The organism is Geodermatophilus sp. SYSU D00697 (assembly GCF_054050175.1).
The window spans coordinates 1-56,445 of record NZ_JBJGYV010000025.1; the positions used below are offsets into that span (position 1 = coordinate 1).

Annotated in this window: 53 protein-coding genes and 1 pseudogene (1 of these 54 only partly in view); 33 read left to right on the forward strand and 21 right to left on the reverse strand. The window is 74.2% G+C overall.

The window, feature by feature from the left end:
- Window positions 1-220 precede the first annotated feature (220 nt).
- Together ACI79C_RS18870 and ACI79C_RS18875 are read left to right on the forward strand one after the other, a co-directional pair.
- Window positions 221-811 (forward strand): TetR/AcrR family transcriptional regulator, encoded by a 591-nt coding sequence (locus tag ACI79C_RS18870; RefSeq protein ID WP_456947219.1) that lies wholly within the window; start codon window positions 221-223, stop codon window positions 809-811.
- A 6-nt stretch (window positions 812-817) separates the two neighbouring features.
- Window positions 818-3,046: an MMPL family transporter gene (locus tag ACI79C_RS18875; RefSeq protein ID WP_456947220.1), complete on the forward strand. Its 2,229-nt coding sequence runs from the start codon at window positions 818-820 to the stop codon at window positions 3,044-3,046.
- Window positions 3,047-3,119: 73 nt separating this feature from the next.
- Here ACI79C_RS18875 and ACI79C_RS18880 read toward each other — a convergent pair whose 3' ends face one another.
- The 5 genes from ACI79C_RS18880 to ACI79C_RS18900 all read right to left on the reverse strand — a co-directional run bounded on the left by ACI79C_RS18880 (window position 3,120) and on the right by ACI79C_RS18900 (window position 9,122).
- Complete coding sequence (locus ACI79C_RS18880; protein ID WP_456947221.1) at window positions 3,120-4,622, reverse strand: mannitol dehydrogenase family protein; 1,503 nt, start codon at window positions 4,620-4,622, stop codon at window positions 3,120-3,122.
- A gap of 18 nt (window positions 4,623-4,640) precedes the next feature.
- Window positions 4,641-5,753, reverse strand: coding sequence for an ABC transporter ATP-binding protein (locus tag ACI79C_RS18885; protein WP_456947222.1), 1,113 nt, complete (start codon window positions 5,751-5,753; stop codon window positions 4,641-4,643).
- Between the two features lie 84 nt (window positions 5,754-5,837).
- Entirely contained in the window at window positions 5,838-6,731 is an 894-nt protein-coding gene (locus ACI79C_RS18890; protein WP_456947223.1) for a carbohydrate ABC transporter permease, read from the reverse strand.
- A complete protein-coding gene (locus ACI79C_RS18895; protein ID WP_456947224.1) occupies window positions 6,728-7,690 on the reverse strand; it encodes a carbohydrate ABC transporter permease in 963 nt (320 codons plus the stop codon). Before ACI79C_RS18895 ends, ACI79C_RS18890 begins: the two co-directional genes overlap by 4 nt.
- Before the next feature lie 67 nt (window positions 7,691-7,757).
- Entirely contained in the window at window positions 7,758-9,122 is a 1,365-nt protein-coding gene (locus ACI79C_RS18900) for an ABC transporter substrate-binding protein (RefSeq protein ID WP_456947225.1), read from the reverse strand.
- A 407-nt stretch (window positions 9,123-9,529) separates the two neighbouring features.
- On the opposite strand from ACI79C_RS18900, the gene ACI79C_RS18905 reads away from it, so the two are divergent.
- From ACI79C_RS18905 to ACI79C_RS18930, 6 genes are all read left to right on the forward strand, one after another.
- Window positions 9,530-10,492, forward strand: a complete 963-nt coding sequence (locus ACI79C_RS18905) for an MBL fold metallo-hydrolase (protein WP_456947226.1) — start codon at window positions 9,530-9,532, stop codon at window positions 10,490-10,492.
- Window positions 10,493-10,500: 8 nt separating this feature from the next.
- Entirely contained in the window at window positions 10,501-12,153 is a 1,653-nt protein-coding gene (locus ACI79C_RS18910) for an FAD-dependent monooxygenase (protein WP_456947227.1), read from the forward strand.
- Window positions 12,154-12,163: 10 nt separating this feature from the next.
- On the forward strand, window positions 12,164-13,369 hold the full coding sequence (locus ACI79C_RS18915; protein WP_456947228.1) for a cupin domain-containing protein: 1,206 nt from the start codon (window positions 12,164-12,166) through the stop codon (window positions 13,367-13,369).
- Complete coding sequence (gene fahA / locus ACI79C_RS18920) at window positions 13,366-14,562, forward strand: fumarylacetoacetase (RefSeq protein ID WP_456947229.1); 1,197 nt, start codon at window positions 13,366-13,368, stop codon at window positions 14,560-14,562. Before ACI79C_RS18915 ends, fahA begins: the two co-directional genes overlap by 4 nt.
- Window positions 14,563-14,652: 90 nt before the next feature.
- Window positions 14,653-16,074: an aldehyde dehydrogenase family protein gene (locus ACI79C_RS18925; RefSeq protein WP_456947230.1), complete on the forward strand. Its 1,422-nt coding sequence runs from the start codon at window positions 14,653-14,655 to the stop codon at window positions 16,072-16,074.
- A 127-nt stretch (window positions 16,075-16,201) separates the two neighbouring features.
- Entirely contained in the window at window positions 16,202-16,894 is a 693-nt protein-coding gene (locus ACI79C_RS18930) for an IclR family transcriptional regulator (protein WP_456947231.1), read from the forward strand.
- Between the two features lie 65 nt (window positions 16,895-16,959).
- Here the strand turns inward: ACI79C_RS18930 and ACI79C_RS18935 are convergent, their stop codons facing one another.
- Complete coding sequence (locus ACI79C_RS18935; protein ID WP_456947232.1) at window positions 16,960-18,222, reverse strand: MFS transporter; 1,263 nt, start codon at window positions 18,220-18,222, stop codon at window positions 16,960-16,962.
- A 98-nt stretch (window positions 18,223-18,320) separates the two neighbouring features.
- Window positions 18,321-18,656 (reverse strand): hypothetical protein, encoded by a 336-nt coding sequence (locus ACI79C_RS18940; RefSeq protein ID WP_456947233.1) that lies wholly within the window; start codon window positions 18,654-18,656, stop codon window positions 18,321-18,323.
- A gap of 146 nt (window positions 18,657-18,802) precedes the next feature.
- Here ACI79C_RS18940 and ACI79C_RS18945 point away from each other — a divergent pair, with 146 nt between their 5' ends.
- From ACI79C_RS18945 to ACI79C_RS18965, 5 genes are all read left to right on the forward strand, one after another.
- The gene (locus ACI79C_RS18945) at window positions 18,803-20,761 is read left to right on the forward strand and encodes a primary-amine oxidase (RefSeq protein ID WP_456947234.1); all 1,959 of its coding nucleotides are present in this window, start codon (window positions 18,803-18,805) and stop codon (window positions 20,759-20,761) included.
- Window positions 20,754-22,220 carry an APC family permease gene (locus ACI79C_RS18950; RefSeq protein ID WP_456947235.1) on the forward strand — a complete coding sequence of 489 codons (1,467 nt, stop codon included), beginning with the start codon at window positions 20,754-20,756 and terminating at the stop codon, window positions 22,218-22,220. Before ACI79C_RS18945 ends, ACI79C_RS18950 begins: the two co-directional genes overlap by 8 nt.
- Window positions 22,221-22,288: 68 nt before the next feature.
- The gene (locus ACI79C_RS18955; RefSeq protein WP_456947236.1) at window positions 22,289-22,882 is read left to right on the forward strand and encodes a TetR/AcrR family transcriptional regulator; all 594 of its coding nucleotides are present in this window, start codon (window positions 22,289-22,291) and stop codon (window positions 22,880-22,882) included.
- Between the two features lie 112 nt (window positions 22,883-22,994).
- Window positions 22,995-23,849 (forward strand): 3-hydroxyacyl-CoA dehydrogenase family protein, encoded by an 855-nt coding sequence (locus tag ACI79C_RS18960; protein ID WP_456947237.1) that lies wholly within the window; start codon window positions 22,995-22,997, stop codon window positions 23,847-23,849.
- An 88-nt stretch (window positions 23,850-23,937) separates the two neighbouring features.
- Window positions 23,938-25,260, forward strand: coding sequence for a cytochrome P450 (locus tag ACI79C_RS18965; RefSeq protein WP_456947238.1), 1,323 nt, complete (start codon window positions 23,938-23,940; stop codon window positions 25,258-25,260).
- A 46-nt stretch (window positions 25,261-25,306) separates the two neighbouring features.
- Here the strand turns inward: ACI79C_RS18965 and paaZ are convergent, their stop codons facing one another.
- Genes paaZ through paaK form a run of 3 tightly spaced genes read right to left on the reverse strand, consistent with a single transcriptional unit; the run spans window position 25,307 to window position 29,325 of the window.
- Window positions 25,307-27,355, reverse strand: a complete 2,049-nt coding sequence (gene paaZ, locus ACI79C_RS18970) for a phenylacetic acid degradation bifunctional protein PaaZ (RefSeq protein ID WP_456947239.1) — start codon at window positions 27,353-27,355, stop codon at window positions 25,307-25,309.
- A gap of 18 nt (window positions 27,356-27,373) precedes the next feature.
- Complete coding sequence (locus ACI79C_RS18975; RefSeq protein WP_456947240.1) at window positions 27,374-27,988, reverse strand: TetR/AcrR family transcriptional regulator; 615 nt, start codon at window positions 27,986-27,988, stop codon at window positions 27,374-27,376.
- Complete coding sequence (gene paaK / locus ACI79C_RS18980) at window positions 27,985-29,325, reverse strand: phenylacetate--CoA ligase PaaK (protein ID WP_456947241.1); 1,341 nt, start codon at window positions 29,323-29,325, stop codon at window positions 27,985-27,987. The genes ACI79C_RS18975 and paaK overlap by 4 nt, the downstream gene beginning before the upstream one ends.
- 223 nt (window positions 29,326-29,548) lie before the next feature.
- Here paaK and paaA point away from each other — a divergent pair, with 223 nt between their 5' ends.
- From paaA to ACI79C_RS19020, 8 genes are all read left to right on the forward strand, one after another.
- Complete coding sequence (gene paaA, locus ACI79C_RS18985; protein ID WP_456947242.1) at window positions 29,549-30,514, forward strand: 1,2-phenylacetyl-CoA epoxidase subunit PaaA; 966 nt, start codon at window positions 29,549-29,551, stop codon at window positions 30,512-30,514.
- Entirely contained in the window at window positions 30,511-30,960 is a 450-nt protein-coding gene (paaB, locus tag ACI79C_RS18990; RefSeq protein ID WP_456947243.1) for a 1,2-phenylacetyl-CoA epoxidase subunit PaaB, read from the forward strand. Before paaA ends, paaB begins: the two co-directional genes overlap by 4 nt.
- Window positions 30,961-31,012: 52 nt before the next feature.
- The gene (paaC, locus tag ACI79C_RS18995; protein WP_456947244.1) at window positions 31,013-31,924 is read left to right on the forward strand and encodes a 1,2-phenylacetyl-CoA epoxidase subunit PaaC; all 912 of its coding nucleotides are present in this window, start codon (window positions 31,013-31,015) and stop codon (window positions 31,922-31,924) included.
- 5 nt (window positions 31,925-31,929) lie between these two features.
- The gene (paaD, locus tag ACI79C_RS19000) at window positions 31,930-32,430 is read left to right on the forward strand and encodes a 1,2-phenylacetyl-CoA epoxidase subunit PaaD (protein ID WP_456947245.1); all 501 of its coding nucleotides are present in this window, start codon (window positions 31,930-31,932) and stop codon (window positions 32,428-32,430) included.
- Window positions 32,431-33,516, forward strand: a complete 1,086-nt coding sequence (paaE, locus tag ACI79C_RS19005; RefSeq protein ID WP_456947246.1) for a 1,2-phenylacetyl-CoA epoxidase subunit PaaE — start codon at window positions 32,431-32,433, stop codon at window positions 33,514-33,516.
- The gene (locus ACI79C_RS19010; RefSeq protein WP_456947247.1) at window positions 33,513-34,286 is read left to right on the forward strand and encodes an enoyl-CoA hydratase-related protein; all 774 of its coding nucleotides are present in this window, start codon (window positions 33,513-33,515) and stop codon (window positions 34,284-34,286) included. The genes paaE and ACI79C_RS19010 overlap by 4 nt, the downstream gene beginning before the upstream one ends.
- Window positions 34,283-34,726: a thioesterase family protein gene (locus ACI79C_RS19015; protein ID WP_456947248.1), complete on the forward strand. Its 444-nt coding sequence runs from the start codon at window positions 34,283-34,285 to the stop codon at window positions 34,724-34,726. Before ACI79C_RS19010 ends, ACI79C_RS19015 begins: the two co-directional genes overlap by 4 nt.
- 139 nt (window positions 34,727-34,865) lie before the next feature.
- Window positions 34,866-36,212 carry an MFS transporter gene (locus tag ACI79C_RS19020; protein WP_456947249.1) on the forward strand — a complete coding sequence of 449 codons (1,347 nt, stop codon included), beginning with the start codon at window positions 34,866-34,868 and terminating at the stop codon, window positions 36,210-36,212.
- A gap of 34 nt (window positions 36,213-36,246) precedes the next feature.
- Here ACI79C_RS19020 and ACI79C_RS19025 read toward each other — a convergent pair whose 3' ends face one another.
- Window positions 36,247-36,555 (reverse strand): WhiB family transcriptional regulator, encoded by a 309-nt coding sequence (locus ACI79C_RS19025; protein WP_456947250.1) that lies wholly within the window; start codon window positions 36,553-36,555, stop codon window positions 36,247-36,249.
- Between the two features lie 156 nt (window positions 36,556-36,711).
- On the opposite strand from ACI79C_RS19025, the gene ACI79C_RS19030 reads away from it, so the two are divergent.
- Window positions 36,712-38,064: an amidase family protein gene (locus ACI79C_RS19030; protein WP_456947251.1), complete on the forward strand. Its 1,353-nt coding sequence runs from the start codon at window positions 36,712-36,714 to the stop codon at window positions 38,062-38,064.
- 18 nt (window positions 38,065-38,082) lie between these two features.
- On the opposite strand, the gene ACI79C_RS19035 is transcribed toward ACI79C_RS19030, so the two are convergent.
- Together ACI79C_RS19035 and ACI79C_RS19040 are read right to left on the reverse strand one after the other, a co-directional pair.
- Entirely contained in the window at window positions 38,083-39,294 is a 1,212-nt protein-coding gene (locus tag ACI79C_RS19035; protein WP_456947252.1) for a cytochrome P450, read from the reverse strand.
- 77 nt (window positions 39,295-39,371) lie between these two features.
- Window positions 39,372-40,277, reverse strand: a pseudogene (locus ACI79C_RS19040) (PDR/VanB family oxidoreductase); the annotation flags it as partial.
- A 371-nt stretch (window positions 40,278-40,648) separates the two neighbouring features.
- Between ACI79C_RS19040 and ACI79C_RS19045 the strand changes: the two are divergent.
- Window positions 40,649-42,004 carry a TrpB-like pyridoxal phosphate-dependent enzyme gene (locus ACI79C_RS19045; protein WP_456947253.1) on the forward strand — a complete coding sequence of 452 codons (1,356 nt, stop codon included), beginning with the start codon at window positions 40,649-40,651 and terminating at the stop codon, window positions 42,002-42,004.
- Window positions 42,005-42,095: 91 nt separating this feature from the next.
- Window positions 42,096-42,788: an alpha/beta fold hydrolase gene (locus ACI79C_RS19050; RefSeq protein WP_456947254.1), complete on the forward strand. Its 693-nt coding sequence runs from the start codon at window positions 42,096-42,098 to the stop codon at window positions 42,786-42,788.
- Window positions 42,789-42,831: 43 nt separating this feature from the next.
- Here the strand turns inward: ACI79C_RS19050 and ACI79C_RS19055 are convergent, their stop codons facing one another.
- From ACI79C_RS19055 to ACI79C_RS19070, 4 genes are all read right to left on the reverse strand, one after another.
- Entirely contained in the window at window positions 42,832-42,978 is a 147-nt protein-coding gene (locus ACI79C_RS19055; RefSeq protein WP_456947255.1) for a hypothetical protein, read from the reverse strand.
- 743 nt (window positions 42,979-43,721) lie between these two features.
- On the reverse strand, window positions 43,722-44,150 hold the full coding sequence (locus ACI79C_RS19060) for an SRPBCC family protein (protein ID WP_456947256.1): 429 nt from the start codon (window positions 44,148-44,150) through the stop codon (window positions 43,722-43,724).
- On the reverse strand, window positions 44,147-44,551 hold the full coding sequence (locus tag ACI79C_RS19065) for a RidA family protein (protein WP_456947257.1): 405 nt from the start codon (window positions 44,549-44,551) through the stop codon (window positions 44,147-44,149). The genes ACI79C_RS19060 and ACI79C_RS19065 overlap by 4 nt, the downstream gene beginning before the upstream one ends.
- Window positions 44,552-44,617: 66 nt before the next feature.
- The gene (locus ACI79C_RS19070) at window positions 44,618-45,562 is read right to left on the reverse strand and encodes a quinone oxidoreductase family protein (protein WP_456947258.1); all 945 of its coding nucleotides are present in this window, start codon (window positions 45,560-45,562) and stop codon (window positions 44,618-44,620) included.
- A gap of 202 nt (window positions 45,563-45,764) precedes the next feature.
- Between ACI79C_RS19070 and ACI79C_RS19075 the strand changes: the two genes are divergently transcribed.
- From ACI79C_RS19075 to ACI79C_RS19090, 4 genes are all read left to right on the forward strand, one after another.
- Complete coding sequence (locus tag ACI79C_RS19075; RefSeq protein WP_456947259.1) at window positions 45,765-46,652, forward strand: diguanylate cyclase domain-containing protein; 888 nt, start codon at window positions 45,765-45,767, stop codon at window positions 46,650-46,652.
- 103 nt (window positions 46,653-46,755) lie between these two features.
- Window positions 46,756-48,420 carry an amidohydrolase gene (locus ACI79C_RS19080; RefSeq protein WP_456947260.1) on the forward strand — a complete coding sequence of 555 codons (1,665 nt, stop codon included), beginning with the start codon at window positions 46,756-46,758 and terminating at the stop codon, window positions 48,418-48,420.
- Between the two features lie 15 nt (window positions 48,421-48,435).
- Window positions 48,436-48,744: an antibiotic biosynthesis monooxygenase family protein gene (locus ACI79C_RS19085; protein ID WP_456947261.1), complete on the forward strand. Its 309-nt coding sequence runs from the start codon at window positions 48,436-48,438 to the stop codon at window positions 48,742-48,744.
- A 58-nt stretch (window positions 48,745-48,802) separates the two neighbouring features.
- A complete protein-coding gene (locus tag ACI79C_RS19090; RefSeq protein WP_456947262.1) occupies window positions 48,803-49,267 on the forward strand; it encodes a MarR family winged helix-turn-helix transcriptional regulator in 465 nt (154 codons plus the stop codon).
- 57 nt (window positions 49,268-49,324) lie between these two features.
- Here ACI79C_RS19090 and ACI79C_RS19095 read toward each other — a convergent pair whose 3' ends face one another.
- The gene (locus ACI79C_RS19095; protein WP_456947263.1) at window positions 49,325-50,647 is read right to left on the reverse strand and encodes a hypothetical protein; all 1,323 of its coding nucleotides are present in this window, start codon (window positions 50,645-50,647) and stop codon (window positions 49,325-49,327) included.
- Window positions 50,648-51,060: 413 nt separating this feature from the next.
- On the opposite strand from ACI79C_RS19095, the gene ACI79C_RS19100 reads away from it, so the two are divergent.
- The 3 genes from ACI79C_RS19100 to ACI79C_RS19110 all read left to right on the forward strand — a co-directional run bounded on the left by ACI79C_RS19100 (window position 51,061) and on the right by ACI79C_RS19110 (window position 52,793).
- Complete coding sequence (locus tag ACI79C_RS19100; RefSeq protein ID WP_456947264.1) at window positions 51,061-51,744, forward strand: NRDE family protein; 684 nt, start codon at window positions 51,061-51,063, stop codon at window positions 51,742-51,744.
- A 122-nt stretch (window positions 51,745-51,866) separates the two neighbouring features.
- The gene (locus ACI79C_RS19105) at window positions 51,867-52,121 is read left to right on the forward strand and encodes a hypothetical protein (protein ID WP_456947265.1); all 255 of its coding nucleotides are present in this window, start codon (window positions 51,867-51,869) and stop codon (window positions 52,119-52,121) included.
- A gap of 54 nt (window positions 52,122-52,175) precedes the next feature.
- Entirely contained in the window at window positions 52,176-52,793 is a 618-nt protein-coding gene (locus ACI79C_RS19110) for a nuclear transport factor 2 family protein (RefSeq protein WP_456947266.1), read from the forward strand.
- 25 nt (window positions 52,794-52,818) lie between these two features.
- Here the strand turns inward: ACI79C_RS19110 and ACI79C_RS19115 are convergent, their stop codons facing one another.
- The gene (locus tag ACI79C_RS19115) at window positions 52,819-53,709 is read right to left on the reverse strand and encodes an MOSC domain-containing protein (protein ID WP_456947267.1); all 891 of its coding nucleotides are present in this window, start codon (window positions 53,707-53,709) and stop codon (window positions 52,819-52,821) included.
- Window positions 53,706-54,392, reverse strand: coding sequence for an NAD(P)H:quinone oxidoreductase (wrbA, locus tag ACI79C_RS19120; protein ID WP_456947268.1), 687 nt, complete (start codon window positions 54,390-54,392; stop codon window positions 53,706-53,708). The genes ACI79C_RS19115 and wrbA overlap by 4 nt, the downstream gene beginning before the upstream one ends.
- Before the next feature lie 149 nt (window positions 54,393-54,541).
- On the opposite strand from wrbA, the gene sigJ reads away from it, so the two are divergent.
- Window positions 54,542-55,477 (forward strand): RNA polymerase sigma factor SigJ, encoded by a 936-nt coding sequence (gene sigJ / locus ACI79C_RS19125; RefSeq protein WP_456947269.1) that lies wholly within the window; start codon window positions 54,542-54,544, stop codon window positions 55,475-55,477.
- A gap of 91 nt (window positions 55,478-55,568) precedes the next feature.
- Complete coding sequence (locus tag ACI79C_RS19130; RefSeq protein WP_456947270.1) at window positions 55,569-55,916, forward strand: hypothetical protein; 348 nt, start codon at window positions 55,569-55,571, stop codon at window positions 55,914-55,916.
- Between the two features lie 76 nt (window positions 55,917-55,992).
- On the opposite strand, the gene purU is transcribed toward ACI79C_RS19130, so the two are convergent.
- A protein-coding gene (gene purU, locus ACI79C_RS19135) for a formyltetrahydrofolate deformylase (RefSeq protein ID WP_456947271.1) crosses the window boundary here: on the reverse strand, window positions 55,993-56,445 show its 3' portion. Its footprint extends 396 nt past the window's final position; the window shows 453 of its 849 coding nt (coding positions 397-849); the start codon falls outside the window, past its right edge; it ends in the stop codon at window positions 55,993-55,995.

Genomic DNA, 56,445 nt, shown 5'->3' on the forward strand with positions numbered 1-56,445 from the left:
CACCCGCGGCAAGGTCATCACCTCCCGCTGGCTGGACCCCAGCCACGGCGGCCTCAACCTCGGCTTCCCGCAGAACGCCTGAGGACGGCCGGCGCCGGCGAGACACGCCTCCGCCGGCGCCGGTCCCGGGTGCGTCCGGCCTGAGGGCTGTGGCCGACCGCACCCACCGTTTCGGTCGGTCCACCGACCGAAACGGTCGGTCGGGACCTACGCTGGTCCCGTGGCCCGGCCGTTCCGACAGCAGATCGACGAGGGCATCCTCGACCGGGCGGCCGCTCTGTTCGCCCGCCGCGGCTTCGCGAAGACGTCGGTGCAGGACATCGCCGACGCGGTCGGCCTGTCCAAGGCGGGTCTGCTGCACCACTTCCCCACCAAGGACGCCCTGCACGAGGCCGTGCTGGAGCAGGCCGCCACCTTCGGGCACCGGGTGCTCGACCAGGTGGGCGACCTGCCGCCGGGACCCGAACGCGACCGGTACGCCCTGGAGGTCCTGCTCGACGTCGCCCTGGCCCACCCCGGGCTGGTCGCGCTGATGCTCGCGCCGGCGACGCAGCTGGGCGCCGCCGACCCCGAGCGCGCCGTCACCGACCTCGTCCTCCAGGCCTTCGGCGTCGACCCCGAGACCGCGGAGACGCCCCGGCTCGTGCGGGTCGTCGGCGCGCTCGCCGCGCTGGCCGTCCTGACCCTGGCCGCGCACTCCGAGGACCGGATCACCGCGTGGCGGCAGCACATCGTCGCCACGTGCTTCGACGCGCTCGGCCACCGCCATCCCGGCGCCGCACGTACCGAACCCCACCAGGTGGAGGCCTGATCCCGCATGGCTGTCCTGTTGTCCCGACTCGGCGCCTTCTCGCACCGGCGCCGAACGATCGTGGTCCTCGTCTGGCTGGTCGTCCTCGTGGGAGGCGGCGCGGGCGCGGCCACCCTGGCCGGTGAGACCTCGAGCAGCTTCTCCATCCCCGGGCAGGAGTCGACCACCGCCCTCGAGCGGATCAGCGAGGAGTTCGGCGCGAGCGGGGGCGCCACGGCCCGGGTGGTGGTGGCGGCCCCGGACGGTCAGACGCTGACCACCCCGGCGAACGCGGCGGCCGTCGGCGAGCTGGTCGGCGAGCTCGCGCAGCTGCCGGGCGTGGCGTCGGCCAGCAACCCGATCGACCCCGCCGCGCCGGCGGTGAACCGGGACCAGACCACCGCCTACAGCACGGTGACCTACGCCGCCGCGCCCGGCGAGGTGACCCCGGCCGAGCAGGACGCCCTGCTGGCCGCCGTGGAGGACGGCCGCGACGGCGGGCTCACCGTCGAGGTCACCGGCGAGGCCGTCCAGGAGCCGCCGCACGTCGGTGGCCCCGCCGAGGCGATCGGTGTCGTCGTCGCCCTCGTCGTCCTGGCCGTGACCTACGGCTCCCTGGTCGTCGCCGGGATGAACCTGCTCACCGCCGTCGTCGGTGTCGGCATCGGCGTCCTGGGCGTCACCATCGCGACCGGCTTCACCGAGCTGTCCTCGACCACGCCGATCCTGGCGGCGATGCTCGGCCTCGCGGTCGGCATCGACTACGCGCTGTTCATCGTCACCCGGTACCGGCAGGAGCTGCGGCACGGGGCCGGGGTCGGCACCGCGATCGCCACGGCCGTGGGCACCGCCGGCTCGGCGGTGGTCACCGCCGGCCTCACCGTCGTGATCGCCCTCGCCGGCCTGTTCGTCGTCGGCATCCCCTTCCTGACGCAGATGGGGGTGGCCGCGGCCGCCACCATCGTCGCCGCCGTCCTCGTCGCCCTGACCCTGGTGCCGGCCGTGCTCGGCTTCCTGGGCCTCAGGGTGCTGCCCCGCACGCAGCGCGCCGCCCTGGCGCAGGGCTCCCGGCACGGCGCGCACGCGGCAGCGGAGCAGCCCCGGCACCCGGCGCACGCGCGCAGCCGGCGCGGCTTCCTCACCGGCTGGGCCACCACGGTCACCCGCCGCCGGGTCGCCTCCCTGCTCCTGACGGTGGTGGCCCTGGGCGCCATCGCCGTCCCGTTCTTCTCCATGCAGACGACGCTGGTGCAGACGCCGCCCGAGGACAGCACGGCGGCGCGGGCCCAGCAGCTGCTCGCCGACGGCTTCGGCGCCGGCTTCAACGGGCCCATCACGATCCTCTTCGAGGGCGACCGTGCGGCCGAGGCGGCAGCACGGGTCAGCGGGGACGTCACCGGGCTGGACGACGTCGCCCTGGTCACCCCGCCGGTCCCCAACGCCGACGACAGCGCGGCCCTGCTCACCGTCATCCCCGGGTCCGGGCCGACCGACGCCGCCACCGAGAACCTGGTCACCGACCTGCGCACCGAGCTCGCCGGACTGGAGGGGGTCGAGGCCTCCGTCACCGGCGCGACCGCGGTCAGCGTCGACGTGGCCCAGGCCCTCGACGAGGCGCTGCCGGTCTACCTCGTCCTGGTCGTGGGCCTGGCGCTGGTGCTGCTGGTGCTGGTCTTCCGGTCGCTGCTGGTCCCGCTGGTCGGCGTGCTGGGCTTCCTGCTCACCGTCGGTGCCTCCCTCGGCGCCACGGTGGCGGTGTTCCAGTGGGGCTGGCTGGCCGACGTGGTCAACCTCGAGGGCACCGGCCCGCTGATCAGCCTCACGCCGATCCTGGTGATCGGCATCCTGTTCGGGCTGGCCATGGACTACCAGATCTTCCTGGTGTCCCGGATGCACGAGGCGCACAGCCACGGCGCCGCGCCGCTGGAGGCCATCCGCACCGGCTTCCGGCAGGCGGCCCCGGTCGTCGTCGCCGCGGCGCTGATCATGTTCTCGGTGTTCGCCGGCTTCGTCCCGGCCGGGGACGCGACCATCAAGTCGATCGCCTTCGCGCTGGCGATGGGCATCCTCTTCGACGCCTTCGTCGTCCGCATGGTGCTCGTGCCCGCGGCACTGGCCCTGCTCGGCCGGCGGGCCTGGTGGCTCCCCCGCTGGCTGGGCTGGCTGCCCGTGCTCGACGTCGAGGGTGCCGCCCTGGAGAAGGCCGCCCCCACCCGCACCGAGCAGCACGAGCCGGTCGGCGCCGGGGCGCGCTGACCGCCCCTCCCGACCGACCCGCGGCGCGGCCCGCCTCCCCGGAGGCGGGCCGCGCCGGCGTGCGGCCGCCGACCTAGGGGGACGGCGTCGGCAGGGCGTTCCCGACCAGGGCCTCGAGGGTGGCCCGCGCCCCGCGCTCGTGGAGGGAGGTCAGGGCGGCGAGGTAGGCGGCGGTGAACCGCTCGTCGTCCACCAGGTCGCCGAACAGGTCCCGGTCGGCGATGAAGGCCAGCGGCTCCCCGCGCTGCCGGCGGGCGTTGGCCATCAACTGCTCGCGCCGCCGGTCGACCACGTCGATCGGCGCGCCCTGCTCGTCGACCCCCTCGGCGTACCGGGCCCACCCGGCGACGACCGCGGCCGAACGCCGGATCTCCCCGCCGGTGGCCAGGTTCTCCCTGACCACCGGGAGCAGCCACTTCGGCAACCGCTCGGAGCCGTCGAAGGCCAGTCGTGCGAGCGTGTCGCGGATGTGCGGGTTGGAGAAGCGGGCGATCAGGTCGCGCCGGTAGTGGTCGAGGTCGATCCCGGGGACCGGACGGAGGGTCGGCGTCGCCTCCTCCTCCATGTAGCCGAGCAGCAACCGGGCGAACAGCGGGTCCTGCGCGGTCTCGTGGACCAGCCGGTGGCCGGCCAGGTGGCCGAGGTAGGCCAGCGCCTGGTGGCTGGCGTTGAGCAGCCGCAGCTTCATCAGCTCGTAGGGCTCGACGTCGTCCACGACCTGGACGCCGGCGTCCTCCAGCGGCGGGCGCCCCAGGCCGAACCGGTCCTCGAGGACCCACTGGGTGAAGGGTTCGCACACGACCGGCCACCGGTCCTCGATGCCGAACCGCCGGGCGACCTCGGCCCGGTCCGCGTCCGTGGTCGCGGGGGTGATGCGGTCGACCATCGAGTTCGGGAAGGACACCTCCCGCTCGACCCAGGCGCCCAGGTCGGGGTCGCGCAGCGTGGCGAAGGCGGCGAAGGTCCGCCGGGCGACGTCCCCGTTGTGCTGGATGTTGTCGCAGGACACGACGGTGAACGGCGCCAGCCCGCGGTCCCGGCGGCGGACCAGCGCCTCGGTGACCAGACCGAACGACGACCTCAGCGCGGCGCCGGGCCGCAGGTCCGCGACCACGTCGGGGGCCGTCGCGTCGAACTCCCCGGTCACGGCGGAGATGTTGTAGCCACCCTCGGTCACCGTCAGGGTCACGACCCGCGTCGTCTCGGCGGCCATCTTCTCGACCACCGCGTCCGGGTCGTCGGGTGCGAGCAGGTACTCGACGATCGAGCCGATCACCCGCGGCTCGTAGGTGCCGTCCGCGTGCTTGACCACGAGGGTGTAGAGGCAGTCCTGGGCCGCCATCGCCTCGGCGATCCCGCGGTCGCCCGGCAGCACCCCGACGCCGCAGATGCCCCAGTCCTCCGCGCCGCCCCGCTGGAGGAGGTGGTCGACGTAGACGGCCTGGTGGGACCGGTGGAAGGCCCCCACGCCCAGGTGCACGATCCCGGGCCGGACCCGGGACCGGTCGTAGGTCGGCACGGGCACGGCCCCGGCCAGGGCCGGCAGCGACCCCGCGGTCAGCGGCGGCACGGTCATCCCTCCCGTGGACGGCGGTCAGCCGGGCAGGCGCCGGCCGGTGGTCGGGGAGAAGAGGTGCTCCTTCCCCGGCTGGATGCGCAGGTGCACCCGCTCCCCCTTCGCGGGCGGGCGGCCGGGGTCCACCCGGGCGACGATGTCCTCGTTGATCTCACCGGCGTCCTGGGCCAGCTCGGGCAGCCGCCCGTGCAGGAACGCGTCGGAGCCGAGCTCCTCCACCACGGCCACCTCGACCGGGAAGGCACCGGCCTCGGACTCCGCGACCAGGTCGAGGGACTCCGGCCGGAAGCCGACGACGACGCCGTCGGCCCCCTCGGCGGAGAGCGCGCTCAGGGTGGCCGTGGACAGCGGGATGCGGGCGCGCCCGAGGACGGCGTGCCCGTCCTCGATCCCGAACTCGGCGATGTTCATGCCCGGGGACCCGATGAAACCGGCGACGAAGACGTTGGCCGGCTCCTGGTAGAGCCGCAGCGGGGTGTCGCACTGTTCCAGGAGGCCGGCCCGCAGCACCGCCACCCGGTCCCCCATCGTCATCGCCTCGACCTGGTCGTGGGTCACGTAGACGGTGGTCGTGCCCAGGCGGCGCTGCAGGGCGGCGATCTGGGTCCGGGTCTGCACCCGCAGCTTGGCGTCGAGGTTGGACAGCGGCTCGTCCATGAGGAAGACCTGCGGCTGGCGCACGATGGCCCGGCCCATGGCCACGCGCTGGCGCTGGCCGCCGGAGAGCGCCTTGGGCTTGCGGTCGAGGAACGGCTCCAGGTCCAGGATCTTGGCCGCCTCGGCGACCCGGGCGCCGATCTCGTCCTTGCCCTTGCCGGCGAGCTTGAGCGCGAACCCCATGTTGTCCGCCACGGTCATGTGCGGGTAGAGCGCGTAGCTCTGGAAGACCATGGCGATGTCCCGGTCCTTGGGCTTGACGTGCGTGACGTCCCGGTCGCCGATGCGGATGCTGCCCCGGTCGACGTCCTCCAGGCCGGCGAGCATCCGCAGGCTCGTGGACTTGCCGCAGCCGGACGGGCCGACCAGGACGAGGAACTCGCCGTCGGCGATCTGCAGGTCCAGCGCGTCGACCGCGGGCTTCTCCGCGCCCGGGTAGATGCGGCTCGCCTTGTCGTAGGTGACGGAGGCCATGGGGTTCTCCTCGCTGGGTCCGGGGACGTCAGGTCTGGGGGTGGACGACCTCCACCGACCGGGGGTCGCGCCGGCCGGCGGTCCTCACTTCACGGCGCCCAGCGACAGGCCCTGGACCAGCTTGTCCTGGGCGGCGAAGCCGGCGACGAGGACGGGCAGCGACACGACGAAGGCCGCCGCGCACATCTGGGCCAGGAACAGTCCCTGGCTGGTCACGAACCCGGTCAGGTACACCGGCGCGGTCTGCGCCACCGTCCCGGTGAGGGTCCTGGCCAGCAGCAGTTCGTTCCAGCTGAAGATGAAGCAGATCAGCGAGGTGGCGGCGATGCCCGGCAGGACGATCGGGGTCACCACCTGGCGGAGGGTCCGCAGCAGCCCCGCGCCGTCCATCGCGGCGGCCTCGAGGATCTCGACGGGGACCTCGGCGAGGAACGACCGCATCATCCAGACGGCGATCGGCAGGTTCATCGAGGTGTACAGGACGATGAGCAGCCAGATGTTGTCGAGCAGCCCGCTCCACTGCGCGAACAGGTAGATGGGCAGGATGCCGGCGACCACCGGCAGCATCCGGGTGGACAGGAAGAAGAACATCACGTCGGTCCACTTGCGCACCGGCCGGATCGACAGCGCGTAGGCGGCCGGGATGGCCAGCAGCAGCACGAGGACCGTGGAGACGACGCTCGCGGTCAGCGAGTTGAGCAGCGAGGGCCAGGGGTTCGCGCCGGTGCCGAGGCCGAAGAACGTCCGGTAGCCCTCCAGGGTCAGCGGCGCGAGGACCGCGGGCGGGTTGGTGGCGGCGGCCTCCTCGCTGTGGAAGGACGTCAACACCATCCAGAGCACGGGGACCACGAACAGGAACCCGATCACCCAGGCGACCAGACCGAGGACCAGCCCGCCGCGTGGCTTGCGCGGCCGGCGGGGTGCCCCCTCGGGCGTGCGGGTGGCGGCGACCGGGGCGACGTCGGTGACCGAGCTCATCGCACGTTCTCCTCCTGGAACAGCGTCGACACCGTCCGCAGCGCCAGGGTGGCGATGACGATCGTGCCGATCACGGTGATGACCCCTGCCGCCGAGGCCCGGCCGTAGTCATGGGCTGTGTAGAAGACCTGGTAGATGGTGTAGGGCAGGTTCGCGGTGCCCAGGCCCCCCGAGGTGATGACGAAGACCGCGTCGAAGACCTGCACGATGTAGATCGCCCCGAGCAGCGCGCCCAGCTCCAGGTAGCGCCGGAGGTGCGGGAAGGTCATGTAGCGGAAGATCTGCCAGCTGCTGGCACCGTCGATCCGGGCCGCCTCGATGACGTCCATCGGCCGGCTCTGCAGCCCCGCCAGCAGGATCAGCATCATGAACGGCGTCCACTGCCAGATGAGGGCGACCTCCACCGCCACCAGGGGCGCCGTGGTGATCCAGTCCGGCTGCGGTGGGGAGTCGGAGCCGAACAGCCCCCAGATCCAGGTCAGCGTGCCGTTGAGCAGGCCGTACTCGGGGTTGAACAGCGCGTGCTTCCACAGCAGCGCGGCGGCGACGGGGACGACGAGGAACGGCGTGATCATCATCGTCCGGACGACGCCCCGCCCGCGGAACTCACGGTCCAGCAGCAGCGCGATGAGCATGCCGAGCACCAGGCTCACCAGGACGACCACCACGGTGAGCTGGATCGTGACGAGGATCGCGTCCCGCGTGGTGACGTCGGTGAGCACGTCGGCGTAGTTGCTGAAGCCGGTGAAGCCGCGCTCGTCCGGGTAGTAGGCGTTCCAGTCCATGAACGAGATGACCAGCGTGCCCACGAAGGGCAACTGGGTCACCACGATCATGAAGACCAGCGCGGGCAGAAGCGGGGCCCGCCGCGCCCAGTCGGCCGAGCGGCGCAGCGCTCCGCCCGGTGGGGGCGGTGGCGTGCCGACGTCGTCGCGGTTGCGCTCGAGGGTGGTGCTCATGGCCGCTCCTCCCGGTCGGGGGAAGGTCCGGGGAGCGCGGGGCCGGTCCTCCCCGGCGGGGTGCGGGTCACCCGGTCCGCTCCTGGTAGCGCTGGGCGACGTCCTCGGCGAGCTCCTGGCCCCGGTCGAGGGCCTGGTCGACGGTCATGCGGCCGGCGATCGCCGAGCTGACGTCCTGGGAGACCTGCGTGGCGAGGTCGGGGAACTCCGGGATGCCCACGAACTGGATCCCGGGCGCCGGGCGCTCCTGCACGCCCGGGTTGTTCGGGTCCGCGGCCTCGATCGCCGCCAGGGTGGGCGCGGCGAACGCGGAGGCCTCGGCGAGGTAGTCCGGGTTGGCGTAGGTCGACGCCCGCTTGCCGGCGGGGACCTCCGACCAGCCGAGCTCCTCGCCGACGAGTTCCTCGTACTCGCGGCTGGACGCCCAGGAGATGAACTCCCAGGCCGCGTCGTGCTTCGTGCTCGCCTCCTGGATGGCCCACGACCACGCGTACAGCCAGCCCGAGCTGGCGGTCTCGACCACCGGCGCCGCGACGTAACCCATCTTGCCCCTGACGGGCGAGTCGGCGGCCTCGAGGGACCCGGCGGCCGAGGTCGCGTCGTACCACATGGCGGCGTTGCCCTGGACCACGTTGTTCAGGCACTCGGTGAAGCCGGCCTGCGGTGCACCGGTCTGGCCGTACTCGCGGACGAGGTCCACGTAGAACTGGGTGGCCTCGCGGAACCCCTCACCGTTGACCTCGGGCTGCCAGTCCGCGGTGAACCACGTGCCGCCGAAGGTGTTGACCACGGTGGTGAGCGGGGCGAACACCTGGCCCCAGCCGGGCTGGCCGCGCAGGCAGATCCCGGCCATCCCGGGCTGGGTGCCGTCGACGGCTGCCGCGATGTCGGCGACCTCCTGCCACGTCGGCCGTTCCGGCATCTGGATGCCGGCGGCCTCCAGCACGTCGGTGCGGTACATGAGGAAGGAGGACTCGCCGTAGAACGGCTCGCCGTACAGCCGGCCGTCATCGCCGGTGAGCGAGGTGGTGAGCGGCCCGAGGACGTCGTCCTGGTCGAAGTCGGCGTCGGCCGCGACGTAGTCGTCGAGCGGGGCGATCCACCCGCTGCGGGCGTAGATGGGGATCTCGAAGTTGCTGACCGTGGCGACGTCGTACTGCCCGGCCTGGCTGGAGAACTCCTGGCTGATCTTGTCCCGGACGTCGTTCTCCGGCAGGACGGTGTAGTTCACCGTGATGCCGGTCTCGGCGGTGAAGTGCTCGGCGGTCAGCTGCTGCAGGTCGATCATCTGCGGGTTGTTGACCATCAGCACGTCGATGGTGTCGGGACCGCCCCCCGAGGGACCTCCGCCCCAGCCGGCGCACCCGCCGACCCCCACCGCCACGACGCCCGCCATCGCGGCGGCGAGCACGGGCTCTCCACGTCTGCGCACGATCTCGTCCTCTCGTGGCCAGCACGGAACGGACTGCTCAGATGAGCACGCGCATCTCCAACCAGTGTGAACTCGATCACACCGTGTGCGCGCACCGGCGTCAAGAGCAGGAGACCGCACCCATGCCGCGGCCCGCATCGGCCTCGCCGTCACCGGGGCGCTCGCCGCAGCGGCCCGGGCGGCCGCGGTGCTGTCCCGGGCGAGTCGGTGCTGCGACCGGCCTTCGATGCCGTCGCGGCACACCTCGTCCCGGCGCTCGCCGTGGTGGCCGCGAGCGCGGCGGGCCTCTGGGCGGCGTTCCCTGCGCCACGGTCGGGGCTTGTGTCGGCCACCACAACGACGTAGCCTCGTAGTCGATAAGCGGATGACACGTCCGATTATGGAACACACCGAGGGAGACCCCGCCCATGGCCGCCAAGCCCTTCGCCTCCTCCGCCGACCTCGGCGTGAAGGAGCAGACCCTCGAGGTGCTCGCCGACGGCGTGTACGCGCTCACCGCGGAAGGCGACCCCAACCTCGGCGCGATCGAGGGCGAGGACTTCCTCGTCTGCTTCGAGGCGCTGGCCACGCCGGTCGCCGCGCGCCGCTGGCTGGCCAAGCTCCGCGAGCACACCGACAAGCCGGTCCGGTACCTGGTGCTGTCGCACTACCACGCCGTCCGCGTGCTGGGCGCCAGCGCGTTCGACGCCGAGGTGATCGTCAGCTCCGAGCAGACCAAGCACCTCATCGAGGAGCGCGGCCAGCAGGACTGGGAGAGCGAGTTCGGCCGGATGCCCCGGCTGTTCGAGGAGCCGGAGTCCATCCCCGGTCTGACCTGGCCGACGCTGACCTTCCGCGACAAGCTCACCATCGAGCTGGGCGGGGACCGTGGCGAGCTGGTGCTCGAGTTCCTGGGCCGCGGGCACACCGAGGGCGACATCGTGGCCTGGCTGCCCAAGCAGGAGATCGTCTTCGCCGGGGACCTGGTGGAGTCGCAGGCCGCCCTCTACACCGGCGACGCGTTCCACTTCGACTGGGCGGCCGGCACCCTCGACCGGGTCAAGGCCCTGGGCGCCCAGCAGCTGGTCGGCGGCCGCGGCGCCATCGCCCGCGGCCGCGACCAGGTGGACGCCGCGATCGAGCAGACCCGCGACTTCCTGCTCACCATGCAGCGCACCGTCGGCGAGGCGCACCGCTCCGGCGGCACCCTCAGGGACGCCTTCGCCGCCACCCACGAGGCCCTGGCCCCGAAGTACGGCAAGTGGCCGATCTTCGAGCACTGCCTCCCCTTCGACGTCCAGCGGCTGTGGGACGAGTTCTCCGGCATCGAGCGCCCCGTCATCTGGACCGCCGAGCGCGACCGCCAGGTCTGGGACGAGCTGCAGGGATGAGGCCCCCGATGACTCCCGACCTGCCCGTGCTGGTCGTGGGCGCCGGCCCGGTCGGCCAGACCGCCGCGCTGCTGCTGGCCCGCTGGGGGCTGCGGGTCGTCGTCCTCGACGGTCGCCCCGAGCGGGACGCGATCGGCAGCAAGGCCATCTGCCAGCAGCGCGACGTCCTCGACGTCTGGGACGCCGTCGGCGTCGGCGCCGAGGTCGCCCGCCGCGGCGTCACCTGGACGACGGCGCGCACCTTCCACCACGACACCGAGCTGTTCAGCTTCCAGTTCGCCGACCGCGGACGGTCCCCGTTCCCGCCGTTCGTGAACATCTCCCAGTGCGAGACCGAGCAGCTGCTCGACGCGCGCATCGCCGAGCAGCCCCTCATCGAGGTGCGCTGGGGCTCCCGGGTCGTCGGCGTCGCGCAGGACGCCGACGGCGTGACCCTCACCTGCGCGACCGCGGACGGCGACGTGGAGGTCCGCGGGTCCTACGCGGTCGCCTGCCCCGGGCCGCGCAGCGACGAGCTCCGGTCGGCCCTCGGGCTCACCTTCGAGGGCGAGACCTTCGAGGACTACTTCCTCATCTGCGACATCCGCACCGACCTGCCCGGCTGGGAGACCGAGCGCCGCTTCTACTTCGACCCGGAGTGGAACCCGGGCCGCCAGGTGCTCATCCACCCCTGCCCGGACTCCACCTTCCGCATCGACTGGCAGGTGCCGCCGGACTTCGACCTCGCCGCCGAGGAGGCCTCGGGCGGGCTGGACCGGCGGATCCGCCAGGTCATCGGCGAGCGCGACTACGAGATCGTGTGGAAGTCGGTCTACCGGTTCCACTCCCGCGTGGTCGACCGCATGCGGGTCGGTCGGGTGCTCGTCGCCGGCGACGCGGCGCACCTGGTCTCCCCGTTCGGCGCACGCGGGCTCAACTCCGGGGTGCTCGACGCCGAGAACGCCGCCTGGAAGATCGCCTTCGTGCTCCGCGGGTGGGCGACGGACTCGCTGCTGGACAGCTACCACGACGAGCGGCACGCCGCGGCCCTGGAGAACATCGAGGTCACCGGCGCGACCATGCGGTTCCTCGTGCCCGGCAGCGACGAGGAGGCCCGGCACCGGTCCGACGTCCTGGAGCGGGCCGCGACCGACCCGGCCGCCCGGGCGCAGGTGGACTCCGGCCGGCTCGCCGAGCCGTTCTGGTACGTCGACTCCCCGCTGACCACGCCCGACCCGTCCCGCCCGTTCCCCGGCCGGCCGGCGCGCGGTGACGTCCCCGTCCCGGCACCCGGCGTCCTCGTGCCCGACTGCCCGGTCACCGTGCCGGGCCGACCGGACGTCGTCCGGCTGCGCCAGCTCGCCCGCGAGGGGGTCACCGTGCTGGTCGGGGACGACGCGGAGGCGCCGGCCCTGCCCGACCTCGGCGGCCTGCCCGTGGCGGTGCACCGGATCCGCGACCTCGACCCCGGGCCGACGCTGCGCGAGGCGCTCGGCGCCCGGCCCGACGAGATCTGGGTGCTGCGGCCCGACGGGCACGTCGCCGCCGTCCTCACCCGCGCGGCCGACCTCGCCCCCGCGGTGGCCCGGCTGCTCACCCGTCCTCAGGAGGACCCCCGTGCCCCCCGTCACTCGCAGGCTCGCGGCGGGACCCTGCACGGGAGCCTCGAGACCGTCCACTAGGAGGTACCCCATGGCGTTCTACCGGCAGGTGGGCAGCGTCCCGCCCAAGCGGCACACCCAGCACCGCCGTCCCGACGGCGGCCTGTACTACGAGGAGCTGGTCGGGGAGGAGGGCTTCTCCTCGGACTCCTCGCTGCTCTACCACTCCGGCGTGCCCTCGGCGATCGTCGACGCCCGCCCCTGGCAGCTGCCCGACCAGACGCTGACCCCGAACGCGCCCCTGGTGCCCCGGCACCTGAGGTTGCACGACCTGTTCCCCGGTGAGGAGCACAAGGCCACCGACCCCGTCTGCGGCCGGCGACTGGTGCTGGGCAACGCCGACGTCCGCATCTCCTACGCCGTCTCGAGCCTGACCTCCCCCTACTACCGCAACGCGACCGGCGACGAGTGCGTCTACGTCGAGCGCGGCGCCGCGACGGTGGAGACCGTCTTCGGCGCACTCGAGGTGGGCCAGGGCGACTACGTGGTCATCCCGCGGACCACCACCCACCGGTGGATCCCCACCGGGGACGAGCCGCTGCGCACGTACGCGATCGAGGCCAACTCCCACATCGCGCCGCCCAAGCGGTACCTGAGCAGGTACGGGCAGTTCCTCGAGCACGCCCCCTACTGCGAGCGCGACCTGCGCGGCCCGGCCGAGCCGCTGCTGGGCGAGGGCAGCGACGTCGAGGTCTACGTCAAGCACCGCGGTCCCGGCCCCGGCGGGCTGGCCGGCACGGTCCACGTCGTCCCGGAGCACCCCTTCGACGTGGTCGGCTGGGACGGGCACCTCTACCCGTACGCGTTCAACATCGCCGACTTCGAGCCGATCACCGGCCGGGTGCACCAGCCCCCGCCGGTGCACCAGGTGTTCGAGGGCAACAACTTCGTGATCTGCAACTTCGTGCCGCGCAAGGTCGACTACCACCCGCTGGCGGTGCCGGTGCCCTACTACCACTCCAACGTCGACTCCGACGAGATCATGTTCTACGTCGACGGCGACTACGAGGCCCGCAAGGGCTCGGGCATCGGCAAGGGCTCGATCTCGGTGCACCCCGGCGGGCACTCCCACGGCCCCCAGCCCGGCGCGGTCGAGCGCTCCCTCGGGGTGGAGTACTTCGACGAGACCGCCGTCATGGTCGACACCTTCCGCCCGCTGGACCTCGGCGAGGCCGGCCTGGCCGCCGACGACGGGAAGTACGCCTGGACCTGGTCGGGCCGGGGGCCCTCGGCATGACGAGCTGGCTGGACCTCCCGCCCGGCACCGGCTTCGGCGTGGACAACCTGCCCTACGGCGTCTTCTCCACCCCCGGCACCACACCGCGGACCGGGGTCGCCATCGGCGAGCACGTGCTCGACCTGGCCGCGGCCACCGGGGACGACGGGCACGCCACCGGCTCGCTCAACGCCTTCATGGCCTGCGGGCCGCAGGCGTGGGCGGACCTGCGGGCACGGCTGACCGCGTGGTTCACCGACGAGGCGCACCGGGCGGCGATCGAACCGCACCTGCTGCCCCGGTCGGAGGTGACGCTGCACCTGCCGGTCGAGGTCGCCGACTACGTCGACTTCTACAGCTCCCAGCACCACGCGGAGAACCTCGGGAAGATGTTCCGCCCCGACTCCGCGGCGCTCACGCCGAACTGGAAGCACCTGCCGATCGGCTACCACGGCCGCGCCGGCACCGTGGCCGTCTCGGGCACCCCCGTCGTCCGGCCGAACGGGCAGCGCAAGACACCGGCCGACGACGCGCCCACCTTCGGCCCCTCCCAGCGGCTGGACATCGAGGCCGAGGTCGGCTTCGTCGTCGGGACGCCGTCGGAGCTCGGCCGGCCGGTGCCGCTGGCCGACTTCCCGGAGCACGTCTTCGGGGTGTGCCTGGTCAACGACTGGTCCGCCCGCGACCTCCAGTCCTGGGAGTACGTGCCGCTGGGACCGTTCCTCGGCAAGTCGTTCCTGACCTCGGTCTCACCGTGGGTGGTCCCGCTGGCGGCGTTCGAGGCGGCGCGGGTCGCGCCGGAGCGCGACGTCCCGCTGCTGCCCTACCTCGACGACGCCGGTGTGCCCTGGGGCCTCGACATCCGCCTCGAGGTGCGGCTCAACGGGCAGCTGGTCAGCTGCCCCCCGTTCGACCTCATGTACTGGACGCCCGCCCAGCAGCTGGCGCACATGACGGTCAACGGCGCGTCCCTGCGCACCGGCGACCTGTTCGCCTCGGGCACCGTCTCCGGGCCGGCCGAGGACCAGCGCGGCTCGTTCATCGAGCTCTCCTGGGGCGGCACGGAGCCGCTGACCCTCGCCGACGGCACCACGCGCACGTTCCTGGAGGACGGCGACGAGGTGACCATCACCGCCACCGCGCCCGGGACCGGCGGCGGCCGCATCTCCCTGGGCGAGGTGTCCGGCCGGGTCGAACCGGCACCCGCGCTCTGAGCCCCTCTCCCCGTCCGCCGGCGCCCCGCCGGCGTTCTCGTCGACCCCTGCTGGAGGACCTCGTTGACCACCCCCACCGTGTCCGCGCCCGTGACGACCACGCCGGAGACGCCCACCTACGACCGCCTGCTGGCCGCCGTCACCGACCCCGGCGGCCGTGAGGTGCGCGACCCGGCGACGGGCGAGGTCGTCGGCCGCGCTCCGGTGCGCTCCGTCGAGGACCTCGACGCCGCCGTGGCCGCCGCGCGCGCCGCGCAGCCGGCGTGGGCTGCCCGCCCCGACGCCGAGCGCATCGGCCTGCTGCTGCGCGCGGCCGACGCGGTCGAGGCGGCGGCCGAGCCGCTCGCGGAGCTGCTCTCCCGCGAGCAGGGCAAGCCGCTCAACGGCCCCAACGCCCGCTTCGAGGTCGGCGCCTGCGCCGCCTGGCTGCGCGCCACCGCCGCGACCGAGCTGCCCGTCGAGGTCGTCGTGGACGACGGCGAGACCCGCGCCGAGCTGCACCACCGGCCGGTGGGCGTGGTCGGCGCGATCGGCCCGTGGAACTGGCCGATGATGATCACCGTCTGGCAGGTCGCCCCCGCCCTGCGGATGGGCAACACCGTCGTGGTCAAGCCCTCGGAGTACACCCCGCTCTCCGTGCTGGCCCTGGTCGAGGTGCTGAACGGCGTGCTGCCCGCCGACGTGCTCACCGTCGTCGCCGGCGACCGCGAGGTGGGCGCGCGCCTGTCGACCCACCCCGACGTCGACAAGATCGCGTTCACCGGCTCCACCGCGACCGGCCAGGCCATCATCCGGAGCTCCGCCGACACGGTGAAGCGGCTGACCCTCGAGCTCGGCGGCAACGACGCCGGCATCGTGCTGCCCGACGTCGACCCGCGCGCGATCGCCGAGGGCCTGTTCTGGGGCGCCTTCATCAACACCGGCCAGACGTGCGCGGCGCTCAAGCGCCTGTACGTGCACAGCGACGTCTACGACGAGGTCTGCGACGCCCTGGTCGAGGTCGCGCGGGCCATGCCCATGGGCCGTGGCCTCGACGAGCAGAACGTGCTCGGGCCGCTGCAGAACCGCGCGCAGTACGACGTCGTCACCCGCCTGGTCGACGCCGCGCGTGAGGCCGGCGCGAAGATCCTCCTCGGCGGCGACCCCGACCCCGACGCCCCGGGCCACTTCTACCCGACGACGATCGTGGCCGACATCGACGACGACAACCCGCTGGTGGCCGAGGAGCAGTTCGGTCCGGCGCTGCCGATCGTGCGCTACGAGGACGTCGACTCCGCGGTCGCGATGGCCAACCGGCTCGACGTCGGGCTGGGCGCCTCGGTGTGGAGCAGCGACCGGGACGCCGCGCGCGCCGTGGCCGCCCGCCTCGAGGCCGGCACCGTCTGGATCAACGCCCACGGCGGCGTGCACCCGATGATCCCCTTCGGCGGGCACAAGAGGTCCGGGTACGGGCTGGAGTTCGGCGTCGAGGGCCTCAAGGCGGTCGCCGTTCCGCAGGTCATCAACGGCTGACGGCACCGACGACGCGGCACCGCCCCGGCCCCGACCTCGCCCGGGGCCGGGGCGGTGCCGCGTCGGGCCGGACCCCCGCCGAGGGCGACCGTAGGGTGGGACCGGAGGGGTCACGGGAGGGACGGCGATGGTGGCAGACGACGGCGGGGGCACGCCGCAGTCACAGACGCTCGACCGCGGCATCCGGATCCTGGAGCACCTGGCCGCCGTCGGGACGCCGCAGCCGATCGCCGAGATCGGGCAGGCGCTGGGACTGCACCGGTCGATCACCTACCGGCTGCTGCGCACGCTGGAGGCCCACCAGCTCGTCGAGCGCAACGCCGTCGGGCACTTCTCGCTCGGGCTCGGGATGGCCGCGCTCGCCCGGGGCGTGCGGACCGGCCTGCAGGCCGCCGCCCTCCCCCGGCTCAACGACCTCGTGGCCGAGCTGGGCATGACCGCGTTCCTGGTCGTGCGGACCGGCGACGAGGCGGTCACCGTGACCAGCGTCGAGCCGCACGACTCCCCCGCGCACGTCACCTACCGGCCGGGCACCCGGCACCCCGTCGGGCGGGGCGCCCCCGGCCTCGCGCTGCTCATCCCCGAGCCGCCGTCCCCGGAGGACCGGCCGGAGCTCACCACCGCCCGGCACACCGGCTTCGCGACCTCCCGGGGCGAGGTGATCCCCGGCATGCACTCGGTCGCCGCGCCGGTGCTGGGGCCCGACGGCGGGGCCCGCGCCGCGCTCGCCGTGGTCTACGTCGACGACACGATCGACGTGGAGCGGGTCGGTCGAGCCGTGGCGGCCGCCGCCGCGAAGGTCGCCGCCGCCCTCCGCTGACCGTCGGGCCGGCACCGGGGTCCGCCGTCGAGCGGCGGGGCACCGACGACCCCGACCGACCAGGGTCACAGGCCTCCCGGGTCCTGCCGATCCCTCCCCGGCGCGCCGAGCGGCCTCTCCAGCCGCCGGTAGGCCAGCCCGCCGAGCAGGGCCAGGACGGCGAGACAGGCCAACGTCGCCGGACGCCCCGCCCACGAGGCCACGGCCGCGTCGGCCGCGACCGCCAGGGGCGGGCCCACGAGCTGGCCGATGCTCGAGCCCTGCATCAGCAGGCCCACGGCCGCCCCCGCCGACGAGGTGCCGGCGGACATCGCCGCCACGCCGCTGAAGGCGGCGGCCGGCACGAGGCCGGCGGTCGCGGAGAAGGCCAGGGCCGCGGCGATGCGCGCCCACAACGGCAGTCCGGCGTCCAGGACCCCCCACACGGTCACCGCCATGCACGCGCTGCCGCCCACGAGCAGCCACGGGCGGCGCACCCCACGGTGGAGCAGGACGGCACCGAGCACGTTGCCGGGGGCGTTCACCAGGAAGACCAGGGCGCTCACCAGCCCCGCGGACGCCAGCGACAGCCCGCCGTCGGCGACGAGCACAGCGGGCAGCAGCCCGACGACTGCGAGGTACTGCCCGGCGTAGAGCCCGAAGACCGCCGCGAGGCACAGGACCCCCGGCGAGCGGACCGCTCGCGCCAGACCACCGACGGCACGCTGACGGGCACCGGTCGCAGGCACCCACCGGGCCACGGCGAGCAGGACGCAGGCGGACAGGCCCGCGTCGACGAGCCAGGTGCCCCGCCACCCCACCAGCGCGACCCCACCGGGAACGAGCAGCGTGGCCAGCCCGGCACCCACGGGCATGTACGCACCCCAGGCACCCACGACCAGCCGGCGGCGCTCCGGGGCGGAGACCTCGGGCAGCACGGCGGGCGCGGCGAGGACGACGAGGACCAGCCCCAGCCCCTCGGCGGCCCGGGCGGTCAGCAGCCACGCGCCGGACGGGACGACCGCCCCTCCGGCACTGGCGAGCACGATGGCGAGCAACCCGAGCAGGACCTGACGGCGGAACCCGATCGCCTGCCCGAGCCACCCCAGGACGGCGCCCAGCACGGCCCCGATGGCGCTGACCAGGGACAGGAACCACGCCGCCGCAGCGGTGCTGAGGCCGAACTCGTCCTGGAGCACGGGCAGCGCGGCGGACGCCTTGCCGATCTGCGCCGCGGCGACCACCCCGGCGGCCATCAGGCTCAGCACGGCCGCCCACCGGGTCGTCTCCCCGGGACCCGGCCCGGCGATCGCCCCTCCCGGCGTGGACCGGCCCGATCGCAGCGCCACCGCCCCACCCCCCGTGCCCGGACCCGGCCCTCCTCTGTACCGGACGGATGGGCGGAGCGCCGTGCCGGGGGGTCACCCGCGACGCGGGCGAGGACCGGTCACCGCACCGTCCGAGGGATCCGGGCACCGAGCACCAGCGCCCACAGGGCCAGCGCGAGCCCGCAGGCGGCGACCGCGACCATCGCCGCGCCCACCACCGACGACGTCGCGCCGTGCGCACCCGCGCCGTGCCCGCCCGTGACCCAGGGGTGGGCGACGAGCATGGCCGCCGACACGACGGCCATCTGCACCCAGGTCCGCCGACGGGGCAGCAGCGCGAGGTGCAGGGCGCACGGCAGGCAGGCCATCCCCATTCCCGCGAGCACGAGCAGGCGCTCCGGAGGGGCCGCCGCGCTCCCGGCCAGGGCCAGGACGTGCAGCCCCGCGGACGTCACCGCCACGAGCACCGCGCACCAGCGCACCGGCGCGAACCGACGTCCCGACTCCGCATGGAGAACAGGGGCTTCACATATCGAGACACCGGCTGTAACTTGGGTCACGCAGTCTTTCTACACCCGTAGAATCAAAACCGGGAGCCCCCATGGCAGCGGACACGACCGCCCCCCCGATCACCCACCCGCTCGAGCAGCTCACCGCGGCGGAGGTCACCACGGCCCGCGAGGTCCTCGAGGCCGCCGGCCTGGTCGCCGACTCGACGCGGTTCGTCTACGTCGGGCTGGAGGAGCCGGCCAAGTCGGCGCTGTACGCCGGCGACACCGTCCCCGACCGCCGGGTGCGGGTCCTGCTGCACGACGTCGCCCGGCCGGACGCGCGTGACGTCGTCGTCTCGGTGACCGAGCGGGAGATCGTCTCCGACCGGGCCCTCGACGCTGCCACCGACGGTCAGCTGCCGGTGCTGGACGAGGAGTTCGCACTGGTGGAGGAGGTCCTCGCGACCGACGAGCGGTGGCTGGCCGCACTGGCCGCGCGCGGCCTCGACGTCGCCGACGTCCGGGTGGCCCCGCTGTCGGCCGGTGTCTTCGAGTACCCGGAGGAGGAGGGGCGGCGGATCCTGCGCGGGCTGGCCTTCCGGCAGGACTCCCCCGAGGACCACGCCTGGGCGCACCCGATCGACGGGCTGGTGGCCTACGTCGACGTCATGGCCAAGACCGTCGACCGGGTCATCGACCTGGGCCCGGTGCCGGTCCCCGAGGAGCACGGCAACTTCACCGACCCCTCGCTCACCGGTCCGCTGCGGACCACGCAGAAGCCGATCGAGATCACCCAGCCCGAGGGCCCGAGCTTCACCCTCGAGGGCAACCTGCTCACCTGGGAGAAGTGGCAGTTGCGGGTGGGGTTCGACGCCCGCGAGGGGCTGACGCTGCACCAGATCGGCTTCGAGGACGGCGGCCGGCTGCGGCCGATCATCCACCGCGCCTCGATCGCCGAGATGGTCGTCCCCTACGCCGACCCCTCCCCCGTCCGGTCCTGGCAGAACTACTTCGACACCGGCGAGTACCTCGTCGGCCGCTACGCCAACGCCCTCGAGCTGGGCTGCGACTGCCTCGGCGACATCACCTACATGGACGCCGTCATCGCCGACGAGCGGGGCAACCCGCAGGTGCTCCGCAACGCGATCTGCATGCACGAGGAGGACTTCGGGATCCTCTGGAAGCACACCGACCTGTGGGCCGGCTCGGCCGAGACCCGCCGGCAGCGCCGCATGGTGATCAGCTTCTTCACCACGATCGGCAACTACGACTACGGCTTCTACTGGTACCTCTACCTCGACGGCACGATCGGGTTCGAGGTCAAGGCCACCGGCATCGTGTTCACCTCGGCCCACCCCGGCGGAGGTCACCCCTACGCGTCCCAGATCGCGCCCGGGCTCGGCGCCCCCTACCACCAGCACCTGTTCAGCGCCCGGCTGGACATGGCGCTCGACGGCCCCACCAACACCGTCGAGGAGCTGGACTTCGTCCGCGTCCCCATGGGGCCGGACAACCCCCGGGGCAACGCCTTCACCCAACGGCGGGCGACGCTGCGCCGCGAGTCCGAGGCCCAGCGGCTGGCCGACCAGTCGGTGGGCCGCGTCTGGCACATCAGCAACCCGAACAGCCGCAACCGCCTCGGCGAGCCGGTGGCCTACGCCCTCCTGCCCGAGGGGCAGCCGGTGCTGCTGGCCGACGAGGACAGCTCCATCTCCCGGCGGGCCGCCTTCGCCACCAAGCACCTCTGGGTGACCGCCTACGACCCGGCCGAGCGCTACGCCGCCGGCGACTTCGTCAACCAGCACAAGGGCGGCGCCGGCCTGCCGCAGTACGTGGCCGCCGACCGGGACGTCGAGGGCACCGACGTCGTCGTCTGGCACACCTTCGGCCTCACCCACGTCCCCCGGCCGGAGGACTGGCCGATCATGCCCGTGGACTACACGGGTTTCCGGCTCAAGCCGGTCGGGTTCTTCGACCGCAACCCCACCCTCGACGTGCCCCCGAACGCCAGCGCCCACTGCCAGTCGCGGACCGCCGGCTCCACCGAGGGCGGTTGCTGCCATGAGTGAGCGCCCCGCGGCCGCGCCCGCCACCGACACGGCCGCGCCCGCCACCGACACGGCCCCGCCTGCCGACGGGACCGGCAGGGGCCTGCGCGGCTCCATCGGCGTCGTCGGCATCGTCTTCCTGGTCGTCGCCGCGGCCGCGCCGCTCACCTCGATCGGCGGCGCCCTGCCGGTCATGCTCGCGATCGGCAACGGGCCGGGCAGCCCGATGGCCTACGTCGTGGCCGCCGTCGTCCTGCTGCTGTTCAGCGTCGGCTACGCGGCGATGAGCCGGCACGTCGTCGATGCCGGCGCCTTCTACGCCTACGTCAGCAAGGGGCTCGGCACGCCGGTGGGCGTCGGCGCCGCCGGGCTGGCCCTGCTCACCTACACCGCCATCCAGGCGGCGATCTACGGGCTGGCCGGCGCCACCGCGCAGGGTCTGGTCATCCAGTACGGCGGGCCGGACCTGCCGTGGTGGGTCTGGTCGCTGGTGCTCATGGCGGTCGTCGGCGTGCTGGGCTACCGGAACATCGACGTGGGGGCGAAGGTGCTCGGCGTCCTGCTGACCCTGGAGATCGGCGTCATCGCCGTCGTCGCCGTCGCGGTGCTGGCGCAGGGCGGTGCCGACGGGATCGACGTGCGGTCGTTCGCCCCGTCGGAGTTCTTCTCGGGCGCCCCCGGCATCAGCATCATGTTCGCGATCGCCTCGTTCATCGGCTTCGAGGCCACGGCGATCTACGGGGAAGAGGCGCGCAACCCGCGGCGGACGGTCCCCCTGGCCACGTACGTGGCGGTGGTCCTCATCGGCGGGTTCTACGCCCTGGCCAGCTGGGCGGTCGTCCTGGCGTTCGGCACCGACGGCGTGGTCGCTGCCGCCCGGGCCGACACCGCGGGGCTGGTCTTCTCCGCGACCGCCGAGTACCTCAGCCCCGCCGTCGCCGACGCGATGGTGGTCCTCCTGCTGACCAGCCTCTTCGCCGCGCTGCTCGCGTTCCACAACGCCATCTCGCGGTACCTGTTCGCGCTGGGCCGGCAGGGCATGGCGCCCGGCGGGCTCGGCCGGACGCACGCCCGCCACGCCTCCCCGCACGTCGGCTCGCTGGCGCAGACGGCGACGGCGTTCGTGGTGGTGGCCGTCTTCGCCGTGGCCGGCTCGGACCCGGTCCTGCAGCTGTTCACCTGGATGTCGGGCCTGGCGACGGTCAGCGTGCTGCTGCTGATGGTGCTCACGAGCGTGGCGGTGCTGGCCTTCTTCGCCCGCAGCCGGGTGGACCGCCGCGTCTGGCACACCCGCGTCGCCCCGGCGCTCGGCACGCTGGGCCTGCTGGGCATCGTCGGGCTGGTGCTGGCCAACTTCACCACGCTGATCAGCGGGGACGCCGTCCTCGCGACGGTGCTGCTGGTCGTCATCGCCGCCGCATTCGCGCTCGGCGTGGGCGTCGCCCTGGTGCGCCGGCCGCAGCCGGTCACCGACCGCTGATCCCGGCCCGGGCTGCCGTCCGCCCATGGGTCAGACTCGACCGTCGACGACGAGGGGACGGGAGCCCGGTGCCGAAGCTGGTGGACCACGAGGCCAAGCGCCGCGAGATCCTCGAGGTGACCTGGCGGCTGATGGCCACGCGGGGGGCCGAGGCCGCGACCATGCGGGAGATCGCCCGCGCCGCGGGGTACGCCAACGGCGCGCTGGCGTACTACTTCGCGAACAAGAACGAGCTGATCGAGGCCGCCTACGGCTACGTCTTCGACCGCACCAACGACCGGATCCGGGCGGCGGTCACGGGGGAGCGTGGCGTGGCGGCGCTGCGCGCCTTCCTGGTCGAGGTGCTGCCGACCACGGAGGTCACCCTGCTCGAGGCCCGGATCGTGCTGCCGTTCTGGAGCCGCACGGTCACCGACGAGCGCCTCGCCGGCATCAGCGACGCCGCCATGCAGACCTGGCGCCGCGACCTGTGCGCCCTGCTCGCCCAGGGCCGGGAGGACGGCGACGTCACGGTGACCACCGCGGACGACGTCCTCGCCGAGCAGCTGCTCGCCATGGCCATGGGCCTGCAGGTCCTCGCCCTGCTGCCCACGGCGCCCACCTCCGCCGACACCCAGCTGCGGATGCTCGACGAGCACCTGGCCCGGCTCCGCGCCGGCTGACGCCCCGGCCGCCGGGGGTTGCCCGGGACCTCGGCGGTGCGCCAGACTTCCCGGAGCAATAACTGAACGAACGGTCGGGAACTCGGCGAGCCGTCGCCGACGAGGAGGACACATGACCACCGTTCCCACCCGGGTGGGCGTCATCGGCGGTGGCCGCATGGGCGCCGGGATCGCCCAGGCCTTCCTCACCGCCGGCGCGCAGGTCGCCGTGGTGGAGGCCGGCGAGGAGGCCGCGGAGGCCGCCCGGGGACGCGTCGCCGACGGCCTGGCCGAGGCCGCCCGGCGGGGCAAGCTCGACGGCGACGTCGGGGCCGTCCTCGGCCGGCTGACCGTGCTGGACTCCGCCGCCGAGCTCGACGCGGCCACCGGCCTCGTGGTGGAGGCCGTCCCCGAGCGGGCCGACCTCAAGGCCGAGGTGCTGCGGGCCGCCGAGGCCGCCGTCGGGCCCGACGCCGTCCTGGCCACCAACACCAGCTCCCTGTCGGTGACCGAGCTCGCCGCCGCGCTGGAGCGCCCGGCCCGCTTCCTGGGCCTGCACTTCTTCAACCCCGTGCCGGCGTCGAGGCTGGTGGAGGTCGTGGTCGCCCGGGAGACCGACCCGGACCTGGTCGGGACGGCGAGCGGCTGGGTGCGCGCCCTGGGCAAGACCGACGTGGTGGTCCAGGACTCCCCGGGCTTCGCCTCCTCCCGGCTCGGCGTCCTGCTGGGCCTGGAGGCCATCCGGATGCTCGAGGAGGGTGTCGCCGACGCCGAGGCCATCGACACCGCGATGGAGCTGGGCTACCGCCACCCGATGGGCCCGCTGCGGTCGACCGACCTGGTCGGCCTCGACGTCCGGCTGGCGATCGCCGAGTACCTGCACCGGACCCTGGGCGAGCGGTTCGCCCCACCGCAGCTGCTCCGCGACAAGGTGGCCGCCGGCCAGCTCGGCCGCAAGACCGGCAAGGGCTTCCACACGTACTCCTGACCCGCACCCCTGACCCGGACCCCTGACTCCTCACCCCTCACCCCTCACCCCTCACCCCTCACCCCTCACCCCTCACCCAGGAGCCGACATGGCCTCAGCGGCGCTGGACACCGCCCTCCTCGTCGACCCGGCGACCTACCAGGACGGGCCGCCCTTCGACTTGCTGCGCCGGCTGCGGTCCGAGACCCCGGTGACCTGGGTCGAGGAGCCCGCGCTGCACGGCCAGCCGGCCGGCCCCGGCTTCTGGCTGGTGCTGCGGCATGCCGACGTCGAGGGGGTGCTCAAGGACCCGGCCACCTTCTCCTCCTGGCTGGGCGCCACCCAGGTCCGCGACGCCGCCGACCTCGCCTGGGTGCGCCGGATGATGCTGAACATGGACCCGCCGGACCACTCCCGGCTGCGGCGGCTGCTCACCCGGTCGTTCACCCCGCGGGCCGTCGCCGCGCTGACCGCCTCGATCGAGGCGACCGCGGCGCAGCTGGTCGACCGGATGGTGGGCGGCGCGGCCGAGGGCCGGTGCGACTTCGCCAAGGACGTCGCCGCGGACCTCCCGCTGCTCACGCTCGCCGACGTGCTCGGTGTGCCCGCCGAGGACCGCTGGCTGATGTTCGACTGGTCCAACCGGGTGATCGGCTGGCAGGACCCCGACTACGCCACCTCGTCGGCCTTCGACGGCACCGGCGGGACGGCGATGGCCCGGGCGGCGGTCGCGCTGCGACCGGTGCCGGGCCCGGACGGGCGGATGCCCGACCCCCGCACCCGCGCCGGCATGCCCGACCTCTACGAGTACGCCCGGCTGCTGGCCGAGGAGAAGCGCCGCTCCCCCGGGTCCGACGTCATGTCGATCCTGCTGGCCCAGGTCGACGAGGACGGCGGTCAGGTCAGCGACGCCGAGTTCGAGAACATGTTCTGGCTGTTCGCCGTCGCCGGGAACGAGACGCTGCGCAACGGCCTGCCCGGCGGGCTCATCGCACTGCTGCAGCACCCCGCGGCGCTGGCCGCGCTGCGCGCCGACCCGTCGCTGCTGCCCGGGGCGGTCGAGGAGATGCTGCGCTGGTGGACGCCGGTGATGGTCTTCCGCCGCACCGCGACCTCCGACGTCGACCTCGCCGGGGTGCGCATCCGCGCCGGGGACAAGGTCGTCGTCTCGTTCACCTCCGCGAACCGGGACGACGCCGTCTTCGCCGACCCCGACGCGTTCGACGTCCGGCGCCGACCCAACCCGCACCTGACCTTCGGGCACGGGCCGCACTTCTGCCTCGGCGCCCAGCTGGCCCGCGTGCAGATGCGGGCGCTGTTCGCCGAGCTGCTCCGCCGCACCGGCACGCTGGAGCCCGACGGGCCGCCGGCGCTGCTGCGGTCGAACTTCCAGCGCGGCGTCAAGCGCCTGCCGATCCGCTGGACCGCTTAGCGGAGGGTGGAGGCGAGGAGACCTCGCCCCCACCCTCCGCTGCGGCTCAGGCGGCCGGCGGCCAGGTCTTGGCGACCATCGTCAGGACGTCGTAGGTCGCCACGGGCTTGCCCGCGCTGTCGACGACGACGGCGTCCCAGCGGACCTCGCCGTGGTCGGCGCCGCCGCGGGGGGTGATCTGCTTGCAGGTGAGCGTGACCGTCAGCTCCTCCCCCGGCTTGACCGGGGTGAGGAACCGCAGGTCGTCCACGCCGTAGTTGGCGAGCACCGGACCCGGCGCGGGGTCGACGAACAGGCCCGCCGCCCAGGAGACGACCAGGTAGCCGTGGGCGACCCGGCCGCCGAACAGCGGGTTGGCCGCCGCGGCCGCCTCGTCCATGTGCGCGTAGAAGGTGTCACCGGTGAACTCGGCGAAGTGCTCGATGTCCTCGAGCGTCACCGCCCGCGGGCCGGCGGTCACCGAGTCACCGATCCGCAGCTGCGCCAGCGACTTGCGGAACGGGTGCACGCCGTCGTCGTTCCGCCGCGACCCGGTCACCCAGCGGCCGCCGACCGCGGTGAGCATGTCGGGCGAGGCCTGGACGGCGGTGCGCTGCATGTGGTGCAGCACGCCGCGGATGCCGCCGAGCTCCTCGCCGCCACCGGCGCGGCCGGGACCGCCGTGGACCAGCACGGGCAGCGGGGAGCCGTGGCCGGTGTTCTCCCCCGCGTCGTCCCGGTCGAGCACCAGGATCCGGCCGTGCGCGTGCGCGGCGCCCAGCACGAACTCCCGCGCGAACTGCTCGTCGTGGGTCACCACCGAGCCGACCAGGCTGCCCTGCCCGCGGGCGGCCAGCTCCACCGCCTGTGCCACGCCGTCGTAGGGCAGCACGGTGCTGACCGGGCCGAACGCCTCGACGTCGTGCGGCTCGGCGGCGGCCAGGTCGTCGCAGCGCAGCAGCATCGGCGGCAGGAACGCGCCGCGGTCGCGGTCGGCCCCGACGACCTCGAAGCGCTCCGGGTCGCCGGCGACCAGCTCGGCCACGCCGCGCAGCGCCTTGAGCGAGCGCAGCACCTCCTCGCGCTGGTCGAGGCTGGCCAGGGCGCCCATCTGCACCCCCTCGGCGCCGGGCGCACCGACCACGACCCCCGCCAGCCGCTCCCGGGTCGCCTCGACGACGTCGTCCACCAACGGGCGCGGCACGAAGGCCCGGCGGATCGCCGTGCACTTCTGGCCGGCCTTCACCGTCATCTCGGTGACCAGCTGCCCGACGAACAGCTCGAACTCGGGGGTGCCGGGGCCGGCATCGGGGCCGAGCACCGAGCAGTTGAGGGAGTCGGCCTCGGCGTTGAAGCGCACGGAGTTGGCGACCACCGCCGGGGAGCTGCGCAGCTTGCGCGCGGTCGCGGCCGAGCCGGTGAAGAACACCAGGTCCTGCCCGGCCAGGCCGTCGAGGAGCCCGGCCGCACTGCCGGCGAGCAGCTGGACCGACCCCTCGGGCAGCAGGCCCGACTCGACGATCCTCCGGACCACCGCCTCGGTGAGGTAGGCGGTCTGGCTGGCCGGCTTGACGACGGTCGGGACGCCGGCGAGGAAGGCCGGCGCCAGCTTCTCGAGGAAGCCCCACACCGGGAAGTTGAAGGCGTTGACCTGCACCGCCACGCCTCGCATCGGGGTGTAGAGGTGCTGGCCGGCGAAGGTGCCGCCCCGGCCCAGCGGCTCGACGGGGCCGTCGAGGACGACGGTGTCGTCGGGCAGCTCGCGGCGGCCCTTCGACGCGTACGACAGCAGCGTGCCGAACCCGCCGTCGACGTCGACCGCGCTGTCCCGGTCGGTGGCGCCGGTGCGGCGGGACAGCGCGTAGAACGCGTCCCTGTCGGCCATGAGCCGCAGGCCCAGCTGCTTGAGCAGCGCAGCCCGCTGGTGGAAGGTCAGCTCCCGCAGCGCCGGCCCGCCGACCGAGCGGGCGTGGTCGAGCATGGCGGGCACGTCGAGGCCGGTGCTGCTGACGCGGACGACGGTCTCGCCGGTGACCGCGTCGGCGATCGGCGTCCCGTCGTCCGGGGCGGCGTACCACCGGCCGGCCACGTAGCTCTCGAGCAGGGGTGCGGTCATGGCAGGTCTCCGGGGTGGTCAGGACGGCCGGGCGCGCAGGCCCTGGAAGGTGATGGCGACGAGCGCGTCGGCCACGGCCGTCGCGTCCAGGCCGCGGTCGGGGCGGTACCACTCGGTCAGGGAGTTCACGGCGCCGAAGAGCAGGCGGCTGGTGACGGCCGGGTCGACGTCCGGGCGGACGTCGCCCTCCTCCTCCGCGGCGCGGACCAGGTCGGTGACGATCCGGTCGAACCGGCGACGACGCTCGAGCGCCTCCTGCTCGACCGGGGAGTTGCCGCGCACCCGGAGCAGGAGGGTGACGAACGGCAGCTCCGCGGTGAGCACCCGGACCGACCCGCGGACGACGTGCTCGAGCCGGTCGATGGCCGGCCCGCTGGTGGCGGCCGGCTCCTCGGTGACGGCGAACAGCGCGTCGAGGGCGCGGTCGAGCGCCATCCGCAGCAGCTCGACCTTGCTGGACACGTGGTGGTAGATCGCCGACTTGGTGATGCCCAGCCGGGTGGCGAGCTCGTCCATGCTGGTGGCGTCGTAGCCGCGCTCGTTGAACACCGCGACAGCGACGTCGAGCAGGGAGTCCAGCGAGTGACCGGGTCGCCCGCGCCGGACGCGGGCGGGATCGGCGGTGGAGGTCACGCACGCTCCCGGAGGTCGTACAGCCGCTTGAGCTTCCCCACCGACCGCGCCAAGGTCTCCGGGTCCACGACCAGCACCTCGATGCTGCAGCCGACGGTGTCCTTGACGCCCTTGGCGACCTCGGCGGCGGCCTCGGGACGGCGCTCGGCCGGGCAGTCGGGGCGGGCCTCGATCCGGCAGGTGAGGTGGTCCATCCGGCCGCGCGTGGTCAGCTCCAGCGCGAAGTGCGGCGAGAGGCCCGGCGTGCGCAGCACGATCTCCTCGATCTGGGTCGGGAAGAGGTTCACCCCGCGCAGGATGATCATGTCGTCGGTGCGGCCGGTGACCTTCTCCATCCGCCGCATCCCGGGCCGCGCCGTCCCCGGCAACAGGCGGGTGAGGTCGCGGGTGCGGTAGCGGATGACCGGCATGGCCTCCTTGGTGAGCGAGGTGAAGACCAGCTCACCCTGCTCGCCCTCGGGCAGCACCTCGCCGGTGAGCGGGTCGATGACCTCCGGGTAGAAGTGGTCCTCCCAGATGTGCAGGCCGTCCTTGGTCTCCACGCACTCCTGCGCGACGCCGGGGCCCATGACCTCCGACAGGCCGTAGATGTCGACGGCGTGGATGTCGAGCCGCTCCTCCATCTCGCGGCGCATCTGCTCGGTCCACGGCTCGGCGCCGAAGATGCCGATCTCCAGCGAGCTGGCCGCCGGGTCCAGGCCCTGCTTCTCGAACTCGTCGATGACGGTGAGCATGTACGACGGCGTCACCATGATGACCCGCGGCTCGAAGTCGCTGATCAGCTGGACCTGTCGCGGCGTCATCCCGCCCGACACCGGGATGACCGTGCAGCCGAGCTTCTCTGCGCCGTAGTGGGCGCCCAGCCCACCGGTGAACAGGCCGTAGCCGTAGGCGTTGTGCAGCTTGTCGCCCGGCCGTCCGCCGGCCGCGCGGATCGAGCGGGCCATCACCGTGGCCCAGGTGTCGATGTCCCGCTCGGTGTAGCCGACCACGGTCGGGCGGCCGGTGGTGCCGGAGGAGGCGTGCACGCGGCGCACCTGCTCCTGGGGGACGGCGAACATCCCGAACGGGTAGTTGTCGCGCAGGTCGGCCTTGCTGGTGGTGGGGAACCGCGCCAGGTCGGCGAGCTCCCGGCAGTCGTCGGGATGCACGCCGGCAGCGTCGAAGGCGGCCCGGTAGTGCGGCACGTTCTCGTACGCGTGGCGCAGCGTCCACTGCAGCCGCTCGAGCTGCTGGGCCCGGAGCTCGTCGACGGACAGCCGCTCCGCCGGGTCGAGGATCGCCGGGTCGGGTGCCTCCCCCAGGCGCCGGGTGGTCTCGCTGGTCGCAGCCGTCATGGCCGATGCCTCCGTGGTCGCAGCGTCCTCGCCGGACGGTCGGCGGGCAGGTCTCACCCAAATACCGACCAGATGGTCAGGTAATGAACTCCTCCGACCCCCGCCTGTCAAGGCCCGCGAAGAAGTCCGGGCGCGGGCTTGTGCCGTGGGTCGCGGTCGGGCAGACTCATTACCGACCGACCGGTCAGTAATTGACGATCGACGTCGCACCCGAGGGGATGAGATGTCCGCGCCCACCCTGGAACGGCCCGCGGCCGACGACGCCGCACTGCAGGCGCACTTCGACGCCACGATCGCCGCCGAGCACCGGATCGAGCCGCGCGACTGGATGCCCGAGGGGTACCGCAAGACCCTGATCCGGCAGATCGCCCAGCACGCGCACTCGGAGATCATCGGGATGCAGCCGGAGGGCGACTGGCTGCTCGCCGCCCCGAGCCTGCGGCGCAAGGCGATCCTGCTGGCCAAGGTGCAGGACGAGGCCGGCCACGGCATGTACCTGTACTCCGCGGCGGAGACCCTCGGTGCCGACCGGGCCGACCTCACCGACAAGCTCATCGAGGGCCGGCAGAAGTACAGCTCGATCTTCAACTACCCGACGCTGACCTACGCCGACGTCGGCGTCATCGGCTGGTTCGTCGACGGGGCGGCGATCTGCAACCAGGTGCCGCTGTGCCGCTCCTCGTACGGGCCCTACGCCCGGGCGATGATCCGCATCTGCAAGGAGGAGTCCTTCCACCAGCGGCAGGGCTACGAGCTGCTGATGACGATGATGCGCGGCACGCCCGAGCAGCGGGCGATGGTGCAGGACGCCGTCGACCGCTGGTGGTGGCCGTCGCTGATGATGTTCGGCCCGCCGGACGACGACAGCCCCAACTCGGCGCAGTCGATGGCGTGGGGCATCAAGCGGCACAGCAACGACGAGCTCCGCCAGCGCTACGTGGACATGTCGGTGCCGCAGGCGGAGTTCCTCGGCGTCACGCTGCCCGACCCCGAGCTCGCCTGGGACGAGGAGAGCGGCCACTACCGGTTCGGCCCGATCGACTGGGCCGAGTTCAAGCGCGTCATCAGCGGCGACGGCCCGCGCAACGCCGAGCGCATCGCCCGCCGCCGGGCCGCCCGCGACGACAACGCCTGGGTCACCGAGGCCGCCACCGCGTACGCCGCCAAGCACGCGGGAGCGCGGGCATGAGCGACGCGAGGACGACGCCCGATCGAGCATCGCAGGGAGCGCCGGCGACCGAGGAGCGCAACGAGGGCGGAGTCGAGCCGACGGGCACCGTGACGGCCGAGGGCGGGCACGGCGCCGTCCCCACCGGGCCCGAGGTGCCGGTCGAGACCCGGCCGGCGACCAGCCGGCGGGACTGGCCGCTCTACGAGGTCTTCGTGCGCGGCAAGCGCGGCATCAACCACGTGCACGTCGGGTCGCTGCACGCGCCGGACGACGAGATGGCCGTGCACGCGGCGCGCGACCTGTACACCCGGCGCAACGAGGGCGTGAGCATCTGGGTGGTCAAGGCCGCCGACATCACCGCGTCGAGCCCCGACGAGAAGGACCCGATGTTCGCCCCGAGCGGCGACAAGGTCTACCGCCACCCGACGTTCTACGAGATCCCCGAGGACGTCCCCCACATGTAGCGGAGTGCGAGAGGCGAGCAGTCCTCGCTCCTCGCACTCCGGTAGGAGAGACATGGCGCACGAAGAGACCGTCTACGACGCGCTCGACCACGCCCACGGCGGCGAGGGGCACTGGGCGTTCGGCACCGGCTTCGACGAGCCGCTGGCCGGCGTGGACACCACCGTGCCCGAGGGCATCGACCCGGCCGACCTGGGCGAGTACTGCCTGATGCTCGGCGACGACGCCCTCGTGCTGGCCCAGCGGCTGACCCAGTGGATCACCGCGGCGCCGGAGCTCGAGGAGGAGGTCGCGATCGCCAACGTCGCCCTCGACCTGCTCGGCCAGGCCCGGCTGCTGCTGGCCCGCGCCGGGTCGGTGGGCGTGCTCGGCCGCTCGCGCGAGAAGGCCACCGAGACCATCCCCGACGAGGACGCCCTGGCCTACTTCCGCGACCCCGACGAGTTCCGCAACACCGACCTGGTCGAGGCGCCGAACGGCGACTTCGCGCAGACGATGGTCCGGCTCCTCGCGGCCGGCACCGTCCGGCTCGCGGTCTTCGACCGGCTGCGGGGGTCGCGGGACCCGGTGGTCGCGGCCATCGCGGCCAAGGGCGTCAACGAGCTGGCCTACCACCGTGACCACGCCGCCCGCTGGGTGCTGCGCCTGGGCGACGGCACCGAGGAGTCGCACCGCCGCGCCCAGGCCGGCGCCGACGCCGTCTGGCCGCTGCTGGACGACCTCTTCACCGCCACGGACGTCGAGGCCCGGCTCACCGCGGCCGGCGTCGCGGTCGACCCGGCCGACGTCCGCGAGGAGGTCGTCTCCGTGCTCACGCAGGTGCTCGACCGGGCGACGCTGCGGGTGCCGGCCTGGCCGACCGACGCGCCGCCCCGGGGCCGCACCGGCCGGCACACCGCGGAGCTCCCCGAGCTGCTCGCCACCCTGCAGGGCCTGGCCCGCCAGCACCCGGCCGCCACGTGGTGACCGCCGTGACGGTCACCACCGATCCCCGGACGGTCGCCGAGACGGTGACCGACCCCGAGCTGCCGATGCTGACCCTCGCCGACCTCGGCGTCCTCCGCGACGTCCGGGTCGAGGACGGCACCGTCGTCGTCGAGATCACCCCCACCTACTCCGGCTGCCCCGCGATGGGCACGATGCGCGCCGACCTGCTGCACGCCCTGCACCGGGCCGGCTTCCCCGACGTCGACGTCCGCACCGTGCTCTCCCCCGCCTGGAGCACCGACTGGATCAGCGACGAGGGCCGCCGCAAGCTGGCCGCCGGCGGCATCGCGCCGCCCGGGAGGGCCCCGGTCCGCTCCGCGGGCCCGGTGCCGCTGCAGCTCGGGCCGACCCGCCGCACCGCCGCCTGCCCGGTGTGCGGCTCCCCGGACACCGAGGAACTGAGCGAGTTCAGCGCGACCGCCTGCAAGGCCCTGCGCCGTTGCCGCAGCTGCCGGGAGCCGTTCGAGCACGTCAAGGAGATCTGAGTGACCACCACCGAGGCCCCCGCGCGGCGTCGGCCGCAGTTCCACCCGCTCACGGTGGCCCGCGTCGAGCAGCTCACCGACGACGCGGTCGCGGTGACCTTCGACGTCCCCCCGGAGCTGGCCGAGGACTACGCCTTCAAGCCGGGCCAGGCCCTGACCCTGCGCAGGGTGGACGGCGACCGCGACGAGCGCCGCTCGTACTCCATCTGCGCGCCCGTGGGTGCCGCACCGCGCGTGGGCGTCCGGGAGGTGCCCGGCGGGTTCTTCTCCTCCTACCTGGTGCACTCGGTGCGCCCGGGTGACCGGATCGAGGTGCTGCCGCCGTCGGGCACCTTCACCGCCGACCTGTCGGTGCCCGCCGACCACGTCTTCGTCGTCGCCGGCTCGGGCATCACCCCGGCCCTCTCCCTCGCCTCCAGCGTGCTGCGCGACGGGAAGTCGACCGTCACCGTCTTCTACGGCAACCGGCGCACCAACACGGTCATGTTCGCCGACGAGCTCGCCGACCTGAAGGACCGCTACGGCACCCGGCTGCAGCTGGTGCACGTCCTCTCCCGCGAGCCGCGGGACGCCGAGCTGACCAGCGGCCGGCTCGACGGCGCGCGGCTGCGGACGCTCATCGACAACCTGGTGGACGCCGAGCACGTCGACCACTGGTGGCTGTGCGGCCCGCACGGGATGGTCGGCGACGCCCGCGAGGTCCTGGCCGAGCTCGGCGTCCCGGCCGAGAAGGTCCACCAGGAGCTGTTCTACGTCGACGACGTCCCCCCGGAGCCGGTCCGCGGCGACGAGGAGACCGTCACCGGGCCGAGCAGCGAGGTGACCGTCGTCCTCGACGGGCGGACCACCACACTCGCCCTCCCCCGCGACGTGCCCGTCCTCGACTCGGCCCAGCGGGTGCGCGGCGACCTCCCCTTCGCCTGCAAGGGCGGGGTGTGCGGCACCTGCCGGGCACGGGTCACCGAGGGCGAGGTGGAGATGCGGCGCAACTACGCCCTCGAGCCCCAGGAGGTCGAGGCGGGGTACGTGCTCACCTGCCAGACGGTGCCGCTCTCGGAGACCGTCACCGTGGACTTCGACGCATGAGCACCGATCGGGTGCTGCGGGTCGACGTCGGCAGTGGCGTGGCCACGCTGACCCTCGACTCACCGGCCAACCGCAACGCGCTGTCGGGGGCGATGCGCGCCCAGCTGCGGTCGGCACTGGCCGACGCGCTGGCCGACGACGCGGTCCGGGTCGTCGTGCTCGACCACACCGGCCGGGTGTTCTGCTCCGGCATGGACCTCGCCGAGGCCGCCGGCGGCGCGGCAGAGGACCAGGGGGTCAACGAGTTCCCGGCCCTGCTCGAGACGATCTGGGACTTCCCGAAGCCCGTGGTGGCCACCGTCCGCGGCCCCGCCCGGGCCGGTGGCGTCGGCCTGCTCGCGGCCTGCGACGTGGTGGTCGCCGGGACGTCGGCGACCTTCGCCTTCACCGAGGTCCGCATCGGCGTCGTGCCGGCGGTCATCTCGGCGGTCTGCCTGCCGCGGATGGTGCCCAACGCCGTCCACCGGCTGATGCTGACCGGCGAGGTGTTCGACGCGTCCACGGCACTGGCCGGCGGCCTGGTGGACCTCGTCGTCCCGGACGACGAGGTGGACGCCTGCGTGGCCGAGCAGGTGGCGGCCCTCGGCAAGGGCGCGCCCCTGGCCCTGGCGGAGACCAAGCGGCTGCTGCGCGCGGCGCGGACCGGCCCGCTGGCCGATCGGTTCCCCGACCTGCTGGCCCTGTCGGCCCGCTTCTTCGCCGGCGAGGAGGGCCAGGAGGGGATCGCCGCCTTCCGCGAGAAGCGGCCCGCCCGCTGGGTGCCCGCGTGATCCCGGTCCCCGTCGGCGCGGCGGCCGAGCTCGACGTCGTGGTCACCCCGGAGATGACCGTCCGCTTCGACGAGCTGGGCCCGGTCCACCCGGTGTACGCGACCTACACGATGGCCAAGCACTTCGAGGAGGCCGGCCGCAAGCTGCTGCTGCGCCACCTCGAGCCGGGCGAGGCCGGCATCGGCCGCTCGGTGTCGGTCGAGCACCTCGGGCCCAGCTGGGTGGGCGACGCGCTCCGGGTCACCGCCCGCTGCGTCGAGGTCCGCGGCAACCGGCTGACCTGCGAGTGCACCGCCGTCGCCGCCGACGGCCGCGAGCTCGGGCGCGGGACGACGGTCCAGGCGGTCCTCAGCGAGGAGACCCTGGAGGACCGCATCGGCGATCAGGCGCGCGCACGCGCCCGGGCCGCGCAGCAGCGGACGCCCGCGGAGAGCCGTTAGTTCGGCAATGCATCGTTGTGCGCTGGGCCACACCGCCGCTAGAGTTCGGCGAAATAACTGACCACTCGGTCAGTATCGAGCTCCAGGGGGCGGCGCGATGTCAGCTGCGGCGGGCACGGCGGGATCCACGCGCGAGCGGATGACGACCGAGGAACGCAAGGTCCTCGCCGCCACGCTCGCCGGCACCACCATCGAGTGGTACGACTTCTTCATCTACGCCCAGGCCGCCGGCCTGGTGCTCGCCCCGCTCTTCCTCGCGCCGGTCAGCGAGGACTCACCGGGGCTGGCCACGATCATCTCGCTGGCCACCATCGGGATCAGCTTCCTGTTCCGCCCGCTGGGCGCGATCGTCGCGGGTCGGCTCGGCGACCGCCTGGGCCGCAAGAGGATGCTGGTCTTCACCCTCGTGCTGATGGGCGCGGCGACCGCACTCATCGGCCTGCTGCCGACCTACGCGCAGATCGGGCTGGCCGCCCCGGCCCTGCTGATCCTGCTCCGCATCCTGCAGGGCTTCTCCGCCGGCGGTGAGTGGGGCGGCGCGGCGCTCATGTCGGTCGAGCACGCGCCGGTCCACCGCCGCGGCCTCTTCGGGGCCTACCCGCAGATCGGCGTGCCGGTCGGCATGATCCTGGCGACCGGCGTGCTGTGGTTGCTCAGCACGGTGCTCACGCCAGCGCAGTTCGAGAGCTGGGGCTGGCGGATCCCGTTCCTGTTCTCGGTGGTGCTGATCGTCATCGGCTACCTCATCCGCCGCGCCGTCGAGGAGAGCCCGGTCTTCCGGGAGATGCGGCTGCGGAGGAAGGAGTCCTCCGCGCCGCTGCGCGACCTCTTCCGGAGCAACACCAAGGAGGTCGCGCTCGCCGCGCTGATCTTCGTCGCGAACAACGCCGCGGGCTACCTGCTGATCGCCTTCTTCATCGCCTACGCCAGCGGTGCCCTGGGGATGCCGCGGGAGTCGGTGCTGCTCGCGACCACGCTGGCGTCCTTCGGCTGGCTGGTGTTCACCATGTACGGCGGCGCCCTCTCCGACCGGATCGGGCGGATGCGCACCTTCCAGATCGGCTACGCGCTCGTGTTCGTCTGGATGATCCCGCTGTTCCTGCTCATCGACACCGGCAACATCTGGCTGTACGGGATCGCGCTGTTCCTGCTGACCGTCGGGCTGGGCCTGTCCTACGGGCCGATGTCGGCGATGTACGCGGAGATGTTCCCCGTCGCGGTCCGCTACTCCGGGGTCTCGATCGGCTACGCCCTCGGCGCGATCCTGGGCGGCGCCTTCGCCCCGATGATCGCCGAGGTCCTCATCCAGTCGACCGGCTGGTCGGGGTCGATCGGCATCTACATCATGGTGCTCTGCGTCATCTCCTTCGCCGCGGTGACCGTCGCCGGGGAGACCCGGGGCGCCAACCTGCGGGTCGCCGAGGCACACGAGCAGTACCTCCACGAGCACCCCGACGAGACCGGCGACCTGGGCCGCCGGCCCTGACCGCCGTCCCGGGCGCCGGCGACCGGGCGCGGGGTCAGGCCTGCGCCCAGCGGAGCGCCCTCCGCTCCTCGGGCAGGCTGCCGCCCCAGATCCCGAAGCGCTCGTCCGCCGCGAGGGCGTACGCCAGGCAGGGCGCGACGGCGGGGCACCGCCGGCAGGCGGCCAGCGCGGTCTCGTGCTGGCGTGCCCCTCTCCCCCGCTCGGGCCACCAGGGGGACGGGTCGCCGGTCTGGCAGGCCACGGTGCCGGCTCGTTCCAGCGCGCGGGTCAGCGCCAGCCACTCGTCGGCCGCCCTCGACGGAACGGCCCACAGCACCTGCTCGGGCACCACGGCTCGGCCCATGCCACATTGCGTCACTCCGGAAAGCGGTGGTGGCGGAGGCGCGCGGCACCACGGGTGTCGCCTAGGCAGACGCCCCCGGACAGTCGCTACGCGGAGTCGCACACCGACCACGGGGGCGGCCCGTGGCGGTCATCCACGTTCGGGGAAGGCGACGACATGACGACGGTGCAGACCACGGGCCTCGACGACGTCCGCCAGCGCATCGCGGGCTCCTCCGCCCGGGAGGTGGTCGCCGACAGCGTGGCGCGTGCCCGGCAGGTGGCCGACCTGGGCGCGTTCACCACCCTCGCCGACGACGCGGTGGGCCGGTCCGGACCGCTCGCCGGCGTCCCGCTGGCGGTGAAGGACAACCTGGACACCCACGACCTGCCCACCAGCGGCGGCACCCCGGCGCTGCGGGAGTCCCGGCCCGGCCGCGACCAGCAGGCCGTCGAGCGCCTGCGGGCGGCGGGGGCCGCGGTCATCGGCAAGACCAACCTGCACGAGCTGGCGCTGGGCATCACGAGCAACAACGCCGCCTTCGGCCCGGTGCGCAACCCCCACGACCCGAGCCGCTCGGCCGGGGGCTCCTCGGGCGGCTCGGCGGTCGCCGTCGCCACCGGCGTGGTGCCGATCGCCCTGGGCACCGACACCGGCGGGTCGGTGCGGGTGCCGGCGGCGCACTGCGGTCTGGTCGGGTTCCGGCCGACGGTCGGGCGCTGGGGCACCGGACGCACGGTGCCGATCTCCAGCACCCGGGACACCGCGGGCGTCCTGGCGACGAGCGTCGCCGACGCAGCCGTCGTCGACGAGCTGGTGACCGGGCGGTCCACCGCTCCCGGGGAGGACCGGTCGCTGCGGCTCGGCGTCCCACGGATCGGCTTCTACGACGACCTGCACCCCGAGGTCGGCGCCGTCGCGCAGCGGGCGCTGGACCGGCTCGCCGACGCCGGGTTCGAGCTGGTCGAGGTCTGCGTGGCCGACGCGCACGAGCTGGACGCCGAGTGCGGGTTCCCGATCGTCTTCTTCGAGATCGCCCGCGAGCTGCCGGCCTACCTGGCGACGCTGCCCGGGCCGGAACGCCGGCTGACCCTCGCCGACGTCATGGCCCAGGTGGCCTCCCCCGACGTCCGCGCCGCCCTGGAGCTCGCCGCCGGCGGTTCGGTCACCGAGGAGGCCTACCGGTCCACCCTCGCCGTCCGCGACCGGCTGCGGGCGGCCTACACCGCCGCGCTGCGCCCGGAGGACGGCGCGCGGCTCGACGCCCTCGTCTACCCCACGGTGCCGCTGCCCGCGCCGCCGATCGGGGACGACGACACCACGGAGCTGGGCGGCCGGCAGGTGCCGGTCTTCCTCACGACGATCCGCAACACCGGGCCGGGGTCGACCGCCGGGATGCCGTCGATCTCCCTGCCGGCCGGCGCGACGGCCACCGGCCTACCGATCGGCGTCTCGCTGGAGGCCCTGCCCGGCGAGGACGGCGCCCTCCTCGCGGCGGCCGGCCGGGTCGAGGCCGTCCTCGCCGGGTGAGGCCGGCCGCCGCGGAGGTCAGGCGGGGGTGACGCGGACCGGCACGCTCGCCCAGCCCTTGAGGGTGTTGTTCAGCTTCGGCGTGGGCTCCCCGGCCGGCTCCAGGGTGCGGGCCCGCTGCGCCAGCGCGGTCAGCACCAGCTCGGTCTCCAGGCGGGCGACCGGCTGGCCGACGCACTGGTGGATGCCCATGCCGAAGGCCACGTGGCCGGCGGCGCGGCGGTTGACGTCGAGGGTCTCCGCGTCCTCACCCCAGTGCCGCGGGTCGCGGTTGGCCGACCCGAGGAACAGCAGCACCTTGGTCCCCTCGGGGATGTGCGCGCCGGCGACCTCGACGTCCCGGGAGGTGGTGCGGAAGAAGGTCTGCACCGGGGACTCCCAGCGCAGCGCCTCGTCGAAGGCGAACTTGGCCTTGGCCGGCTGCGCGTGCAGCTGCGCCCACTGCTCCGGGTAGCGCGACAGCGCGTAGACGGTGTTGGCGATGCCGTAGACGGTGGTGTCCAGGCCGGCGGTGAGCAGCGAGCGGACCAGCATCGGCGCCTGCTCGGCGGTGATGTCACCGCGGTCGGCGGCCGCCCAGATCTGCTCACCGAAGCCGCCGGGGGCGAGGTTCTCCCGCTGGCACTGCTCCCAGATCCAGGCCTGCACGGGAGCCGCGGTGGCCAGGGCGTTGCGGCGCAGCTCGTTGTCGGGGCCGAAGGCGTTGAACGCCAGCCCGCCGTACGGGAGCAGGTTCTCCCGGCCCTCCTCGGGCAGGCCGACGGCGTCGGGGAACACCCGCAGCGGGTAGACCTCGGCCAGGTCGGTCACCGCGTCGAAGGTGCCCTGCTCGACCAGCCGCTCGGCGATCTCCGTCGCGGGGGCGGCGAACCGCTCGCGCAGCGCCCGCACGCTACGCGGGGAGATGACGCCGTTCATCGCCGTCCGGACGACGGTGTGGTCCGGCGGGTCGGCCTCCAGCAGCAGGCTCGGCGGCCGCCACGGCTCCTCCTTGGCGAAGTCGGCCAGCCCCGCGCCCCGGCTGGACACGAAGGTCTCCCAGTCCCGCAGCGAGGCCGAGACCTCCTCGAACCGGCCCATCGCGTAGATGCCGTACCGGGACAGGAACACCACCGGCCCGGCGTCGCGCAGCCGGCGGTGGAACTCGTAGGGGTCGGTCAGCACGTCGGTGCCGAACGGGTCGTCGTCGAGGACGGGGACGTCGGTGGTGGGCAGGCTGTCGACGGACATCGGGAGGCTCCAGGTGCTCGGAGGTCGAGTGCTCGGAGGTCGAGTGCTCGGAGGTCGAGTGCTCAGAGGTCGAGTGCTCAGAGGTCGAGGACGAGACGGGGGCAGGCGGCCCGGGACACGCAGATGAACATCGTGTCGTTGGCCGCCTGCTCGGCGGGGGTCAGCAGGCTGTCGCGGTGGTCGACCACGCCCTCGAGCACCGGGGTCTCGCAGGTGCCGCAGGTGCCCTCCTGGCAGGAGGAGAGGACGGGGACGCCGGCGGCCTCCACCACCTCGAGGACCGACCGGTCCGGCGGCACCAGGAGGGTCAGCCCGCTCTGGGCGAGCTCCACCTCGAAGGTCTCCTGCAGCAGGGGCTCGCCCTGTTCCTTGGGGCTGAAGCGCTCCAGGTGCAGGGCGCCCTCCGGCCAGCCGGCGCAGCGCTGCTCGACCGCCTGCAGCAGCGGTTCGGGGCCGCAGCAGTAGACCAGCGTGTCCGGCCGCGGGACGCCGAGCAGCCGGTCGAGGTCGAGCAGGCCGACCTGGTCCTGCGGGTGGAGGGTGACGCGGGCGCCGTGCGCCTCGCTGAGCGCGGCGCGGAAGGCCATCGAGCCGAGGGTGCGACCGCCGTAGTGCAGCTCCCACTCCGCGCCTGCCGCGGTGGCGGCGGCGAGCATCGGGACCAGCGGGGTGATCCCGACCCCACCGGCGATGAACAGGTACCGCGGCGCCGGGACCAGCTCGAAGTTGTTCCGCGGGCCGCGGACGTCGACGAGGACGCCCTCGTGCAGCTTGTCGTGGACGTACGAGGAGCCGCCCCGGCTCTCGGGCTCGCGCAGCACGCCGATCCGCCACACCGACCGGTCGGCCGGGTCGCCGCAGAGCGAGTACTGCCGGACGAGGTCCGGCGTGAGCTCCAGGTCGACGTGCGCACCCGGCGACCACGCCGGCAGATCCGCGCCGGACGGGTCGCGCAGGTCGAGCGCCACCACGCCGTCCGCCACGGCCTCCCGGCGGACGACCTCCAGGCGGAGGCCGACCTCCGCACCGCTGCTCTGCATGGCACTCCTCGCTGGTCAGGTGGGCACCTCGCGTCCGGTGCACGTCACCGGCTGACGCAGCCAGCGTGACCATGCTCACCGCGACGGCCCACCACTCTCTCGTCAGATGAGAAGACCGCGGTGGAGGGCGGTTGACGAGGGACCGTCGACCCGGACTACGGTGGCGGCCGTGAGCCGTCGCGCGAGCTGGTGGGCCGAGTCGTCGAGGACGACCCCGGACCGCTGACCAGCGCTCGGACCGTCCCCCGCCGGATGGTCCGAGGAGCTCCTCTCCGGACGGCCCGGCGGGCCGTTCCCGTGGAGGAGAGCACCTCATGACGAGCACCGACGTCCGCGATCAGGACCGTCCGCTGACCAAGGCCGTGCTGGCCGAGGCGGACCTGCCCACGCACTGGTACAACCTGGCCGCCGACCTCCCGGCGCCGATGCCGCCGTACCTGCACCCCGGCACGGGGCAGCCGCTGGCCCCCGAGGACATGGCCCCGCTGTTCCCGGCGGCGCTGATCGAGCAGGAGATGTCCGGCGAGCGGTTCGTGCCCATCCCGGAGCCGATCCGGGAGGTGTACCGGCTGTGGCGTCCCTCGCCGCTGTACCGGGCGCACCGCCTCGAGCGTGCGCTGGGGACCCCGGCGCGGATCTACTACAAGTACGAGGGCGTCAGCCCCGTCGGCAGCCACAAGCCCAACACCGCGGTGGCGCAGGCGTACTACAACGCGGCCGAGGGGGTGCGGCGGCTGACCACCGAGACCGGCGCCGGCCAGTGGGGCAGCGCGCTGTCCTTCGCGAGCGCGCTGTTCGGCCTGCAGTGCGAGGTGTGGCAGGTGCGCGCCTCCTACGACAGCAAGCCCTACCGGCGGATGCTGATGCAGACCTTCGGCGGCGTGGTCCACCCCAGCCCCTCGGAGCTGACCGAGGCCGGCCGCGGCTTCCTGGAGCGCTTCCCCGGCACGACCGGCAGCCTGGGGATGGCGGTGAGCGAGGCGGTGGAGTCCGCGGCGCCCGACCCCGAGGCGCGCTACGCGCTGGGCAGCGTGCTCAACCACGTGCTGCTGCACCAGACCGTCATCGGCGAGGAGGCGCTGCGGCAGCTGGAGGTGTTCGGCGAGGCGCAGGCCGACGTCGTACTCGGGTGTGCGGGTGGCGGGTCGAACCTGGCCGGGCTGTCGTTCCCGTTCCTGCGCGAGAAGCTGGCCGGCCGCACCGACACCCGGGTGGTGGCCGTCGAGCCATCGGCGTGCCCGTCCCTCACGCAGGGGCGGTACGAGTACGACCACGGCGACGTCGCCGGGCTGACCCCGCTGATGAAGATGCACACGCTGGGCCGCGACTTCGTCCCGGACCCGATCCACGCCGGCGGGCTGCGCTACCACGGGATGGCCCCGATGGTCAGCCACGCCGTGGAGCTCGGGCTGATCACCGCGCAGGCGGTCGACCAGCGCGAGGCGTTCGACGCCGGGGTGCTGTTCGCCCGCACCGAGGGGCTGGTCCCGGCGCCGGAGTCCTGCCACGCCATCGCCGGCACGGTCGCCGAGGCCCGGCGCCGGGCGGCCACGGGCGAGGAGGGGGTCCTGGTCCTCGGGCTGTCCGGCAACGGGCAGCTGGACCTGCCCGCCTTCGCCGAGCACCTCACCGGTGCCGCCGAACCCACCGCCGGCGACCAGCCGTTCTGATCGTCGCCGTCCGGCCGGACGGGCCGCCGGGCCCGTCCGGCCGGACGACCGTCGGGCAACGCCGCCGTCGCGCGCCCGCCAGACTGCGCGGGTGGATACGACGACTCCTGGCGCAGTGCTGGTGCACGGGCTCTGGCACGGCGCGTGGTGCTGGGACGCCGTCCGCGCCGCGCTCGACCAGCGGGGCGTCGAGAGCATCGCTGTCGACCTGCCGCTCACCGACCTGGCGGAGGACACCCGCGTGACCCGGGAGGCGCTCGACCGGTTCGGGCGCCCGGCGGTGCTGGTCGGGCACTCCTACGGCGGTGCCGTCATCACCGGCGCCGGTTCGCACCCGCTCGTCCGGGAGCTCGTGTACGTGGCGGCGTTCCAGCTCGACGAGGGTGAGTCGGTGAGCCGGACCCGGGCCGGGCAGGGTCTGCCCGACACCCGGCTCGGCGAGGCGATGCGGGTCTCCGGCGACGAGGTGGGCCTGGACCCCGAGCTGGGTCCGCGGCTGCTGTACGGCGACGCACCGGACGACGTGGCCGCGGCGGCCGCCGGCCGGCTCCGCCCGGTCTCGCGGATGGTCTTCCGCGGCGTGCCGGAGGCGATCTCCTGGCGGACGGTGCCCTCGACGTACGTCATCTGCACGGCGGACGAGGTCGTGCACCCGGAGCGCCAGCGGGCGATGGCGCAGCGCGCCACGCGCCGCCTGGAGTGGCCCTCCGGGCACAGCCCCGCTGCTTCCCGCCCGGAGCAGGTGGCCGCACTCGTCGCCGACCGCGTCGCGGCCGTGCGCTGACGGCGCCGCCCCGCTGACGGCGCCGCTCCGCCCCGCCGACCGGTCAGAACGGCGGTGGCGTGGTGACCGCGGTCAGTCCGGTGGGGGTGGTGACGGTCAGGGTGCCGTCGGGGTCGAGGTCGTGGGACCAGCCGGGAGCCTGGTGCTTGCCGCGGTGGTCGCCGGTGCAGGACCCGGCCAGGTTGCCCACTGCCGTGGGCTCGTCGGGACACCGGATCCGGTGGTCCAGTCGCCGGTGGCCACCGGACGGCGGCAGCCGGGGAACCGGCAGCGACGGTCCCGTGCGCGCAGGAACCGGTCCAGCGGGGCCGAGGGCCGGTAGCCGTCGGTCGCACCGGGCGCCCCGAGACCGGGCCGACCGGAGAGGTCGTGGGTGCAGCGCACCGGGTCGCGGCGGCACGCCTTGGCGTCGCAGCAGGCGGTGCGGCGGATCTCGGGCAGGTCGGTGAGCGACACGAGAACCCCGGTGAGGGCGTCGACCGCTCGAGCAGGTCCTGCGCCGACCGCTGCGTGTAGGCCAGCGCCACCGACAACTCCGGCGTCGCCCACTCGCTCGCCGGCCGCAGCACCTCGGGCCGGGCCGCCCACCGCTCCGGGCTCATCGCGCCCCGGCACACCCTGGGAGCGGTCGAGCGACGCGGGCCGGGACGCGGCGAACTCGGCGACCGCACGGGACCGTAGGGCGACCAGCCGGGCGATCTCCCGATCCGCCGTTCGCAGCACCCCGAGCGGACCGTCCGACAGCCCACCGGCGGACCGGGTGCCGGCTCGGACGGCGACGGACTCGCGGCCTCGCGGCAGGACGCGACGGACGCCCGAACCTCCGTCGCCACGCCGCCGTCCATGCGTTCGATCACAGGTTCGAGCACGGTCCGCCGCGACCGGACCGTGGATGAACCGGCAGGTCGGGCAGCCGTGGAGCCACTCCCACCCCTACGCCCGGCGCTCGAGGGCGTCGACCAGCGCGGCCATGACCGCCCGCCAGTGGGCGCGCTGCTCCTCACGCTCCTGTGCGCTGGTCAGCCGCTCCTGGTGGAACCGGACCGCCGTCCCGCCCCGGCCGTTCGACGTGACGGTGACCTGGACGGTGCTGTCGTGGTCCCAGCCCTCGGGGTGCCAGGTCAGCCGGATGCGGTCGCCGGGACGGACGCTGCGCACCTGTCCCACCGTCCCGTCCGCGGTCTCGTAGGCCTGCCCCCGCTGGTCGAGACGCTCCACCCCGGGGCCGAGCCAGATGCGGATCCCCTCTGCGGAGGTCAGGGAGGCCCACACCTGATCGACGGGCAGGTCGACGGTCCGGGACACACCGATCTCCCAGCCGCCGTCCCGGGTGAGGCCCACCGGTGCCCGGTCGCCGCTCACGACGTCACCGCCGCGACCACGGAGATCTCCACCAGGGCACCGGGGACGGCCAGGCCGGCGACCCGGGCGACGGTGATCAGCGGCGGGTCGCGGTCCGGGTCGAGGGCCGCGCCCGCCGCCGCGGCGCCGGCCTGCAGGTCGGCGCCCTCGACGATCAGCACCGACCAGCTGACGACGTCGGCGAGGGTCGCGCCGGCCGCGGCCAGCGCCGTCTGCACGTTGGCGACGGCCCGCGTCGTCTGGGCCGCGACGTCGTCACCGCCCACCAGGCGGCCGTCGGCGTCGACCGCGTTCTGGCCGCCGACGTAGACGGTCGTGGCCCCCGGCGGGACCACCGCGACGTGGCTGAAGAACGGGCTGGCGACCAGGCCGGGGGGGCGGAGGAGCGCGACGGTGTCCATGCCGGGCACGGTAGGACCGGATCCGGTCGGATCCTGTCCGCGACAACGCGAGGACGCCCCCTGCCCTCAGGGCACCAGCAGCAGCTTGCCGGTGGTCCGCCGCGCCTCGAGGTCCTCGTGCGCCCGCCGGACGTCGGCCAGCGGGTACCGGTCACCGACGTGGACGTCGAGCCGGCCGGCCGCGACCAGGTCGAGCACGGCGCCGGCGCGCTCGCGCAGCATCTGCGGGGTGCGCGTGTAGGTCGCCAGGGTCGGCCGCTGCACGTACAGCGACCCGTGGGCGGCCAGCTGCTGCAGCTGCAGCGGCTCGGGCTGCCCGCTGGCGGCGCCGTACAGGACCATCCGCCCCGTGGGTCGCAGCGCGGTCAGCCCCGCGGCGAACGTCGTCCGGCCGACGCCGTCGTAGACGACCGCCGCACCCTCGCCCCCGGAGAGCTCGCGGACCCGCTCGGGGAACCCGTCGTACCCGACGACGACGTCGTCGGCCCCGGCCGCCCGCGCCTGCTCGGCCTTCTCCTCGGTCGAGGTCGTGGCCAGCACGTGACCGCCGCGGGCGCGCACCATCTGCGTGAGCAGCAGACCCACACCGCCGGCCGCGCTGTGCACGACCGCCCAGTCGCCCTCGGCGACCGGGTAGGAGTCGGCGACCAGGTACTGGGCGGTGCAGCCCTGCAGCATCACGGCGGCGGCGACGTCCGCGGCGACCCCGTCGGGCACCGGCACCAGCTTGTCGCGGGGGGCGGCCACCCGGGTGGCGTAGCTGCCGGCGACGTCGAGCCAGGCGACCCGGTCCCCGGTGCCGACGACGGTGCCTGCCCCCTCGACGCCGACGATCGCGGGCAGGACCCCGCCGTAGGGCGGCCGGCCCTCGCGCTCGTAGACGTCCCGGAAGTTGACGCCCACGGCCTCGACGTCGACCAGCACCTGACCGTCGCGCGGTTCGGGGTCGGGTACGTCCCGGACCGTCATCACCTCGGGTCCGCCGGTGCGCTCGTAGACCACCGCCTGCACGTCGCCTCCCCATCTCGGCCGTGTCAGGTGCCTACCACGGCACGCGGCACGCGTCCTGCGCAGGGGCGCGGCCGTGCCCGATCGAGGACCATCACCCGACCTGGTGACACCCGGGCCCCGCTCCCCCAAGGTCGGTGCCCGGCCGGTCGACGCAGGAGGGAGGGGTCGCGCGGACAGCACGACCGGGACGGAGGGCGTGGTCATGGACGGACACGTCGCAACGGCGACCGCGTGGAGTGCCGGCGTCGCCGCGGACCTCGCCCGGGCCGTCGTCGACGTCACCGACGCCCTCGTCGCGGTCATCGGGCGGGACGGGCGTCTCCTGCACGCGAACCCGGCGCTCCAGCGCTTCACCGGCTCCACCGAGGCCGAGCTCCTGGGCCGCCACTTCTGCGACGTCTACGTGGTGCCCGAGCACATGCTGCTGGCCGTGCACGCCGTCACGACCGCCCTCGAGGAGGGCCGGGCCCACCCACAGGAGGGCGACTGGCTCACCGGCGACGGCACCCGCCGGCGCATCGCCATGCAGAACAACGTCCTCTGCGACCGGACGGGCGCGCCGTTCGCCATCGCGACCGTCGGCATCGACGTCACCGCGGAGCGCTCCCGGGAGGAGGCCCTCTGGACCCGCGCCACGACCGACACGCTGACCGGCGCACGGACCCGCGCGGTCCTCTTCGAGGTGCTGGCCGACCTCCTCGACGCCGACACCGGTGTGGGCTGCGGCCTGCTGTTCTGCGACCTCGACGACTTCAAGACCGTCAACGACGTGCACGGTCACGCGGTGGGTGACCAGCTCCTCAGGGAGGTCACCGGACGGCTGCAGCAGGTCGCCGGGCCCTGCGACGTCGTCGCCCGCTTCGGCGGCGACGAGCTGGTGGTCGTCCGCCCGGGCGCCGACGAGCGGCAGCTGCAGGAGCTGGCCGACGCGGTCGCCGACCGGATGCGCGAACCCGTGGCCGTCGGGGACTCCTGCCTCACCGTCACGGTCAGCACCGGCCACGCCGTCGGGGTGCCCGGCACCCGGGCCGACGACCTCGTCGCGACCGCCGACCTGCTCATGTACCGGGTCAAGGCACGCCGCCGCTAGTCCGGACGCGCCAGCGCCGATGGCCCGGCACCGCCCGGACGGGTGACACGGGCGTGTCCGGCCTGCTGGAATGCCTGCCGACGGCGGCCGCGAGGAGGACCCGATGGGGCAGGCGACGACACCGGCGGACCTCGTGGTCACCGGCGGCCGGGTGTGGACCCAGGACCCGGCCCGGCCGTGGGCGGAGGCGCTGGCGGTGCGCGGCGGCCGCATCGTCGCCGTCGGGACGGCGGAGGAGGTGGCCGCCGCCGTGGGGCCGGACACCGAGGTGCACGAGCTGGCCGGCGAGATGGTCATGCCGGGCCTCGTCGACGGGCACGTGCACCTCAACCTCGGCGGCGCCCAGGCCGCCTTCGAGCTCCCGCTGCTGCCGACCGACGGCGTCGAGGAGGTCCTCGGCAAGGTCCGCGACTGGGCCCGCGAGCTCGCCCCGGACGCCTGGGTCGTCGGCGGGATCATCGGCAGCACGACGATGGACGCCATCACCGACGCCGACACCCTCGCCCGGCTCGACGAGGCCAGCGGTGGCCGCCCCGTGCTGCTGCGGGACGACAGCATGCACAACCGGTGGGTGAGCTCCCGGGCCCTGGAGCTGATGGGCGTCACGGCCGACTCCCCCGACCCGGAGGGCGGCTCCTACGTCCGCGACAGCCGCGGCCGGCTCACCGGCGTCCTGCACGAGCTGGCCTCCGGCATGGCGGAGGGCGCGTTCGCCCGCTCGGTGGAGGACCTCGAGGCGCGCGTGCGGACGGCGGTCAGGACGGCCGTCGGGATCCTCAACGGCTTCGGGATCACGGCGGCCCAGGAGGCCGCCACCATGGCCGGCCCGGCGCGGGCGCTGGCCGCCCTCGAGGCGGCCGGGGAGCTCACCGCCCGGGTCGTGCTCTCCACGCCCGTGCGGCCGTTCATCGAGGAGGGCACGGTCGGCGAGGAGCTCATCGCGGCGGTGGCCCCGCTGCGCGGGGAGCTGGTCCGGCCGGACTTCGTCAAGGTCGTCCTCGACGGCGTCCCGATGACCCGGACGACGGCGCTGCTGTCCCCGTACAGGTGCACGCACGGCGAGGAGCCGCAGACCGTCGAGAGCCTCTGGACGCTGGAGGACCTCGTGGCGCAGCTCGAACGCTGCAGCGACCTGGGGCTGGGCGCCAAGCTGCACGCCACCGGGGACGCCTCGGTCCGCCGGGTGCTCGACGCGGCCGAGCGGCTGCGCGCCTCCCGCGGTCCCGGGATCCGGCTGCAGATCGCGCACACCGAGTACGTGCACCCCGACGACGTCCCGCGGTTCGCCGCGCTCGACGTCGTGGCCGACCTGTCGCCCTACATCTGGTACCCGAGCATCATCCAGGACAGCATCGCGGCCCAGGTGCCGGAGGAGGTCGTCGCGGCCAGCTGGCCGGTCCGCGACCTCGTGGACGCCGGTGCCGTCGTCGCCGCGGGCTCGGACTGGCCCTGCGCCGCCCCGACCCCCGACCCCTGGACGGGCCTCCAGACGCTGGTGACACGACGCAACCCCGACCCCGACGTCCCCGGGGCGCTCAACCCGGGTCAGGCGCTGACGCTCGAGGAGGCGATCTCGGCGTTCACGACCAACCCGGCGGCCGCCATGGGGCTCGGGGACGAGGTCGGCCGCCTGGCCGTCGGCTGGTCGGCGGACTTCATCGTGCTGGACCGGGACCTGTTCGAGATCGACGTCGCCGAGGTCCACCGCACCCAGGTGCTGCGCACCTACTTCGCGGGCACCGTGGTGCACGAGAAGGTCCCCGCCTGAGGGAGGAACGCGGCGATGATGACAGTGGTGACGACGACCCGGCTGCGCGCGGGCGCGGAGGAGGACTGGGACGCGGTGGTCCGCGAGCGGTTCGAGTCCGCGCACGACCGACCGGGGTGGGTCTCCGGGCAACTGCTCACCCCCGAGGGCGAGGACCACACACGGGTCATCGTCGGCACCTGGCGCAGCCGCGAGGACTGGGAGGCGTGGCACGAGGACCCCGCCTTCCTCGACCAGCGCACCCGGCTGAGCGAACTCGAGGCCGAGCCGAGCACCACGCAGTGGTACGGCGTGGTGGCCGACGCGCGGGCGGCGGAGGCGTGATCTGAGCCCGACCCGCACGTGCGGACGTCGGACGCCCGTCCTGGGCCAAGATGACGGGGTGCGCACGACACCCGGACCGGTCGCGCACGACGAGCCGCGCCCGTCCACGCTCTACCTCGTCAAGCAGCTGGAGCAGGCCGTGCGCGCCCGGCTGGACGAGGTCCTCCGCCCGGCCGCCATCACCCCCCTGCAGTACACGGCGCTGACCGTGCTGGAGCGCTCCGCGGACCTGAGCACCGCGGAGCTGGCCCGCAACTCGTTCGTCACCGACCAGAGCGCCGCCGACATGGTCGCCGTCCTCGAGGAGCGCGGCCTGGTGTCCCGGATCCCGGACCCGGGCGACCGGCGGCGCCGGGTCCTCCGGATCACCGACCGCGGCCGGGAGCTCCTCGACCGGTTCCGGGACGCCGTGGGCGACCTCGAGACGAGGATGGTCGCCCCGCTGACCCCGGCCCAGGCCGAGGACCTCCGCCGCTACGTCCTGCTCTGCCGCACCGCCCTGGACCACGCGCCGCGCCGCTGAGGAGGGCCGCCGGCCGGGGTCGCCGGCCGACCCGGCCGGCGGCCGCTCCCCGGCGACCTAGCGGTCGCGCCCGGGCTCCCCGAGGCCACCGACCAGCCGGGACGGGTCGAACTCGGCGAACCGCGCGGGCGTCCCGAGCCCGAGGGCGTCGGCTGCCGCGTTCAGGCTCGGCGGCGTGGCCACGTCCCTCCAGCGGCCGGTGTCGAGCCGCTCCTCGAGGGCCTGCAGCGCGGCGACGTGCTCGGCCGGCCGGAACTCGCAGTGGCCGGGTCCCTCGACGTAGGCCTGGCGCAGCAGCCGGGTGTCGCCGGCCCGGTGCACCTGCTCGGCGTACCAGTCCTCGTGCTCCACCGGCACGAGCTCGTCGGCGACGGTGTGGATGGCCAGCTGCGGCACCTCCAGCTCGCCGGTCACCATCGACGAGCGGGTCAGGTCGGCCACCGCGTCCGGGTCGGCCTCGATGTCGGCGCCCCGGGTCAGGGCGTCCAGGTCGGCGTCGAGGTCCAGCCCCGCGTCCTGGTACAGCTCCCGCACCTGGCCGGCGCGCGGACTGCTGTCGAGCAGCTCCCGGTAGTCGACGCCGGCGTTGTAGGCGCTGTTGCCGCCGGCCACCAGCTCGATCTGCTGCCGGCCGGTCACGTACCGCTCGAGCCCGCCGCCGGCGACGAGGGCCTCGAACTGCTGCGCCTCCTCGGCGGCCGGGTCCCCCGGGTCCGCCGGGGCCTCACCCGTGGTCCAGGTGGCCATGTTGAGGTACGCGGCGGCGAGCGCGATCCGGGCCCGCCCCTCGGGCGTCCCCTGCGCCGCGGTGACCGCCGCGATCAGGTCGTCGGCCGCCTGCGCCGCCTGCTCCGCGCTCTCGTACCGGACCAGCGGGATGTCCTGCCCCGGCGCCAGCAGGGAGGACAGCGCGTACACCCCGTCGAGCTGGTAGTTGTTGAGGTTGAGCGCGCCGGCCACGATCCCGCAGGTGGTGAGGACGCCGTCGATCTCCCCCCGGGGGTCCTCGGCCTGCCGGGCACTGACCAGACCGCCCATGGACCGGCCGAAGGCGATCGTCCGCTCCGGCTCGACGCCGAGCCGCTCCTCGAACGCCGCCAGGGCGGCGAACTGGTCGTCGACCGCCGACTCCAGCGCCCACAGCGACGGCCCGGAGTAGGACGACCCCACGAGTGCGTAACCCCGCTCGAGCAGCGCCTGCCGGGTCTCCTCGTCAGGCGCGTCCTGGGCGGTCATCCGGCCGAAGCCGTGCGCGAACAGGACGACGGTCCCGTTCCACTCCTGCGGCACGTGCGCCAGCCAGTCGCCCCCGCCGGCCAGCGCCCCGGTGTGCTCCCCGGGCGGCAGCTCCGGTTGCACCGGCGGAGCGGCGCTCGCCACGGCTCCCGACGCCCCAGCACCGACCAACGCGACGGCCCCTGCGACCACCGTCAGCCGGGTCCCCCACCTGCTCATGTCCACCCCACTCCACCGGGACGACGCCCGGCCTCGGTCGTGTGATGTGGACCACCCTGACAGCGCCCCCGCCAGATGTACAGGTTTCCTGGCTTTTTCTCGGTCGCCGTCCGTCGGCACGCCGGACCCGGTCGACCCGTTGCGGACAGCGGGGCCACACTCCTGCTCGCCCGGGCCGGGCTCACCACTGCACGAGGAGGCCGCCGTGAAGGACCGTCTGCTCCGGACCGCGATCGCTGCTGCCGCGGCTGCCGCGGCCGGCCTGCTCACCCGGTCGATGGCTCGGGCCGTCCGGCGTCCCTGACCCGCGCTGCCGCCCGGCTGGCACGATCGGCGGCATGTGCACGGTGGTCGTCCGGTGGGCCCCGGGCGCGGCCGTGCGGATCCTCGCCCTCCGGGACGAGCTGACCACCCGGGAGTTCGACGACCCCGGACGGTGGTGGCCGGAGCACCCCGACCTCGTCGGCGGCCGCGACCGCGTCGCGGGCGGGACGTGGTGCGCGACCCGGGTCGGGACCGGGGTCACCGCCCTGGTGCTGAACCGGCCGCAGAAGCGGGAGGCCGACCCGGGCGCGCCGAGCCGCGGCGTCCTGCCCCTGCTGGGCGCCGAGCACGGCGTCGACTGGCTCGACGCGGTCCACGTGGACGGGATGGCCAGCTTCCTGCTCGTCCTGGCCGCGCCGGACCGGCTGACCACCTGGGACTTCGACGGCGAGCGGCTGACGACGACCGAGCACCCGCCGGGCACCTGGATGGTCACCTCCGGTGGTCCCGAGGACCGCAAGGCCGACCGGTTCCTGCCGCTGTTCACCGACGCCGACCACCCGGACGGCTGGCGGCGGCTCGTGGAGAAGGAGCCGCCGCGGGACGACCCGGGCGCCCTGGTGGTCCGCCACGAGCGGGACGGCCTGGTGTTCGCGACCGTCTTCGGTGAGCTCGTCGAGGCCGGTCCGGGCCGGCTGGAGCTGCAGTACAGCCGCCGGCCCTGGACGGGTCCGTGGCACCCCCTCGCCGTCGGCTGAGCGGTCGGGTTCCTGTCGTACCCCGGGTGCACGCTGTCCTCGTCCGGATCGCACCGCCGGTGTCCACACCGCAGAGCGCGGCTCCCGCACCGGCGCGGGTCCGGGGAGGAGGCGAGGAGGAGATGAGGATCTACGACCCCGCGGACGGCATCCTCTACGTCCACCTGGCGCAGACCCCTGCCGCTCCCGCGGCGCCGCGGCCCGCCGGCGACGAGTGCGACCGGCTGCCCGCCGGCTACGCGAACACGTCCCCCCGGGTCCGGCTCGGCGGCCCCCGCACGGCCGGCACCCGCCCCGCGCTCGTCCTGCTGCCCGGGGGCGCGGCCGCGGCCGACCTCCCCACCTCCCCCGCGCGGGCGCTGCGCGTGGCCCGGTAGCAGGGATCCCTCCGCGACGTCGCAGGCCGCCGTCCGGGACCCGAGGATGGGCCCATGAGCGCCGAGGAGCAGGACCGCCAGGAGATCCGCCGACTCGTCGAGAACTGGGCGATCTGGCGGGACGCCGGGGACTGGGACCGCTTCGCCACCGTCTGGCACCCGGAGCAGGGCTGGATGAGCGCCACCTGGTTCCAGGGCCCCGCGCGGGAGTTCATCGCGGTGAGCCGGACAGGCTTCGAGAACGGCGTCAGCATCCTGCACTTCCTCGGGGGCCACTCCGCCGACATCGCCGGCGACCGGGCCGTCGCGCAGACCAAGATGACCATCAACCAGCGTGCCGAAGTCGACGGCGTCGAGGTCGACGTCCTGTGCACCGGCCGGTTCTACGACTTCCTGACCAGGCTGGACGGCGAGTGGCGGATCACCCGGCGCCAGCCCGTCTACGAGAAGGACCGGCTCGACGTGGTCGACCCGGCCGCGACGATCGAGGTCGACCGCGAGCTGCTCGACTCCTTCCCCGTCGGCTACCGGCACCTGGGCTACCTACAGACCAAGGCCGGCTTCACCGTCAAGCGCGGGCTGCCCGGGTTGACCGGCGACGCGGTGCGGCGTCTCTACGAGGAGGGCGCCGCGTGGCTGGCCGGGTCCCCGACCCCCGGGACGCCGGCCTGACCCGCCACCTCCGCTCGGCGGGGAGTCAGGTGGGCCGGATCGGCGCTCCCCGCCGGATCTCCCCGTCGGTGAGGACGTCGACGCGCAGGCCACCCCGGTGGATCAGCGGGCGCAGCAGGCCCGGCCCGCTGAGCCGGTCCAGGTGGACGCAGGGCTCGCACAGCCGACGGCCCTCGCAGAGCACGTCGCCGATGCGGAAGGTGCGGCCGACCAGCGCATTGACGTCCAGGCCGCGGGTGAGGACGTTGCGCCGGGTGGCGGCGAAGCCGACGGCGGAGCCGGCCGCGGCGAGGTCGTCGAGGACCTCCGCGGCCATCAGGGTCAGGTCGTAGCCGGGCCGGCGGTCGGCGCGGGGGCTGAAGGTGCCGGCTCCGGCGGCGTACCGGTCGCCGTCCAGGCCCCGGCCGGCACGGGCCCGGGCGACCTCGACCAGCTGCATGGGCGCCTCGGCGGCCGGTGCGACGGCCAGTCCCTCGACGGTGCCGTGCAGGCCGGGGACGGCCGGCACCGGCCGCAGCACCGGGTCGAGGGAGGCGACCGCGTAGGCGGCAGCGATGGGCAGGTCCGCGGTGGCCCGGCCGAGGAGCGCGGTGTCCTGGGGGCTGAGCACGACGCCCGGCGGGGTGCCGAACGCCAGGACGGCGGCCTGCGGTGCGCCGGTCCGGCCGGGATCGGTGGCGTCCACGACGGCGATCCACCACCCGGCCCACTGGAACCGCACGGGGTCGGCGATCGGCACCAGGCCGGAGCCGTGCTCGGCCAGCCAGGTCCGCCAGGCACCCAGGGCCGCGTGCAGGCCGCTCGCGGGCAGGGGCAGCTCGGTCACGGGCACCTCGGTGACCGAGGCCAGGCAGGCGGCGAACCCCCGGGTCAGCTCGTCGACCGACGGCGCCGTCGGCAGTTCGGTGTCGATCACCCGTCCACGATGGCCGTCGTCGGCCACCGGCACAACGCGCGACCCGTCCGGCGCGCCCGGAGGCCCGGCCCGGACCAGGCGGCGCGGCCGGCCTTGAGCGCGGCCGCGGTCTCGACGACTCGCCGGGCCTGGTGACGGGCCGCCTCCAGGGCCACGTCGCCGGGCGGACCGTCCCCGGACACGTGCGAGGTGCCGTAGGGGTTGCCCGACCGGAACTGGACGGGGTCGGTGTAGCCCGGGGGCACGATGATGCCGCCCCAGTGGGAGAAGGCCGTCCCCAGTGCCAGGAGGGTGGACTCCTGTCCACCGTGGGCAGTGGTGCTGGCGGTGAAGGCCGAGTACACCTTGTCGGCGAGCCGGCCCTCCCGCCACAGCCTGCCGGTGGTGTCGAGGAACGCCAGGAGCTGGCTGGCCGGGTTGCCGAAACGGGTGGGCGTGCCGAACAGCACCGCGTCGGCCCAGGCCAGGTCCGCCAGGCCGACCAGGGTCACATCGGCGGCGTCCTCGGGGTGCGCGGCCCGGGTCGGGTCGGCACCGTTCGCCTCCCGTGGGGCGTGTTCGGCGACCCTGCGCAGCCGGACGTCGGCCCCGGCCTTCTCCGCGCCCTCGGCGACGGCTCGTGCCAGGGCGTACACGGTCCCTGTGGCGCTGTAGTAGACGACGGCGACCTTCACCGGTTCCACGACGGCATCCCCCTCCGAGGGTCGTTGCAGTGCTCGTCCACCCGTCCGACGACCCGGCCGCACCGGATGTGAGGCGAGGCTGCGACCTCACATCCGGGCGGGCTGGATCGTCGGAGGGAGAGGCGGACACGACGGGAGGCCTCGGCACCATGACCACCGCATCGGGCTCGGGCGGCGAGCGGTCCGACCCGGCCCTCGGCGTGCTCCTGGGTGAGCGACGCCGGTTGATCGCCGTCGCGTACCGGCTCCTGGGCTCCCTGGCCGAGGCCGAGGACGTCGTCCAGGAGGCGTACGCCCGCTGGTTCGCCATGCCCCGACACCAGCAGGACGCCATCGAGTCCCCCGGCGCCTGGCTGACGACGGTGACCAGTCGCGCCTGCCTGGACCTGCTCGGCTCGGCACGGGCCCGACGGGAGCGCTACGTCGGCGAGTGGATCCCCGAGCCGGTGCCCGAACGCACCGAGTGGATGGCCGGGCGCCCAGGGGCCACCTCGGTCGACCCGGCCGACCGCGTCACCCTCGACGAGTCGATCACCATGGCCTTCCTGGTCGTGCTCGAGTCGATGACCCCGGCCGAGCGCGTCGCCCTCGTCCTGCACGACGTCTTCGGCTACCCCTTCGCCGACGTGGCCGAGATCGTCGGCCGCACGCCGGCGGCCTGCCGCCAGTTGGCCTCGTCGGCTCGCCGCCGCATCCGCGCAGCGCGGGTCGCCGCGACCCCGGCGACCCAGCAGGCCGACGTCGTCCGGCGCTTCAAGGACGCGTGGGAGGCCAAGGACATCGACGCCCTCGTCGCTCTCCTCGATCCCGGTGCCACGACGATCGCCGACGGCGGTGGCGTCGTCAGCGCCGCGCTCCGTCCGATCCGGGGCGCCGCGGACACCGCGCGCCTCCTCGTCGGCATCCTCGAGCGGTCACCCGGCCTGACCGTGCTGGAGCGGACGGTCAACGGTCAGCCCGGCCTCGTCGTCCAGGAGCGCGGTGCGACCGTGGCCGTGCTGGCGTTCGGCGTCGCGGGTGGCCACGTGCAGCACATCTGGGCGGTGCGCAACCCCCACAAGCTGCGGCCGTGGCGGACGGGCTGACGGGTCGGCGATGCGGTCGTAGGTTGGTGGTGTCGCTGCGGACAGCCGGCCCCGGCTCCGCGGGACGTGCCCGACAGGAGCGGAGGGGACCATGGCGACCGACCGGCCCGACCCCGGCGAGTTCCTCGAGCTGGCGCAGCGGATGATGCGCGAGCTCTTCGGCGGTCCGCGGAGCGGCGACGACCCGTGGGCGGAGGCGACGCGTCGTCCGCGCGAGCGCGCCGAGCTCACCCAGGGCGACCGCGAGCCCAGCGCGGACCGGCAGCGGGAGAACCTGACGTTCGCGCTGGCGACGCGCGCGGTGGAGGCGCTCGAGGACCTGGCGCTCAACGTCGCGGCGATCCGTCAGCGGCTCGAGCGCACCGACCCGCCGGCCAGCAGCGTGCGGGCCGAGGACCGGGACCGCGGCCAGGACGGAGCTGACCCCGCCGGGCAGTGAGCGCGGTCGCGGGCAGCGAGCTCCGCGGCACCCCCGAACGCGCCCCGGGTCCCCTGGGTTCCGCCCACCGGCCGGTTCACCGGAAGACGACCGTGCTGGAGCCGTTGAGCAGCACCCGCCGCTCGCCGTGCCAGCGCACCGCCCGGGACAGCGCCAGGGCCTCGGCGTCCTGGCCGACCGTGGCCAGGGCGCGCGGGTCGTAGGTGTGGTCGATGCGGATGACCTCCTGCTCGATGATCGGCCCCTCGTCGAGGTCGGGGGTCACGTAGTGGGCGGTCGCGCCGACCAGCTTCACGCCGCGGTCGAAGGCCTGGTGGTAGGGCTTGGCGCCCTTGAAGCCGGGCAGGAACGAGTGGTGGATGTTGATCGCCCGGCCGTGCAGGGCGGCGCAGGCCTCGTCGGAGAGCACCTGCATGTACCGGGCGAGCACGACCAGGTCGGCGTGGTGCTCGTCGACCAGCTCGAGCAGCCGCTCCTCGGCCTCCCGCTTGGTCCCCGGCGTCACGGGCACGTGGAGGAACGGCAGCCC

Excerpts from the sequence above, each read along its gene's own strand:
- ACI79C_RS18875 (WP_456947220.1), top strand. The coding sequence starts at position 818 with ATGGCTGTCCTGTTGTCCCGACTCGGCGCCTTCTCGCACCGGCGCCGA.
- ACI79C_RS18880 (WP_456947221.1), bottom strand. The coding sequence starts at position 4,622 with ATGACCGTGCCGCCGCTGACCGCGGGGTCGCTGCCGGCCCTGGCCGGG.
- ACI79C_RS18885 (WP_456947222.1), bottom strand. The coding sequence starts at position 5,753 with ATGGCCTCCGTCACCTACGACAAGGCGAGCCGCATCTACCCGGGCGCG.
- ACI79C_RS18890 (WP_456947223.1), bottom strand. The coding sequence starts at position 6,731 with ATGAGCTCGGTCACCGACGTCGCCCCGGTCGCCGCCACCCGCACGCCC.
- ACI79C_RS18895 (WP_456947224.1), bottom strand. The coding sequence starts at position 7,690 with ATGAGCACCACCCTCGAGCGCAACCGCGACGACGTCGGCACGCCACCG.
- ACI79C_RS18905 (WP_456947226.1), top strand. The coding sequence starts at position 9,530 with ATGGCCGCCAAGCCCTTCGCCTCCTCCGCCGACCTCGGCGTGAAGGAG.
- ACI79C_RS18910 (WP_456947227.1), top strand. The coding sequence starts at position 10,501 with ATGACTCCCGACCTGCCCGTGCTGGTCGTGGGCGCCGGCCCGGTCGGC.
- ACI79C_RS18915 (WP_456947228.1), top strand. The coding sequence starts at position 12,164 with ATGGCGTTCTACCGGCAGGTGGGCAGCGTCCCGCCCAAGCGGCACACC.
- fahA (WP_456947229.1), top strand. The coding sequence starts at position 13,366 with ATGACGAGCTGGCTGGACCTCCCGCCCGGCACCGGCTTCGGCGTGGAC.
- ACI79C_RS18930 (WP_456947231.1), top strand. The coding sequence starts at position 16,202 with ATGGTGGCAGACGACGGCGGGGGCACGCCGCAGTCACAGACGCTCGAC.
- ACI79C_RS18945 (WP_456947234.1), top strand. The coding sequence starts at position 18,803 with ATGGCAGCGGACACGACCGCCCCCCCGATCACCCACCCGCTCGAGCAG.
- ACI79C_RS18950 (WP_456947235.1), top strand. The coding sequence starts at position 20,754 with ATGAGTGAGCGCCCCGCGGCCGCGCCCGCCACCGACACGGCCGCGCCC.
- ACI79C_RS18960 (WP_456947237.1), top strand. The coding sequence starts at position 22,995 with ATGACCACCGTTCCCACCCGGGTGGGCGTCATCGGCGGTGGCCGCATG.
- ACI79C_RS18965 (WP_456947238.1), top strand. The coding sequence starts at position 23,938 with ATGGCCTCAGCGGCGCTGGACACCGCCCTCCTCGTCGACCCGGCGACC.
- paaZ (WP_456947239.1), bottom strand. The coding sequence starts at position 27,355 with ATGACCGCACCCCTGCTCGAGAGCTACGTGGCCGGCCGGTGGTACGCC.
- paaK (WP_456947241.1), bottom strand. The coding sequence starts at position 29,325 with ATGACGGCTGCGACCAGCGAGACCACCCGGCGCCTGGGGGAGGCACCC.
- paaA (WP_456947242.1), top strand. The coding sequence starts at position 29,549 with ATGTCCGCGCCCACCCTGGAACGGCCCGCGGCCGACGACGCCGCACTG.
- paaB (WP_456947243.1), top strand. The coding sequence starts at position 30,511 with ATGAGCGACGCGAGGACGACGCCCGATCGAGCATCGCAGGGAGCGCCG.
- paaC (WP_456947244.1), top strand. The coding sequence starts at position 31,013 with ATGGCGCACGAAGAGACCGTCTACGACGCGCTCGACCACGCCCACGGC.
- ACI79C_RS19010 (WP_456947247.1), top strand. The coding sequence starts at position 33,513 with ATGAGCACCGATCGGGTGCTGCGGGTCGACGTCGGCAGTGGCGTGGCC.
- ACI79C_RS19020 (WP_456947249.1), top strand. The coding sequence starts at position 34,866 with ATGACGACCGAGGAACGCAAGGTCCTCGCCGCCACGCTCGCCGGCACC.
- ACI79C_RS19025 (WP_456947250.1), bottom strand. The coding sequence starts at position 36,555 with ATGGGCCGAGCCGTGGTGCCCGAGCAGGTGCTGTGGGCCGTTCCGTCG.
- ACI79C_RS19030 (WP_456947251.1), top strand. The coding sequence starts at position 36,712 with ATGACGACGGTGCAGACCACGGGCCTCGACGACGTCCGCCAGCGCATC.
- ACI79C_RS19035 (WP_456947252.1), bottom strand. The coding sequence starts at position 39,294 with ATGTCCGTCGACAGCCTGCCCACCACCGACGTCCCCGTCCTCGACGAC.
- ACI79C_RS19045 (WP_456947253.1), top strand. The coding sequence starts at position 40,649 with ATGACGAGCACCGACGTCCGCGATCAGGACCGTCCGCTGACCAAGGCC.
- ACI79C_RS19065 (WP_456947257.1), bottom strand. The coding sequence starts at position 44,551 with ATGGACACCGTCGCGCTCCTCCGCCCCCCCGGCCTGGTCGCCAGCCCG.
- ACI79C_RS19075 (WP_456947259.1), top strand. The coding sequence starts at position 45,765 with ATGGACGGACACGTCGCAACGGCGACCGCGTGGAGTGCCGGCGTCGCC.
- ACI79C_RS19080 (WP_456947260.1), top strand. The coding sequence starts at position 46,756 with ATGGGGCAGGCGACGACACCGGCGGACCTCGTGGTCACCGGCGGCCGG.
- ACI79C_RS19085 (WP_456947261.1), top strand. The coding sequence starts at position 48,436 with ATGATGACAGTGGTGACGACGACCCGGCTGCGCGCGGGCGCGGAGGAG.
- ACI79C_RS19100 (WP_456947264.1), top strand. The coding sequence starts at position 51,061 with ATGTGCACGGTGGTCGTCCGGTGGGCCCCGGGCGCGGCCGTGCGGATC.
- ACI79C_RS19105 (WP_456947265.1), top strand. The coding sequence starts at position 51,867 with ATGAGGATCTACGACCCCGCGGACGGCATCCTCTACGTCCACCTGGCG.
- ACI79C_RS19110 (WP_456947266.1), top strand. The coding sequence starts at position 52,176 with ATGAGCGCCGAGGAGCAGGACCGCCAGGAGATCCGCCGACTCGTCGAG.
- sigJ (WP_456947269.1), top strand. The coding sequence starts at position 54,542 with ATGACCACCGCATCGGGCTCGGGCGGCGAGCGGTCCGACCCGGCCCTC.
- ACI79C_RS19130 (WP_456947270.1), top strand. The coding sequence starts at position 55,569 with ATGGCGACCGACCGGCCCGACCCCGGCGAGTTCCTCGAGCTGGCGCAG.